This window comes from Exiguobacterium sp. s7 (assembly GCF_018618195.1).
In the GTDB taxonomy this organism is placed as follows: Bacteria; Bacillota; Bacilli; order Exiguobacteriales; family Exiguobacteriaceae; genus Exiguobacterium; species Exiguobacterium mexicanum_A.
Genome location: NZ_JACSLO010000005.1, coordinates 113,590 through 171,260, shown reverse-complemented (window position 1 = coordinate 171,260; position 57,671 = coordinate 113,590). Strand labels below are relative to the sequence as shown.

The window sequence follows — 57,671 nt, the reverse complement described above, 5'->3', positions numbered from 1 at the left end:
ATCCCGTCGTCGAATTATTGAAGGCGACGATTGAGGTCGCGATTCGCGGCTACCGGGAAGAACCGGTGTTTCGGGCGCTCAAAACCGAACTGATTTTGCTCGATGCGGAGCATCGACGCACGTCGGTCGACCGGCTCGAGGCGTTCGTCATCGAGCGCGGGATCAAACATTATCACTGGCACGAGGATTGGTATTTGCGACGCCGAGCCGAAGAAGAGGCACGGCTGACCGGGGAAGAACTGGACTTGGAGACGGCACTCAATCGTTACCGCCAAACCGTCGTTGACACGTTCGACCCGCTGTTGGCCGATTTAAAAGCGGCGAAGACGATGCAAGCTTACACGCACGCCATCTATGCCTTTTTAGAACGGATTGATGTGGCGTCTTGTCTCGCCTATTGGCGCGAGGAGGCGCTCGAGGAATCGAGATTGCTCGAAGCGAGAGAACATACCCAAGTGTGGGATGCCGTGTTGCACTTGCTCGAACAGTTGGAAGCGGCGGCGCCAGATGAGACGCTCTCGACCGAACTGTTCCTGCAGATGATGGATACCGGGCTCGACAGTTTGCGTTACGCGCTCGTCCCGCCATCTCTGGACCAATTGACGGTCACTGATTACGTCCGGGGCCGCTTGATTGATAAAAAGGTCGTCTTCTTACTCGGGGCAAACGAAGATCAAATCCCGCTCGTAGCGACCCAGTCGAAACTGTTGACCGACCAGGACCTTGATTTCATGCATGACAACGGCGTTCGGGCCGGGAAAGCGACCGAGCATTTATTTGATGACGAGACGTACTATTTATACAAGGCGCTCACGGCACCGAGCCATCGTGTGTTCGTCAGCTATGCCCTCGTCGACCGGGCTGGCAAGGCGATTCAACCGGCGAGTTTTATCGCTGACCTGAAAGCCCGCCTCAGTGGCGGGAAAGTCGTGACGACCCATTTCGCGGAAGCCGGGGAACATCGCCCGAGCGACCAGCTGTCTTTTATCACGAACGTGAATCAGACGGCAGCGGTGACAGCGCTCGAACTGCAACGACTCAGCCGGCATTATCCGATTCAAGATACGTGGTTCACGGTGTACAACGAACTGTTGAAACATCCGGAAGGCCGCGAACGGATTCGCTTATTGACGAGTGCACTCTTCTATCAAAACGTGCCACAACCGTTGCCGGAAGATGTCGCCAAGTCACTTTATACAAACTCGATTCGAGCGAGCGTCTCGCGGCTCGAGACGTTCCAGGCTTGTCCGTTCCGTCACTTTGCGAGCTATGGGCTCCGTTTAAAAGAACGTCGCCTGTATCGGTTAGAAGCGCCGGATATCGGAAACTTGTACCATCGCACGATTGAGCATATGTCCCAGACCGTGAAAATGGACGGGAAAGAATGGCGGGATGTGAGCCGCGACGAGTGTTCGTCACTCGCCGAGGCGGCCGTCGAACTCGTCACGCCGGAAATTCAAAATGCGATTTTGATGAGTTCGAACCGGTATGGCTATTTGAAGAAGAAATTGACCGATGTCGTCAGCAAGACGGCGGAAGTATTGATCGAGCAATCGAAACGGGACGGATTCGACCCCGTCGCTTTCGAACTCGCCTTCGGTAGCGGCAATTTCCCGCCCGTGTCGTTCACGCTCAGTAACGGGGCGACGTGTGAACTTGTCGGTCGCATCGACCGCGTCGACACGGCCTCGGTCCATGATCAGCTTTACGTCCGGATTGTCGACTATAAGTCGAGCAAACGAGAAATCGACTTCGCCGAAATCTATTACGGGCTCGCCATGCAGATGCTCATCTACTTGAAAGTGCTGATCGAGCAGGCGAACGCGTGGACGCAAGAGAATGTCGCCCCAGCAGCGGCGCTTTATTTCCACGTCCACCGGCCGCTCGTCGCACCGGGCGAGACGGACACGGACACCGAGCGGAAGGTGCTCGAGTCGTATCAGATGCAAGGGTTGCTCGTCGACGATCCGGCCATTTTAGAGGCGATGGACCGGACGGCGAAACTCGATCAGAAAAAATCAATCGTCATCCCGGTCAAGTACAAGAAAGACGGGACGATCGATGCGAATACGACGAAAAAAGTCGTCTCCCCGCCGCAGCTCGAGCAATTGATGGACCATGCCCTTAATTTGGCGGAGGCGAGCGCCGAGGCGATGTATGACGGTGAAATCGGAGTCGAGCCATATGAATATAAAGAACGACGGCCCTGCCAGACGTGCCCGTTCCAAAGTGTCTGTCACTTTGATGAGGCGCTGTCTAATGAGCCACGGCAATTGAAGAAATTAGAAAAAGATGACGTCTTGTCAAGATTAGGAGGTGACGTCGATGAAGTGGACGAATGACCAACAAGCGGCCATCGATGCCAGAGGATCGCACGTGCTCGTCTCGGCGGCAGCCGGTTCCGGCAAGACGGCCGTCCTCGTGGAACGGCTCGCGAGCCGTCTCTTGGATGAGACGGACGAATTGACGGCGGACCGCATGCTCGTGGTCACATTCACGAATGCGGCGGCGGCCGAGATGAAACGTCGAATCGCCAAAGCACTCGACGGGGCACTCCGTGATGATCCCGAGAACGCATATATTCGAAAACAGCGCCAAATGCTCAACCGGGCACTCATCACGACGATTCACTCGTTCTGTCTCGAAGTGATTCGGGAGAATTATTATTTGCTCGACCTCGACCCGGCGTTCAAAATCGCCGAGGAACGGGACTTGGTGCTTTTGCAGGACGATGTGCTCGAAGATGTGCTCGAGGAGGCGTACGGTCAACAAGACCAAGCTTTCTTCGCTTTGATTGACGCTTATACGTCGGACCGGGGCGACAGTGAGATCGAGGAATTGATTCTCGGCCTCTATCACTATGCACGGACGCTACCAGACCCGGAAGCGTACTTGGACGAACTTGTGTCGTTGTATCAGTTCGATGGGGATCCTGACGAGGAACAACTGTTGATTGAATTCGGGCGCCTGCTTTGGGTAGACATCGAAAAAGCATTGCGTCAGCTCCGTCGCGTCGCCATCGAACTTCGCCTCGCCGGTTATGAGGCGCAATCTGAGAACGTGCAACAGGCGATTTTACCATTTGCGAATCTCGATCCGGACTCGTTCAAGTGGAGCGAGCTCGAGACGGCTTCCCGCGCCGTCAAGTTCGGGACGATGAAATCCGTTCAAAAGAAAGAAGAACATCACGTCTATCACACGGTATTGAAGCCGGCGTACGATCAGGCGAAAAAGAAGTTAAGTGAAGCCATCGCCCAAGCGAGCACGAGTGGGGCCGATTATTTGGACGTGTTGATGACACAACGTCCGCTCGTCGAGACGCTCGTTAAGACCGTTCGGACGTTCGGTGCCGCCTATGAACAGGCGAAGCGGGACCGTGCTTTTGTCGACTTCAGCGACCTCGAGCATTATGCGCTCGCCATTTTACGAGACGAGGGAGGACCATCTTCGGTCGCTTCGCTTTACAAGCAACGTTTCGCCGAAGTATTGATCGATGAGTATCAGGACACGAACGAGATTCAAGAGACGATCATCGGGCTTGTCAGCAATGAAGTCGAGCATGTCGGAAATCTGTTCATGGTCGGCGATATCAAGCAGTCGATTTACCGGTTCCGCCATGCCGAACCACGCTTGTTCATCGAGAAGGCGACGCGCTTCAAACAGCATGGGTCGGGACAACGGATCGACTTGTCCCAAAACTTCAGAAGCCGAGCCGAAGTACTCCACGGCATTAACGACTTGTTCGTCCGGTTGATGGACGAGGAAGTGAGCGAAATCGAATACGATGAGGCGGCACGTCTCGTCCCGGGGCGTGACTATGAGGCGCTCGAGGCGAGTCCTGAACTCATTCTCGTCAACGGGGAGAGCCGCGACTTGTCGAAACAAGAACTCGAAGGCCGGGCCATCGCGACCCGGATTTTAGAGCTCGTCTCGGGCGAGGAACCGTTCAAAGTGACCGATGAAGCGACAGGTTTGCTCCGGTCGTGTGAATATCGTGACATCGTCATCTTGGTCCGTTCAAAGAAAGAGCGGGTCGAACAGTTGATGGATATTTTGACACAATACAACATTCCGGCCTACACCGATTCGGACGGGGGATACTTCCAAGCGACGGAGATTCGGATGATGCTCGCGGTGTTGAAACTGATCGACAACCCGCTCCAAGACATCCCGCTTGCCGGGGCGCTTCGCTCGCCGATGTTCGGGTTCAGCGACCAAGAGTTGGCGAAAATCCGCCTTGAGTCGGAAGAGTCGTTTTTTGAGGCACTCAAAGCGAAAGCAGATGATGAGGACGATCTCGGTCTGAAGTGTGGCGATGTTCTTGACGCGTTATCAGCGTGGCGCACGTTCGCTCGCAACCACAGCTTGTCAGAATTGATTCAACAAGTGTTCAACGACACAGGATTTTATGATTTTGCCGGCGGACTGCCGGGCGGGAAAGGGCGCCAAGAAAACTTGAAGGCGCTCTATGACCGGGCGTTGTCGTATGAGCGGAGTGGTTACCGCGGCTTGTATCGTTTCCTCCGTGTGATGGATCGGCTTCAGGATAACGGTGAGGACTTGTCCGAGGCGCGCTCACTCGGTGAAGAAGAAAACGTCGTCCGGATCATGACTGTCCATAAGTCGAAAGGACTCGAGTTTCCGGTCACAATCGTCGCTCAGCTAGGGAAGCAGTTCAACAAGCGCGATCAAATGCAGCGCGTCATCTTCCATAAACGTTACGGAATCTCCCTCGACGCGATTGACGTCGTCACGCGCACGAAAACGGAGACGTTCGTCAAAGAGATGATTCGCCGCGATCTCGATGCGACGATGAAAGCCGAAGAGATGCGCGTCTTGTATGTCGCGCTCACGCGCGCGAAAGAAAAACTGATTTTGGTCGGGACGGTCAAAGAGCCTGGAAAACAGATCGGGCAATGGTTGCACGTCGAGCAAACCGGGACGACTTTATCGGCCGATGCGCGTCGTGAGGCGAAGACGTATCTCGATTGGGTCGCTCCGGCGCTCTTAAAACTCGAAGGGGCGGCCCCATTTTTAGAAGAGCAAGGGTTGCCGATCGTCGCACCCCAATCGGAAGCGACCCCGTGGACGTACCGTATCATCGGCGAAGAGGACTTGGCGGAAGTCGCCACGCTCCAAGAGATGATGGCGCAGCTCCATCACGTCAAACAGTTCGAAGCGATCGACTTTCCGGTCAAAGACGAGGCGATCGTTACAGATTTTGTCCGCCGGGCGTTCACTTATGAATATCCGGCCCAAGCCGCGACCGAGACGGCTGCCAAGCAAACGGTCACGGAGCTGAAACGCGCGCTCCAACTCGAGCAGGCGGCGTTTGAAGAGACGTACCGGGCGAGTGACACCCCGTACCGAGAGCCGAAGTGGAAACAATCGAAACAGACGGGAGCCGAGCGGGGTACGACGTTACACCTTGTCTTTCAATTGATTGACCCGTCGGAACCACTCGCCTTACAAATCGATCGCTGGGAAGCTGATGGCATGCTCAGCCCGGTCGAGGCCGAGACGGCAAGGCTTGCCATCCCTGAAATCGAGGCGTTCTTTGCTTCAGACACGGGGCGCGCGTTAACGGCAGCGCTTCAAACCGGGACAGGCTGGCGCGAGTTGCCGTTTACGTACACGGTTCCGGCCGAACGGGTCAATCCGAGCGGGACGTTCACTGACGAACATGTGCTGATTCAAGGGATTATCGATTGTCTGTTCCATGACGGCGAGACATACGTGCTTCTCGACTATAAATCGGATTCTGTGCTCTTTTCGAGCGAATCCCGTGACGCGGCGAAACAAATGTTGCGCGACCGCTATCATGTCCAATTATCGCTCTATCGCGAGGCCATCGAGACGATTTGGGGGATCACGGTCGGACAGATGCTCATTTATTCGCTCGAATTACAGGAAATTGTTGTATTATAATGTAGACGTTGTGAAGAAAAAGGGGTACGGTTATACACCGTACACCCTTATTTTTTGTGATTACGAACTGAATCCGGTAAAATAATGGAATGGGATAAAAAATGGAGGAATCGTCATGGTAAAAATTTTACTAGCAGAAGATGAAGAAGTATTACGGATGCTTGTTTTAGATACATTAGAAGATGAAGGATATGACATTGATGAAGCGCCAGACGGCCTTGAAGCCTACCGGCTAATCGAACAGAACGAGTATGACCTCGTGATTGTCGACCATATGATGCCAGGCATGACCGGTCTTGAGGTCATCGAGAAAGTTCGGAAACTACCGGGACGTCAACATACAAAAGTGATGATGCTCACGGCGAAGAGCCAACAATCTGATCGTGATTGCGCGAACGAGATTGGCGTCGACTACTTTATATCTAAGCCGTTCAGTCCACTTGAGTTGGTGAAGATTATAGGAGGAATCGTGAATTGAACAGATGGTTTAAACAAAAACTCGGTCGCGACCTCATGGTCGTTCTCTATTCCTTCCTCGCGCTCGCGCTGGTCGGATCGATGATCATGTACACGTACATGCAAGAGCGAGTTGCTGAAAACGAACAACGGCTTGAAGACGTTGATGAACGGATTGACCGGTTGAACACGCTTTGGGATGAGTGGCAAGGCGTCCAGTATGATTCGCGCGGTTATCTCTTGTTCGGAGACACCGATTCGCTTGAACGGGCTCAGTCGAAAGAGAACGAGTTCCAGCAAGAAATCAACTGGTTCAAGAGCGTCGTCCAAACGAAGCAAGGTGAGATTTTCGCAGACGACTTGCAAGAATTCCACGACTTCTATTTTGGCGTCATCCTTCCGGTGACAACAGAATACGGACAATTGCGCGCCGAAGGTGAGATTACCGAAGATACGATTGACCCGGAGACCGTATTAGGCTTACCGACCGCCCAGCGCTTGATTGAGCAGGGCGTCGTCCCGTACAGTCCAGAACGCGGCATCGACACGCTCGGCCCAATCCAACAGATCGAGACGGCGTTAGACGATTATAAATCATTGATGAATAGCGAGAAGCAGAAAGTATATGACGCTTGGAAGTTAAACAGTGATATTCATCAATTCTTGTGGATCGCGAGCATCTTGTCGTTCGCGGCATTGATCTTGTTGTTCATCCAACCATTCTTGCGCCGTCAAACGCGTTTGATTTCACGTCTCTCGGTCGCATCTGACCGTCTGCTCAAGGGCGAGATCGTCGATTTGAGCGATCAGATGGGACGCGAAGATGAGATTGGGACGATGTCACGGTCGTTCCATAAGATGGCCGAGACGCTTCGTGACAATGAACGTCACTTGATTGAGAAAAACCACGAATTACAGGCGCAACAAGAAGAGTTGATTGCGCAACAAGAAGAACTTCAAGCGCAACAGCAAGAACTTGAAGAAATCTTGGAGCAGACGCAACAGAACGAGCAACACTTGGCTTATCGTAACGAATTGACCGAGACGCTCGCGGCCCGCGATTCGTTGACGGCTTACCCAGAGATTATCGAGAAACTGGTCGCCATCACCGACTCAGAAGTCGGCGCCCTCGTATTTGTCGATGCGACAGGCTCGTTCTCAATCACAAGCCACGGCTTGAATGAGACGCTCACGCGTCAGTTGCTCGACAGCGAGAACTCAGTCTTGACGCGGGCGATGACGCTTCGGACGACAGTCCATTCGTCGAAACAAGTCGCAAGCGACCACCCGCTCCCGTACCCATACTATATGTATGAGACGGCTGTACCGGTCCATGACCCGACAGATGACTCGATCATCGCGTTCATCTATCTCGTCCGCTATAAAGATCGCTTTACGCAGACACAGATGGGTGACATCATGTCGTTCGCTCGTCAGTTGTCGCTCTCGCTTCTCCGGATGCGTCTGTTTGAAGAGATGACCCGTGAGAAAGGGAAGACGGAACGGATCCTCGATTCGATTCGCGAGGCGGTCATCTATGTCGAGCATTCGACCGATGATGTCTTCGTCAACCGACCGCTTTATGAAATGTTCCCTGAACTCGATGAGATCACGTCGAGAGAACTCGCGGAACTGTCGTGGAACGAATGGCGAGAGACGATTTCGACGACAGTCGACCAAGAAGATGATTTCTTGAAGTATACCGATCGCCTCTTCACCGATGACTTCCCGCATGACAGCGTCAGCTTCTCGATCCGTAAAGGCGAGATGAACTTGCAGATGTATGCGGAACGCATCGTCGTCGGCGGGTTGTCGAAAGGGACGTTGCTCGTCTTCCGTGACATCACGAGCGAGACCGAGGCGGAACGCTTGAAGAGCGAATTCATCTCGACGATCTCCCACGAGTTGCGGACACCGCTCTCGTCGATCTACGGGTTCACCGAACTCATGGTCAAGAAGCAGTTGCCGAACGAGAAGCAGGCGAAGTACTTGCAGACGATTCACGCCGAGACGGAGCGCCTGACGCATCTCGTCAACGATTTCCTCGACGTGCAACGGATGGAAGCCGGCAGTCAGATGTACGACCGCGAACAGCTCGATATCGAGCCGGTCATCCGCGACATGATGACGTTCTATGAGGCTTCTTCGCTGAAGCATACGTTTGAACTCATCACGGCCGATGACCGACCGTATGAACTGTTCGCCGACTGTCAAAAGTTCAAGCAGTTGATGAGCAACTTGCTCTCGAACGCCGTGAAGTATTCACCACGCGGCGGAAAGATCACCGTCGAATTGGCCCACCACGATCAATCGGTGTCGATTAAAGTGAAGGACCAAGGTATCGGTATTCCGAGCGACGCGCTCGACCGTCTCTTCGACAAGTTCTATCGGGTCGACAATTCCGATAGCCGAGAAATCGGCGGAACCGGACTCGGTCTTCCGATTTGTCAAGAGATCGTGCGCGGTCACGCCGGACAGATTCATGTCGAGTCGGTCCAACATCAAGGGTCGACGTTCACGGTCGTGATTCCGAGCTTCGAATACGCGGTTCGCGAACAAGAGTCAACGACAGCTTAATAAATGAAATACGACAAGGCGCCTGATCATTCCTCGATCAGGCCTCTTTTTGATAGGCGATCAGATTTTTCAGTGTCCTGCTTGACCGTAAAGCGATCGACTCGTGTACAATAGAGATTGTACATAATGGAAAGGGGGACTTTGAATGCCATTGACTGCATTCCTACACACGCACGTCACGAGCTGGATTTTATTACTCGTCTTGTTCGCTGTCGCCTACGTCGGCTATAAGAACGCGAACAAGAGCGGGAAGATTGCCCACATGGTGTTTCGACTCATGTTGCTCGTCGCGTTCGGCACAGGACTTTATTTGTATTTACAATTGAACGGTGGCGGCATGTTCTATCACGTGAAAATCACGGTCGGACTCTTGACACTCATCTTTGGTGAGATGACGCTCATCCGTGTGAAGAAGAACAAACCTGCGGGCACGATGTTCGGCGGTTTTGCGATTCTCGCGCTTGTGACAATCTTCATCGGCTATGCGTTGCCGTATGGACAGTCGTTCTTCAGCAACTTCATTTAAGTTTGGTTCCCACTTCGCACATCGGAGTGGGATTTTTTGTTTGTCCGTAAATTATTAGGGGAAAATAAAAAAATCAGTGATAACGATGATGAGGTGAAACGATGGAACAACAGATGAATGAATGGTCACGCGTCTTGCACGCACGCAGATGGATGAAACAAACCGAATCGTTCCTGCCGCTCTGGCACGGATATATCGGCTATAAATATGGGTTGTTCGATGCGCTCCAAGGCGGGGCGAGCTTTGCGGAGATGACGCTTCGCTTGAAGCAACCGTTGACGAAACTCGCGCTCGAGCGTTGGCTCGACGTCGGGGTCGCCGTGCGCCATTTGAAGAAGAAAGGTTGGCGCTATTTCCCGACCCGTAGTTTGAAATATCAGTTGTCGCACGAAGATGAGCGCAGCATCGGCTTTATGCTCCAAGAGATGATGGAACTTCATATTCCGGCACTCATCGCATATCCTGACTTTTTAGAGTCGGGCAAACAGAAAACGTTCGATGGGGCGACACATGGCCAGGTCGTCGCACAGACGTCGACGCTCGTCGAGACGGTCGCGTTCCCGGTCGTGCAGCAGCTGTTGCGGCAAGCCGACGTCAAGACGATGCTCGATATCGGGTGCGGCCACGGGGGTTACTTACGCAAACTGCACGGACTCGAACCCGATTGGCAGTTGACCGGCATCGATCTCGAGGAAGACGTGATCGCAGAGGCGCGGGAACAAGATGAGTCCGGTGAGATTCGCTATGAAGTAGCCGATTTTATGGAGTGGGATCACGACGAACGATTTGATGCCGTCATGATGAATAATATGTTGTATTATTTCTCTCCGGAACAACGAATCGAACTGCTCGGACGGATGCTTGAAAACTTAGACGAAGCTGGTGTCGCGGTACTCGTCACTCCGCTCGCCGAGACGCCGCTCGGTGCTCGATTTGCCTCAGCGTTCAATGCGTTCATGACGTTGCATGATAACCTCTATCCGCTCCCAACGATTCGTGAGTTACGTCGTCAAATGCACAAGGTCGGCTTTGACAACGTCCGTTTCATCCCGTTCATCCCAGAAGGGTCATGGTACATTGTCATCGCGAAACGCGACAATTGACACATCGCGGACACACGACGAGCCGATTCAGATTTGAACTTGTCTCCAGTCATTTCTATAATGGGATAGAAGCATAAGAGACTTTTCACATAGGGAGTTGTTCAACGTGTCGGAAAAAAGAGTCGCCGTAATCGGTGCCGGACCAGGAGGACTTGCGGCCGCTATGCTGCTCGCAAGTCGTGGTGTGAAAGTAACAGTGTTTGAGAAGCAGGCGTTCGTCGGTGGACGGACGTCGCGTCTGCAAGTCGGAGAATTCGCGTTCGATCGTGGCCCGACTTTTTTAAATATGCCATACATTTTAGAAGAGATCTTCGAAGAGACAGGTCGAGATTTACACGACTATGTCGAGATGAAACGACTCGAGCCGATGTATGATCTTTATTTTGATAAAGGAAATCGGGTCCTATCGATGACGACCGATCGCGATCAAATGCATCAGGCGATTGAAGAGCAGTTCCCAGGCAACGGGGAAGGGTACGAACGCTTCATGGCCGAACAAGCCATCAAGCTGTCGAAACTGATGCCGGTGCTCCAGACGGCACATGACAAACTGACCGATTACGTGGCGACGCGCGTCTTGAAGGCGCTCCCGTTCTTATCGATCGGCAAGTCGTTATACGACGTCTTATCAGAGTATTTCACGAGCGAAGAGCTGAAGTACGCGTTCACGTTCCAAGCGAAATACCTCGGCATGTCGGCGTGGGATTGCCCGGGTGGCTTCTCAATCTTGTCGTATATGGAACATGCTTACGGCGTCCATCATCCGATTGGCGGCGTGAATCAACTCTGCACAGCGATGGCCCGTGTCATCGAAGAAGAGGGTGGGGAGATTCGTCTCGAAGAAGGTGTCGACCGGCTCTTGCTCGACGGGAAACGCGTCAACGGACTCGTAGCGAACAATGTCCACTATGCCTTTGACGAAGTGATTGTCGGTGCGGACTTCGCCCATGCGATGACGACACTCGTCCCAAGCGACGCACTCACACGTTGGAGTCCAAAACAGCTGAAGAAGAAACGCTACTCGTGTTCGACGTTCATGCTTTATCTTGGACTCGATCGTGTCTATGACGACGTCGCCCATCACTCGATTCATTTCGCCGACGACTACGAGCGTAATGTGAAAGAGATGACGCAAGACTTGAAGCTGAGCGAAGATTTCTCCTTCTACGTGCAGAATGCGTCAAACATTGACCCGACACTCGCACCGTCAGGGAAATCCTCGCTTTATGTGCTCGTCCCGGTGCCGAACAACCTGTCGAATTTACCGTGGGAGACGCTCGAGACGACGATGACCGAGCGCGTCCTCGATGCACTCGAGACTCGTTCGCCGTATCGTGATATCCGGAACCATATCGAGGTGATGCAGCCGCTCACGCCAAACGATTGGGAAGCGTTCGGTGTCTATGAAGGGGCGACGTTCAACTTAGGACATAACTTGTCACAGATGATGTATTTCCGTCCCCATAACCAGTTCGAGGAGCTCGACCACGTCTGGCTCGTCGGCGGTGGGACACATCCAGGCAGCGGACTGCCGACGATTTTTGAATCGGCGCGCATCACCGCCAACCTATTGCGTGACCGGGCAGGTGTCGGCCAATGAACATCAGTTTCGTCGGTGCCGGCATTGGGTCGCTTTACGCGGCCTTGCTCCTGACCCACAAATATCCGTCGCTAGACGTGACCGTCTATGAAAAAGAAGCTCGTGTCGGCGGCCGGCTCAATTATGTCGAGTTCGAGAACGGTGCCCGCGTCGATGAAGGGCCGACCATCGTCTTATTGCCCGGAAAATTGAAAAGTCAGCTCCTCGAGGCCGGTTTCCCGGAGCGAGAGCTCGAGTTGATCGAGGTCGACCCGCTTTATCGCCTCCGTTACGAGGATGGCACGACGTTCTACAAATACCGTGACATCGAACGTCAGGCGGCCGAAATTGACCGTCTGTTCAACGAGGGCGACGGCTTTAGAAAGTATATGACTCAAAAACGAGAAGAGTACCGCCTCGGGTTCGATGCATTCTTAGACCGGGGCTATAAAGGCAAGACCGATTTGTTCGAACCGAAACTATTGATGCTCCTCATGCGCTTGAAGGCGTATGAGACGGCACACGAGAACATGAAACGCTTCTTTAAAGACGAGCGTCTGCGCGTCGCCTACAGCCTCCAAACGCTCTATATTGGTGGGAACCCATATGATACCCCATCCCTCTATGGTTTGATCCCGTACCGCGAACAAGAAGAAGGAATCTGGTACGTCAAGGGAGGATATTTCTCACTTGCGACGAAAGTAGAACAAGAGTTGAGACGACGCGGCGTCAAGTTCGAGTTGAACGCGAACGTCGAACGGGTGCAGGTGGAACAAAGCCGAGCGAACGCGGTCATCGTGGATGGTGTCGTTCATCCGTATGATGCGGTCGTCGTCAACGGTGATTTCCCCCTCATGGAACGGTTGATTGATGGCGTTAAGCCGAAATCATACGAACCGTCGAGCGGGACGCTCCTGCTTTACTTCACCGTGACCGGGGACATCGATTTACCGATCCACCAATTCGACTTGCCGAATGATTTTGCCGGGTCGATGCGGACCATCTTCGAAGATGGTAAACTAAGCAAGTATCCGGCGATGTATACGTTCAATCCGTCTTTGATGGACGACACGCTGGCACCGGACGGGACGAGCGTTCTCTATGTCCTCGTGCCGGTCCCACGTAAATTGGAGCGTGAGGACTTTGAAACGAGCGGTGCGATCGAGCATTTGATTGGTCGGATTGAACAGATGGTCCCCGACTTCAGGGATCGTGTCATTGAGATGAAAGTTCGGACGCCGATGGATGCGGAACGATTTGGGTTATTTGAAGGCGGGAGCTTCGGCATCGCCCCGAAATTGGCCCAATCGGCCGCGTTCAAACCACAGGCTCGCCCGTACGCGCACATCGACCGACTTTACGCCGTCGGAGCATCGGTGCATCCGTGCGGAGGCGTCCCGATCGTCATGATCGGCTCGCAGCTGTTAGTGAAGAGAATGGAAGAAGAAATGGGGGCATTGTACCATGACGACACAAGAAGCGTATCGTCACTGTGAAGACGTAATGAAAAAAGGCTCGCTCACGTTTTATCGGGCCTTTTCTTTGCTCTCCAAACCAGACCGTCAGGCCGTGGCCGCGGTCTATGCGTTTTGTCGGACGCTCGATGACGCGGTCGATGAATCCGACCGTCCTGAAGAGAGCTTGACGGACTTTTTGGCCGAGTTCGATCGTTTCTTGGCCGGTGAACATCTGACCGATGCGCTCTGGGTGGCGTTGCGTGACGTTTGGGGACGGTACGACATGGACGTCGAACCGTTCTTTGAATTGGCTGAAGGCATGAAGTGGGACTTACATAAAACGCGCTACGCGACGCTCGAGGAGACGGAGCAATATAGTTACTATGCGGCCAGCACCGTCGGTTTGATGCTGTTGCCGATCCTCGCGCCGGACGTGGATGCGACGGGACGGCACCAGTTGAAACAAGGTGCGATCGACTTAGGCATCGCGATGCAGTTGACGAATATTTTGCGTGACGTCGGGGAAGACCTCGACCGAGATCGGATTTATGTCCCACAATCGTTGCTCGCCGAGTTCGGTGTCGCGGAAGCCGATTTGTTCGCGCGCCAAGTGACCCCGGCGTTCATCGACGTCTGGGAGACGATGGCGCGCCGGGCCGAACACCTATACGTCCGGGCCCGAGAGACCCATCACTTATATCCTGCGACGAGCCGAAAGCCGGTCAGCGCGGCGGGATTGCTCTATGAAGGCATCTTGGACGCGGCCCGGCAGAATGGGCACGACGTCTTCACGAAACGGGCGTTTGTCTCGACGATTCAAAAAGGGAAACTGTTGGCCAAGTTATAAAATCAGGCAGCCGTCGCAAAACGGCTGCCTTTTTTGTGCACAAAAAAACCACTTTTGGCGGGGGACCAAAAGTGGTGTAAGCGTTGTGTGATTCGTTCATCGGGGAAACGAACGAATCGGACGTGATGTACCCTAAAGATGTGCCTCGTCTCATGGGGAATGAAACGATGGGGCATCTTCGCTGAAGCAGGATGCTTGATGGACTAAGGGGGAACATCATAATGCATGCTGTTCCAGCCGCGGGATACGAGTGGGGAAACTCGCTCATCACTTTTTTCTCGGGTGTGACAAGTTCAAAACGCGATAGGCTCGGGGAAGCCATTCGATCGCTACAGGTGTAACAAACGTTACAAAACTGCTTGAACTCGAATATGATGTTATCACGTCTATCCCGTGTCGACAAGTGTCGAATCTTCTGTTCACAAAATGTTCAAATTGTCAGAGGTATGTCCTCTAACATCGACCGGGCCGCAAATTGTCCTGAAAGCGTCACCATCGGGCTGCCGCCGCCAGGATGGGTCGAGCCGCCCGCGAACCAAATGTTGGACACATCTTCCGAGCGAGCGGAAGGTCGGAAAAACGCTCCTTTTTTCGAGTTGGCCGATGTCCCATAGAGTGCCCCGTAATATGCGTAAAAATCACGCGTCAAGTCGAGCGGGGTGACACGGCGATGGAAGACGACATCGCGATCTTCCCATTCAACGCCGAATTTCCGGAGGCGTCGGCGAATCAAATGTTCATACGTCTCGGCATCGATGTCGGTCATATGGGCCGGCGCATTGACGAGGATGAACAAGTTGTCGCCAGCTTCTCCCATCGAAGGGTCCGTATGGGCCGAGTTCGAGATGTAAATCGTCGGTTCGTCCGCATACCGTTCCTCGTCGAACAGCGCCCGGAATTCCGCTTCGTAGTCGTCTGAGAAGTAGACGTTATGATGCGCCAAGTTCAACCGCTTGTTCAAGCCGACCATGATGACGAAAGCGGACACCGATGGTTCAATCGTGTCACGCGTCGGTACCGGGAACGACGGACGGTCAGAAGCATCGACGAGTCGCGGATACTGCGTGAGCAGTTCTCCGTTCAATAAGACGGCGTCACAAGACATGACTTCTTCATGGTCGATGACGACCGCGTGCGCTTTTCCGTTCGTCACTTCAATTTTTGTGACTTCATGACCGAGCCGGAACTCGACGCCAAGCTCGCTCGCCCGTTTGGCGAAGCCTTTCGCAATCGTCCAGTTCCCACCTTTGGCGAAATAGACGCCATCATTCAGCTCCAGGTGCGAGATGAGCGCGAACGTGCCGGGTGTGACGTACGGACTGCTGCCGATATACGTCGCATAGCGGTCGAGCGCCTGGATGATGCGCGGGTCTTTAAAATACTTCTTATGGAGCGCATGAAGGCTCTTGAGCGGATGTACTTTCATCATGTCAGCCCAAAGGCCGGTATCGATTTTTGAATCCATCCGTGTGAAGAACCGGTTATTGGCGATTTCAAACAACTTCTCCGCCTCGTCTAAGTAGTCGGTCAATTGATTCTTGTCGGCCTTATCGCCGGTCAGACGGCGTACCTCGGCTTCCATTTTCTCGCGGTCTGAATGAAACGTGAACGTCGAACCGTCAGAGAAATGATTGACCGTGTGCGACTCAAGTTTGACGAGCTCAAAATAGTCATCCGGGTTGGCCCCGCTGTTGCGAATGACGGAGCGGAACACGTCCGGCATCGTAATCGTATTCGGCCCGAAGTCGAACCGGTGTCCATCGGTGATGATCGGCATGAGTTTTCCGCCGACATGTTCATTCTTTTCAATGACGGTCACGTCGTAACCGCGGGCGGCCAAGGTGACGGCGGCGCTCAAGCCGCCGAGCCCGGCCCCGATAATAGCGATATGTTTCATGTTGTGCCTCCTAGCGAGATTATTGATACGTCCGGCCTTTCCATGAAATCGGCTTTCGTCGCCATTTGCGCACGACCGCGCTCGCGAGGAGCAACAAGTAGGCGATGAGGCTGAACGGATGGAGCCAAAAGTGGCGTCCTCCCGATTTGACGTCGATCGCCAGTCGAGCGAGCAAGACGAACACGCACGCCAAGAACGAGATCCAGTCCATGCGGACGAGGAGTGCGATGAAAGCAGACAGCTGGGTGCCGTAGTATAAGAAGAAATAAAGGGCGATGCCCACTGCTTCATTCATTCCCTTGAATACGTTCTTTGAAAACCCGTTCCACACTTCTTCGTTCGTCGCATACATGTCACATGTGATGTAAGGCGAGACGTTGACGAGCGACGTGACTTTTTTGCGTCGCTTGAACTCACGGCACAGATCGATATCATCGATCAATGAATTGTGGATCGAGGCGTGTCCACCGACGTCGTCATAACTTTTCCGTTCGACGAGCACGTTCATTCCGTTGGCGGCGGCGAAGGCGGGATGACGCACCTTTCGCCAAAACAACGGCAAATGTTGGGCGATCAAGACGTGTTGCATCGGAATCAACAGTTTCCCGAGCCACGTTGGTGTCGGGAAACGAGGAAAACCTGACAAGAAGACCGCCCCTTCACGGGCGAGTGTGCCGTGCAGTCGCCCGATGAACGTCGGGTCGATCGTCACGTCGGCATCGAGGAACAACACGTACGGTTCGGTCGTCCGGGTCGCCAGCTGGTGACACGCGTGGACTTTGCCGGCCCAACCTTCCGGGAGCGGCACACCACGGAAAATGGTGAAGCGGGCATCGTCCGCGATTTCCCGGACGAGTGCCTCGTATGTAGCATCCTCGGACCGGTCCTCGTATAAATAGACGTGGCTTTCATCCGTCAAGGCGGCCTTCAAACTCGTGATCAGTTTTGGCACGTTCCGTTCCTCGTTCCGCAGTGGGATGCACACCGCGGTCGGAGGAGCTGGGATGGGTGCGGTGAGCGGACGGAGGAATAGCAAGTTGACCAACGTGAACAGTAGCATCAAAAATGTGAGCGACAAAATCACCATCAGCGGCCTCTTCCGATTTGGAGCAAGTGCTCCGTCCAATCTGCCAAACTGCGCTTCGGCGGGAACAAGGCGATATAGCGGTCGGACTGCTTGATTACGTCGTCGCGCGTATCGTCATATAGGCGTTCGAGTGCTTCGGCGAGCTCTTGTTTTTGGTCACGTCGCGTCTTAGAGACGACCGTATGGTTGCGGAAGCGCACATAGACGAGCGGAGCGGCGTGCGACGCGAACGTATAATAGATGGCACATAGCCGGACTTCCGGCTGGTGGAGCAGCATCGTCACACCTGATCCAATCTCGAGCGGACGATGCTCTTGTGGATACTCGCGTCCTTGTGGGAACACCCAGACGGACTTGCCTGCAAGTAAGAGCCGATTGGCGTAGTCGAGCGAGGCGCGCACATCCGACAGTTTGCCTTTTTTGATGGAGAACGCGCCCAAGTGACGGAAGAACGGGAAGCGGCGCAACCCGTCCTCATCCATCAAGACGTGAACGTCATGACGCAAATAGTATTCATTCAACATGAGCAAAATCATCCCGTCCCACCACGAGCTATGTGTGCTCAAAAACAATCCTGGTGTCGGCACGTCATCGGCCCGGACGTGGATCGTATGGAAAAACGGACGGATTTGACGTTCTTTGACGAACGTCGAGAACAGATTATTGAACCATTTCTTTTTGCTCGCTTCGATCATGTCGGCTCCTCCGTTCTATCAAGATGAGGCCTGCGGCTGTGACAACGCTGAGTACGCCGATGCCGTAAAGACCGGCGTTGACGGCCGTGACACCGAACAGGGCGTGCAGCATGACGAACAAATAACGTCCGTGTCCGAGTAACATCGGCTCGGCTTCGACTTCAAACCGGTCGAGCAACCAAGAGAAAATGAGTGACAGTCCGAACCAACCGACGAAATTCTGCGTCGGGATATCATAATACAGACCGTCATTGGCCCATTCCCAGTAGCCTTTCACGTTCGCTGCGACCGGGTCAATCGCCATATCGAGCCAAACGGCGAGGAACGGGACGAGCCAGAGCGTCCGGTTCTTGAACGAGAACAAGCGGGCGACGGCAAAACTCGAGCCGATGACGGCGAGCCAAGCCGCCCCGATCGTGACCGGTACACCGAACACGGTCGGACCAAACGCCTCCGCGTAGATGTACTCACTGAACGGGAACCCGGTTTTGACACCGAGCGTCTCGACAGCGATTGAACCGAAGAAGATGAACGGGACGATCAGGCGGGCGTGGCGGACGCCGTCCGCAATCACCCAACCGCCGATGAGACCGGCGAGCCATAAGAAGACCGGGTTCGCCCATTCGAGCCAACTCGGCAACAAATCAAAGCCGACGAGGACGACCCCGACGACATACCAAACCAAAAACCATTTCCAAATCCATGGATACACTTTCATTTCATCACCTCTATTCTCATTCTAGAGAGGTTTGCGGCTTGCGTCTAATAAATGCATGCAAAAAAAAGAGTCCCTCGAGAGGGACCCGTCAATTCGCCATCCGCTTTCGTTTTTTGACGAACGAGAAAGCGATGAATAAGACATAGAACGTGACGGCGATGAACCAGAACGATGGCCATTCTTTCCACCGGGCAAAAATCATGTACGTCAAGTAGATGAGGCTGACCGTGATGATGAACGAGTGGCGCGGGAGCGGCACGTCTTTAAAGCTCGGGATGCGGACACGGCTGACCATGAGCAGAGCGAGACCCGTGAAGAAAATCGGAGTGAGCAACTCGTTGATCTGGTCCCCGAACGTCGTCACGACGGCGAGCAAGCCACCGGCCGCGGTAATCGGGACGCCCGAGAAGTAACTGGCCGTGACGTTCGTCGCCGACAAGTTGAAGCGGGCCAAGCGGTAAGCACCGAACAACGGGAACAAGGCGGCGAAGAAGAGACCGTAGTTGCCGTAATCGATGAAAAACGTATAGTAGGCGAGAAGCGCCGGGGCGACCCCGAACGTGACGACATCGGCGAGCGAGTCGAGTTCTTTTCCAAAGTCACCGGCCACGCCGAGCATACGGGCCAGCCGTCCATCCAAACTGTCGAGCATCATGGCGATGATGATGAGCAGCGTCGCGTTCGAGAAGTCACCGCGCGCCGCATAAACGATCGCCAAGACGCCGCAGAACAAGTTGCCGAACGTAAACGAGTTAGGAATCCATGAGCGGATTCGTTCTTTCCACATAGGTATTGCCTCCATCTTTCTTTGTCATTGAGTGAACCAGTGACCGTCCGTGAACCGGAGCAGGTCGGTCGGTGTGAGTTCGAGTTGGTAGCCGCGCTTGCCGGCCGAGATGATGATCGTATCTTTTTGTCTGGCACTATCATGCAAGAAGACAGGAAACCGTTTTTTCGCCCCGATTGGCGAGACACCGCCGCGGATGTAGCCGGTCAGCGTTTCGAGCTCCTTCATCGGGACAGGGGAGGCTTTTTTGGCGCCCCAGGCTTTCGCGGCCGCTTTCAAATCGATATCTAAATCTCCTGAGATGAGGAAGAAGGCGTAGCGCCGTTGCTCATTCTCGAGACAAATCGTTTTATAGAGCTGGTCGAGCGGTTTACCGAGTGACGCGGCGACATGTTTGGCGGAGACGTCGGACGCGTCCACTTCGTAGGAGTGGTACGTGAACGGGATGTTCCGTTGTTTCAATTGTCTTGCGGCATTCGTCAGTTGCATCAGCCCCACCCTTTCGTTGAACGACTCTTTTAAGAATAGCAAATAGTGGTAGCGTCGGGCAATCGAACTCGGAAAGTTTCTATGACAAGAAGGAAACAGAATGAACGACATAGAAATGAATAGTGATTCATTTTAGTGAAGGGGGAAATGGGATGGAAACGATTCAACTGGAACAGCGGAACGGGGTCGGCTGGCTGAAATGGGACCGGCCGGAAAAATTGAACGCATTAAATGAGACGTTGCTTCGCGAGGCGAGGGAAGCGATGGAGCAGCTCGTGGCGGATGAGGCCGTCCACGTCATCGTGCTCGTCGGGCAAGGGCGTGCCTTCTCATCGGGACAGGACTTGACGATTGAGAGTGACGCCGACTATGGGGTGTATTTGGAAGAGGTGTACCATCCGCTCGTGCGGGCGCTTGCCGACTGTCCGAAACCAATCATTGCCGGCATTCACGGGGTCGTCGCGGGGGCGGGTCTCAGTCTGGCGCTCGCGGCGGACGTCCGTCTCGTCGCCCGGTCGACGAAGTTCAGTTCCGCCTTCATCAAAATCGGCCTCGTCGCCGATGCCGGGGGACCGTACCATTTACGACGCTTGATGCGGCCCGATCTCGCGCTCGCTTGGATGTGGAGCGGCAGCACGATTGATGCCGAACAGGCCGAAACGTTCGGTCTCGTCACCGAGCTCGTCGAGGATGAGGCGTACTTGGAGCGGTTGACGGCCTATGCCGAGACGCTCGCAGCCAAGTCACCGACGGCGGTGCAAGGCATGAAGGCGTTGTTCCGGGCCGACTCGTTCGAGGACGGTCTCGAGCAAGAGATCATCTGGCAACGGAAATGTGGTCAGACGGACGTTCATCGGCAGGCGATGCAGGCGTTCCTAAATCGATGAAAAAAGAAGCGGTCACAGCGACCGCTTCTTTTTGGTTGATTATGAAGTTGGCTTCGGTTCGAACTGGAAGCCTTTTTGTTGCCACGTGCCGTATTTCCAACGACGGAAGGCGAAGAAACCGCGGAACCACTCGTCGAGCGAGAAGGCGAGCCAAATGCCGAGGACGCCGAGCCCCATTTGGAGTCCGAACAAATAACTGAAGACGACGGCAACGCCCCACATCGAGGCGATCCCGATCATGACCGGGAAGCGAACGTCGCCGACCGACTTGAGCGATCCCATCAACACGATGTTCATGGCGCGACCTGGCTCAAGGATGAGCGTCGCCCATAAAATCGGCACCCCGACGGCGATGATATCCGGGTTCGATGTGAACAAGCCCAGCAGCGACTTGCCGAAGACAGCGAGCCCGAGCGACGCCACGAGTGAAGCGAACATGGCAATCTTCAATGTCTTAACGGCGCGGGTATACGCTTCTTTAAACCGTTTCCCGCCGATGTCACGGGCAATCAATAATTGCGTCCCTTGCGCGACGGCGACCGTGAACAAGAAGGCGAGCATCGACAAGTTCATGACGTATACCCGTGCGGCGAGGGAAGCCTCGCCCATCGTGGCGATGAAACCGGTGATGATGATTTGCGAGAACTGATATGACAAGTTCTCTCCGGCTGATGGTACGCCGATTTGGAGCAAGGCGCGAATGTCGTCGCGTTTCGGACGAATCAATTCCTTGAGCGGGAAGCGGAGCATGAGCCGCTTCTTGACGATCCAGAACAATAGCACCATCGCCGAGAAACGGGCGATGACGATGGCCCATGCGACGCCGGCGACACCCGTGACCGGGAGACCGAACCAGCCCATGACGGCGAGCATCGCCCCGGCAGCTGTGATGATATCGATGAGAAGTGTCGCGAGCATCGCGTGCTTCGTCATCCCGTGGCTCCGGAGGACGGAACTGAGCGCCATGATGAGCGCTTCGGTGAACAGCGACAACCCGACAATCTGCAAGAATAACAGGCCATGGTCGAACAGCTCATCCGATAAGCCGAACAAACGGAGGAACGTCTCACCGAACAAGAAGACGACCGCGACCATGAGCACGCCGAGCCACATGTTCAAGCTGACGGCGGAACGGGCGAAGTCACGGCTCTTCTTCATCCGATTGGCGCCGATCGCTTGACCGATCAAGATGGTCGCACCGACCGAGGTCACGCTGAAGACGATTAAGAAGACGTTCAAGATTTGGTTGGCGACGCCGACCGCGGAAGCGGCAGCATCGGAGTAATGGGCGAGCATGAGCGTGGCGATAATCCCGGTCCCCATATGGAGTGCGAGTTCGATGAAAATCGGCCACGAAATTTTAAATAAACTGAGCTGTTCGGTGTCTTTTGTCGGCATGTTGTATTCTCCCTTGTTTCTACAATTCTCTATATGAAATATTTACGTTGTCAAAATCACAAGGGTCATGTTACTCCTTTTGAAATGAAAAAGAAAGGGATTTGGCAAATTATTTTCAACAAAAAAAACACCCGCCGAAACGGGTGCAAAACGGAATTTATTTCATTTTTAAAATCGTGGCACTGTACGGTGCGAGCTCGACTTCGAGCGAGTCTACATCCCGGTCGCGCAGCAAGTCGTAAGCGCTTCCGGTATGGCCGAGCGGGTTAAGTTTCGATACGGAATCAGAGTTATTGAAGTATATCAAATACGTCTCATCTTTCGTACAACGCTCGATGATGAGGGCGTTATCCTCATCGTCGACGAGATTGAAACGATACGAGCCGCCGTTCGCGAGCACCGGATGCTCTTTGCGGAGTCGAATCAATTTCTGCACATAGCGGAACAATTCGCGATCTTCTTCGGCTTCGTCCCACGGCATACAACGGCGGCAGCCCGGGTCTTGTTCACCTTCGAGGCCGATCTCGTCCCCGTAATAGATACATGGGCTGCCCGTGTACGTGAGCATCGACGTCATGAGCAACTTGAACTTTCCTTTATGCCCTTTCGCTCGTGTAAGGGCACGCGGCGTGTCGTGCGAATCGATCAAGTTGAACGTCACTTCGTTCACGTTCGTCGTGTTCATCATCTCGACGCGTGTCAACTCATTGCGAAACTCGGAAGCAGACGTCCGGTCGAGCGCGAAATAGTTGAGGCTCGCGTTCGTAAACGGATAGTTCATGACCGCATCGAACTGGTCACCTTTAAGCCATGGCTGGGCATCGTGCCAAATCTCACCGAGGATGTACGCATCCGGATTCGCTTGTTTGACCGTTTTACGGAAATCGCGCCAGAACGCGTGATCAACCTCGTTAGCCACGTCTAACCGCCACCCGTCGATGCCGAATTCTTCGACCCAGTAGCGGGCCACTTCTAATAGATAAGCTTTCAACGCCGGGTGCTCCGTATTGATCTTCGGCATGTTCTTCTCGAACGCGAACGTGTCGTAGTTCGGCTTCGGCGTCGTCTCGATCGGGAAGTCACGAAGATAGAACCAGTCACGGTACTCTGACTGTGGTCCTTTTTCGACGACGTCTAAGAACCAAGGGTGGTTGTAGCCGACATGGTTGAAGACGGCGTCGAGCATGACTTTGATACCGTTCTCGTGGAGAAGATCGACGAGTTGTTTGAACTGCTCTTTCGTTCCGAACTGCGGATCGATTTCCATATAATCGAGCGTGTCGTATTTATGGTTCGTCGTCGCTTTGAAGATCGGGCAGAAGTAAATCCCGGTGATCCCTAGATCGACGATATGGTCAATATGGTCGATGATCCCTTGGAAGTCGCCGCCGAAGAAGTTCGTGATCGTCGGTTCGGTACTATTCCATGGGAGCGTGCCTTCGGGATCGTTAGAAGGGTCACCGTTCGCGAACCGGTCCGGGAAGATTTGATACCAGACTGTGTCCTTCACCCACGATGGGGCGTGGAAGATGTCGACCGGGTTGATGAACGGGATGCAGAAATAGTAGCCCGTGTCGTCGAGCGGTTTATCTTCGAACCAACCTTTTTCCGTATAGACGGCCGTCTCATTGCCGTCATGGAGCCGGAAGCCGTAACGGAGGCGGCGGAATGGCGGTTTGATGGCGATGAACCAATAGTCGTATTGATCATCATGGCCGATTTTTTCCATCGGCGTCTCGAACGTACGCCAAAAGCTCGGCTTGTCCGGGTCGAAATTCCACATGGCCGGATCTTCCGAGTGCCAGTCGTACGGGTCGTTCCAAATTAAGTCAACAGATTGGATATCATTTCTTTTCGTATGGAAGCGAATATGTATCGTTTCTCGGTCATACTTGTACACGAAAGGGGACATGGCGCGGTGGTAGATGGCTTCTTTGATCATGGGTTTGAGTTCCTTTCTCTATTAAGGGTTATAACCATTTTACACTGTCTGTTCAGAAAAGAAACAACAGTTGTGAAAACGTTTGCTCAAGCAAAGGGTAATAAAGCGTTTACATTTTGTCAATCGCCCGATTCGTCATTTTTTGCGAAATAGGGTCATAAATAATTCAAAAAGAGATAAATGGGACAACCACAATAAAAAAAGCGAAAAAAAAGACTTGTAAAACGCTTACACAACTGTATAATAAAAATTGAGGTGAGGATGCAAACGTTTTCACTAACCTACTGATTCTGTAGCGGAGTTGATTAAAATCAGTAGGCCAGTGCGATTGCGCAAATCTGACCATACTATTTCCTTGGGGAGGTTTTTCATCATGAAGATGAAAAAAATGGTAGCAGGACTTTCAACGGCAGTATTCGCTTTCGGTGCACTTGCTGCATGTGGTGGCGGTACGGACAATGGTTCTACTAACGAAGGCGGTTCTTCTAGCGAGAACAAGCCAGAAAAAATCGTAATTTGGGAAGATATTGAAAAGTCGGAAACGACGAAAGAAGTTGCGAAGGCGTTTGAAGAAGAACACGGCGTCGCAGTTGAAGTCGTTGAAGTCCAGATGACGGATCAAAAGGACAAGTTGGCGCTTGACGGCCCGGCTGGTAAAGGTCCTGATATCGTTCTCGTACCGCACGACCAAATCGGAACGATCGCTGACCAAGGTCACTTGGCTCCACTTACTGACGAAGGCGCACTTGACGCGTTCACAGACGCTTCGAAATCGGCTGTCATGTTCGATGGACAAGCTTACGGCTACCCGAAATCAGTTGAAACGCCAGTCCTCATGTACAACAAGGATTTGGTATCAGAAGCTCCTGCTTCAATGGACGACTTGTACAAGTTGTCTACAGATCTTAAAGATAAAGGCGAGTACGGATTCCTCGGTCTTTGGGATAACTTCTACTTCGCTCACGGTGTCGTGGCTGGCTTCGGCGGTTACGTCTTCAAAGAAGACGGCGGCGCGCTCGATCCAACTGACATCGGCTTGAACAACGAAGGCGCAGTCGAAGGCTTCGAGTACATCGGCAAATGGTACCAAGAAGGCCTCTTCCCTAAAGGGTTGATCGGCGAGTCTGGCGGCCAAGCGATGGACCAACTCTTCACTGAGAAGAAAGCACACACAGTCATGAACGGACCATGGGCCGTAGCTGGTTACACAGATGCCGGCATCAACCTTGGAGCGTCTGCCTTGCCGACACTTCCAAACGGTGAGCCAATCAAGACGTTCATGGGCGTGAAGACATATGCACTTTCGGCTTACACAGAAAACCAAGAGTGGGCTGAAATGTTCCTCGCAGAACTCACGAACGAAGAGAACGCATTGAAGATGTTTGAAGCTTACAACGAGATCCCACCAGTAGCAGCACTCGAGTCGAACGAGACAATCACGTCGAACGAAGTTGCGAAAGCGGTATTCGATCAAGCAACGAACGCGATCCCAATGCCTAACATTCCTGAAATGGGACAAGTTTGGGAGCCAATGGCACAAGCGCTTCAGCTCGTAGCAACTGGCAAGCAAGATGCAAAAAAATCAGCTGACGATGCTGTTAAAGTCATCGAGCAACAAATCCAAGCAAACAACCAATAAGGATATGAAATGATGGGGTACGTCGACTGGCGTTCCCCCTCATTTTCTAGAATTGAGCAAACGCTTGCTCGATTGATTTGCTCAAATTGAAAGGAGAAATTGAGGATGGCTTCAATCGCGAACCCTAAAACGCCGGAACAACGTCCGGAAAAACCGACCAATCATGCTCGGAACGCCGCATTACTTTCGATCATTCCGGGAGCCGGTCAATTCTATAACAATCAAAAAGCGAAAGCGATCGCTTTCTTTATCGTTATCATGTCTTATTTTGCAGTAAACTACGATCTCTTTTTCAAAGGAGCGGGCGCAGGACCTGGCGACCGTGGTGGCCTTTGGGGATTGATCACGCTTGGCGAAGTGGCAGGACCTCGTAACGACCACTCCATCTTCTTGATGGTAGAAGGGATTGTCGCATTAATCTTACTTTTCTTCGGAATCGCGTTCTACATCTGGAACATTCGTGACGCCTACCGAGTCGGTCGCATTCGTGATCAGCACCTAAACGTCCCAACGTTCCAAGTGCAACTCCGCAACTTGCGCGACCATGGATTCCCATACTTGATGTTGATCCCGTCGCTCATCTTGCTCGTCTTCACAGTCGTATTACCACTCATTTTCACATTCTTGATCGCGTTCACGAACTATCGTTACAACAACGCACCACCGGCAAAACTTGTCGAGTGGATTGGGTTTGAGAACTTCACACGAATTTTTGAAATCGACATTTGGCGCGACACATTCGTCGGCGTTCTCGGCTGGACACTCGTCTGGACGGTCGCTTCGACGGTCGGTGTCATCGCGATCGGGATTTTCCTCGCGGTCCTCTTGAACCAAGAAGGCCTTCGCTTCCGCCGCTTGTTCCGCTCGATTTTGATTTTGTCATGGGCCGTTCCAGCGTTCATCACAATCTTGATTTTCCGTTCGATGTTTAACGAATCGTTCGGTGTGTTCAACACGACGATCCTTCCAGCGTTCGGACTTGATCCGATCAACTGGATGACCGATCCGACGGCGACGCGCAGCGCGCTCATCTTGATTCAATGGTGGCTCGGCTTCCCGTTCATCATGACGCTCATGACTGGGGTATTGCAATCGATCCCTGGCGACTTATATGAAGCGGCGACGATTGACGGTGCGACCATCTTTGACAAGTTCCGCTTGATTACGTTACCGATGCTCTTGTTCGCAACAGCACCGATTCTCATCACGCAGTTCACGTTCAACTTCAACAACTTCAACATCATCTATCTCTTTAACGGCGGTGGACCGGCTGTACCGGGACAAACTGCCGGTGGTACCGATATCTTGATTTCATGGATTTACAAATTGTCTCTCGGAGCCAACCCGCAATACGGACTTGCGGCTGCGATCACGCTCATTTTGTCATTCTTCATCATGACACTTGCCGTCATCCAGTTCCGTCGGACAAAATCTTTCAAAGACGAGGATATGATCTGATATGAAAAAACAAAAACGAATCAATTTGGCGTTCTCTTATGTCATCTTGACGCTTGCGTCGATCATCATTCTCTATCCAATGCTTTGGGTGGTAGGGACGTCATTCAACCCGGGTCGTACCATCACGTCAAAAATCATTCCAGAAAATCCGACGTTCATTCACTATAAAAACTTGTTTGATCTAACGATTTCGGATTATAGTTTATGGTATGTGAACACGTTGAAAATCGCTTTCATTACGATGGCGCTCGCTGTCATCTTGGTGACGATCACTGGTTATGTGTTCTCGCGCTATCGTTTCGTGGGACGGAAGAACTCGCTCGTCTTGTTCCTCGTCTTGCAAATGGTGCCGCAATTCGTCGCCATCATCGCCATCTACGTATTGCTCAACATGCTCGGTCTTCTCGACACGCACACAGCGCTCATTCTGCTGTATGCCGGTGGCGCGATTCCGATGAATACGTACTTGGCAAAAGGTTATTTCGATACGATTCCGAAAGAGCTCGATGAAGCCGCTCGGATGGATGGTGCCGGTCACCTTCGTATCTTCTGGCAAATCATTTTGCCGCTCGCGAAGCCAATCGTCGCAACGATCGCCCTCTTCAACTTCATGGGCCCGTTCAACGACTTCATCTTGGCATCGCTCGTCCTTCGGACACCAGAGAAACAGACGCTCGCGGTTGGTCTTTACAACATGATTTCTCGACAGTTCGACAACAACTTCACGTTGTTCGCGGCAGGCGCCGTCCTTTCGGCCCTCCCAATCGTTCTCTTGTTCTTCATGTTCCAACGCTACTTCGTCTCGGGTCTTACTGCCGGTGGTACGAAAGGATAATACTCACTTAAGGGGGAAGCGATATGAGGCGAGGCGTCGTGCTCGTTCTTCTGTCGCTTCTTTTGTTTCCAACAGTCGTCGGAGCGAAAGAAGCAGCATCGTGGGAACAGGAACGCATGTACTTTATCATGGTCGATCGGTTCGTTGACGGGAATCCCGATAACAATGACCAGGTCGATCAGAATGACCCGAAAGCCTTTCATGGGGGCGATATCCGAGGCGTGATTGAAAAACTTGATTACATCGAGTCGCTCGGATTCACGTCCATCTGGTTGACGCCGGTGTTTGAAAACATGCCGGGCGGTTACCATGGCTATTGGATTAAAGATTTTTATGACATCGATCCCCAATTCGGGACGAAAGAAGATTTGCAGGAACTCGTCGATGAGGCGCATAAGCGGGATATGAAAGTCATCCTCGACTTTGTCGTCAACCACGTCGGGCCGAACCATCCGTGGGTCGAAGAAAAACCAGACTGGTTCCATGACGAGCTACCGATTGTGTTGTGGAACGATCAAGAACAAGTCGAGACGCACTGGCTGTTCGATTTGCCCGACTTTAAAACCGAAGACCCGGAAGTGAAAGACTACTTGCTCGAGGCGGCCACGTATTGGATCGAAGAGACCGGGATCGACGGCTATCGTCTCGATACGGTGCGCCACGTCGATAAACCGTTTTGGGAAGATTTCGTCAAAGCGGTCCGTGAAGTCGATCCAGATTTTTATCTCTTGGCCGAAGTGTTCGATCCGGACCCGCAGTATGTCGCCGAGTATGATGACTTAGGCTTCAACAGCATCACCAATTTCACGTTTTATGACCGCGTCTCGAAGACGATGACGCAAAAGACGGCGAACGTCGACGAAATCGACGTGGCCGCAAGTTACGCCGAGACGTTCTTTAATGATCCGAACCAAATGGCGACCTTCCTCGATAACCATGACGTCGAACGTTTCATGCACGTCGCGGAACTAGGTGGTGCCGAGTCGGCCGAACGCAGGCTCCGCCTCGGATTGTTCGCCCTTTACGCGTCACCGGGGATGCCAATCGTCTTCCAAGGCACGGAGAATGCACAAAAGGGCGGGGCTGACCCCGCGAACCGGGTCATGACCGATTTCCCTGGAAATGAAGAGCTCCATGAATACGTTGCGACGATGAACCGGATGCGGGCCGATTACCCGGTGTTTGCGACCGGCGAACAACGGATGATCGCTTCGAAAGACGGCATGGCCGTGTTCGAACGTCGTGACGGCGACGATGTCGCACTGTACGCCATCAATATGAACGCCGAGGACAGAGAGATTGAATTCGAGGTAAGCGAGGTCGGAGAAGATACACGGCTTCGTGGTCTCTTGTTCTCACAACTTGTCACGGACAGCCGTGGCACGTTCACCATCAAACTCGCAGGAGAAAGTGCAAACGCCTACATCGTCGAAGAATCGGAAGTGAACATGTGGACGATTGGTCTACTCGTCGTCGCCATCCCGATTTTCTTGACTGGATTGGTCATGTGGAAGCGTCGCAAGAGTGCGAGCTGACGATACCCTGTGATAGGGAACTTTGAACTAACGGAAGCAAGGGGGAGCATCATGCAAATCACGATTAAAGATGTCGCCAAACACGCCAATGTCGCACCGTCGACCGTGTCACGCGTCATCGCCAACAGTCCGCGTATCAGTCAAAAAACAAAAGAGCGTGTACGCAGTTCGATGGAAGAACTCGGGTACCATCCGAACATTCACGCGCGAAGCCTCGCCAACCGCTCGACGCAGTCGATTGGTCTCGTCATGCCGAGCGCAGCGACGAAGACGCTACAAAACCCATTTTTCCCGGAAGTGTTGCGTGGGATCAGTACGAAAGCCCATCAAAACGGCTACTCGCTCTATATGACGACTGGTGTCACCGAAGAAGAAGTATTGTCCGGTGTCATCGAGATGGTGCAAGGACGTCGCGTCGACGGGGTCATCGTCTTGTATTCACGAGAAGACGACAAAGTCGTTCAATACTTACGTCAGACGAAATTCCCGTTCGTCGTCGTCGGGAAGCCGTTCGGGGATGCTTCATCAATCACATACGTCGACACGGACAACTATTTGGCCGGACGAGAAGTGACGAAACATCTATACAATCTCGGCCATCGCTGTATCGCCTTCATCGGAGGCTCGGATAAACTGGCGGTCACGCAAGACCGGCGCAACGGGTATGCGACGGCGCTCATGGAAGCAGGGATCCCGGTTCGCGAAGACTATATCGCCCGGGCCGAGTTCATGACGAAAGGCGGCGCCAAAGCCGTGCGCGAGTTGCTCCAACTAGAGGAACCACCGACAGCCGTCGTCGTCAGTGACGATATGATGGCGCTCGGTGTCATCAGCACGCTCAGTGAGATGGGACTCGGAATCCCTGAGGATGTCGCCGTCGTCAGTTTTAACAACGTCTACATCGCAGAACACTCGAACCCGCCACTCACATCGGTCGAAATCAACATTTTCGGCCTTGGTTTCGAGGCGACGAACTGTTTGATTGAACAGATCGGCGATAGCGCACCACCTTACGGGAAACGCGTCATCGTGCCGCACTATTTGGTCGTACGCCAGTCGTGCGGTCAGAAAAAGAAGACTGAAATCGTTGAATGAGTGCAAACCTTCCGTATCATGCGGAAGGTTTTTTTGCGGAAAATCTCAATGCATATAATAGAAGCGAAAGCAATCGGTCGAAAGTCATGATGTTACAAACAGATTACAATCATGAAAGAAACGATTGAAACGGAGTTGCAAGGGAACATCTACATTACCGGCCGAATGGCAGATCATTACGAATCCGCCCAGCCAATAACCAAAAAATACAGAATGTGAAAGGGAGATACAATCATGGATAACAAACGTTATGTAGGCACTTACTATCAGGAGTCAGAGCTCGTGTCAAAAATTGATCAACTTCGTGCCGAGGGGCATCGCGAAGACGATTTGTACGTCGTTGTGAAAGATAAATCGAACCTTTCGATGGTTCGCGGCGAAACGGATGCAGAAGTAAAAGAAACGAAAGCGTCATGGCTTGATCGCTTCTTTGGAGTCGCGGACGGAGAAGACGAAGTTCGTCATACGTTCGATAAACTCGGTTTCTCAGAAGAAGAGACAGCACGTCACCGTCAAGACATCGAGAACGGTGGATTCGTCCTCTTGTTGGACTCGAACGACGGCATCTTAGATGACGGTCGTAACTCGACGTTCGAAGGTGGCCGCACATCAGCTGGCTACGGTTCAGAAGGTAACGAAGCAGGCAACATGACCGCACGTGACGTCGGGATGACAGGAGCTTCAAACACTGGAATTCCATCGGAACGATTCAACGATATGGATGAAGATATTCGTAACCGCACGGATTTGACGGATGAGCAAAAGCTCGAATTGCATGAAGAGCGTCTCCAAGTGAACAAAGAGCGTGTTCAAACAGGAGAGGTTCGCGTCGAGAAAGATGTCGTCGAACACGAAGAACGTGTCGATGTCGAAGTCGAGCGCGACGAAGTCTACGTCGAACGCCGTCGCGTTGATGGGGACCGTGAAGCGACAGGACATTCATTCGATGCGACAACGGACCGCGATGAGATTCGCGTGCCGGTCACGGAAGAGCGCGTCGATGTGACGAAGAAAGATGTCGTCGCCGAAGAAATCGTCGTCGGCAAAGAGAAAGTGAAAGATACAGAAACGGTACGTGAGACGTTACGTAAAGAAGAGGCGCACGTCGAAGGGGAAGACGACCTTCGCCATCGTGATCATGACCGCGACCATACACGTCGTGATGAGCGCGACCGCTTCTAATCTGATTGACTAAGTACCTCGACAAGGATGGCTCTCTCTGAGGGACCATCCTTTTTTTCGCCAATTGACTAGAGGAGGAACGAACGCCATGAAACATGCAATCATCTCAGAAGTATTTGATCATCCCGAAGCGTTGCTCAATCGAACGGTCGATTTAAAACGAGAAGGGTATGAAGAAGAAGACATGTACGTCCTTGTCAAGCGGGCCGATGTGGCGGACGCTGTCCGCCGTCACTCGAACCTCTATGTTCTCGTCACCGATGAACCGGGAACGGTCGCCTCGCTCGTCACGTCAAGTGAGCGGCCAATCGAACGCTGGCTCAAAAGCATGCGCTTGACGTCAGAGCAACAAGACCGCTTCGCGAAAGAAGTCGAACAAGGTAGACTCTTCCTCTATGTCGACGCGGACCGGAGTGAACAACAGGTTAATGCTACGAGTTCGAAGACCGAACCTGCACCGAAGACGGAAGAACAGACGCTCGCCTTACACGAGGAACGGCTGACGATCGAGAAGCAAGCGGTCCAAGCAGGAGAAGTCGTCATTAATCGTCACGTAGCGGAGACCGAACAAGAGATTGAAGTGCCCGTTCGGAGGGAACAGGTCCATGTGGAGCGGACGACCGGATCAGAAGATGTGGTCGAAGATTATGACTTCGATCAACCCGGCATTCGCACGATTGACGAAGGGGACCACTTACGAATCCAAGTCATCGAGGAACGGGCTTTCATCGTGAAGCGTCCTGTCGTCGTCGAAGAAATCATCGTTCGAAAACAAGTGACCGAAGACGTCAAGACGATGACGGAAACGCTCCGCAAAGAAGAAATCGAAGTGACCGAAGTCGGACAAGCCGATGTCACGGTCGAAGACCATACAACGCGAAAGGATGAGACACAATGAGTAAACGTCGTTTTGTAGATACGTATCCAGAGGAGGCGGCACTCGTCGCCAAAATCGATCAACTGACCGAAGAGGGTTACGACGAAAGTGATGTGTTCGTCGTCGCGAAAGATCAAGACGATGTCTCGCTCGTCAAACGGAATACCGATGCGAAAGTGGAAGAAGCGAGCGCGAACTGGATGCAGAAATTCACTGGCGTCGCGGAAGGCGAGGAGGAAGTGAAGCGGGCCTTGCTTGACCTTGGTCTCACTGACGATGACGTCAACCGGGCGTACGGAGACATTTTAAACGGAGGGTATGCCCTCATCCTCGACGAACCGGATACGGGATTCAATGACGGGAACAACCCGGCATTCGAGGGTCACGAAGCGAACGCCGCGTTTGGACGCGACCAAGACAAGTGACTAGAGCACCTACTGCCTTCTTGAAAAGGTGGTAGGTTTTTTGTTTGCTCCAAAAAGTAAGAAAAAAATTTATGCAAACGATTGCATTCTTGTGTGAGTCGTGTAAAATGAGAGGTGAGATTGAAATACAGCGCTTTCATAGACAAACGGTTGCATGATTCGATTGTCTGATGACGAGTAGCCTTGTAGAGAAAAAGGAGTGGCAGACAGATGAAACGATTGTTTGCAGTCGATGAATGGAAAGTAACGGAAGAGAACTTGCATCCGAAAGAAAACCGCCTCGCAGAATCGATTACCTCGCTTGGTAACGGTCATATGGGGATGCGCGGTAACTTTGAAGAAGATTATTCAAACGATACACACCAAGGCTTCTATGTGGCCGGCGTCTATTATCCAGATAAGACACGTGTCGGTTGGTGGAAAAATGGATATCCGGAGTACTTCGCAAAAGTATTGAACGCGACGAACGTCGTCGGTCTTCGTGTTGCCATCAACGGGACACCGGTCGATTTGGCGAAGTGGGAAGTGAAAGACTTCACGCGTGAGCTCGATATGCAACGCGGCGTTCTCACACGGACGTTCACGCTCGTGAACGGAACGGAAGAGACGAACGTCGAAGTCGTCCGTTTCTTCTCAATCGTCGATAAAGAGATTTTGGCAATCCGTTACAACGTCACTCCGGTGAACTACGAAGCGAAAGTTGAATTCACACCTTACTTGGACGGCGATGTCGTCAATGAGGATTCGAACTATGATGAGAAGTTCTGGTTACCGGTCGAGCATGGTGTTGAAGAACGTTTCGGATTCGTGACAACGAAAACGAAGAAGCTCGATTGGCACATCACGGCCTCGATGATCGCAGACGTCGAAGGAGCCCGTTGTGAAGTGCTCGAAGCGACTGATCTTTACGTCGCCAACAAATTCACGGTCACGGCGGCAGCTGGCGAGACGGCGACAGCGTACAAATACGTCTCGGTCGTCACGAACCGTGACTACGAAGTCGAGGAATTGCAGTCGACGGGAATGCAACGCGTTGAGATGGCGTTTGAGAAAGGCTTTGAAACGCTTCTCGCCGAGCAGACAGAAGCATGGCTCGCTCGCTGGGAAGATGCCGACGTCCGCATCGATGGGGACGCTGAAGCGCAACAAGGCATCCGCTTCAACATCTTCAATATGTATCAGACGTACACGGGCGAAGACTCGCGCCTCAACATCGGACCGAAAGGGTTCACTGGTGAGAAATACGGCGGTGCCACATACTGGGATACGGAAGCATATTGCCTCCACTTCTACTTGGCAACGACGAAACCGGAAGTCTCATGGAACTTGCTCAAATATCGTCACAATCAATTGCCGCAAGCAAAAGAGAACTCGGTCAAGAACGTCGGCATGGAAGGTGCCCTCTATCCGATGGTGACGATGAACGGGGAAGAGTGCCACAACGAGTGGGAAATCACGCATGAAGAGATTCACCGGAACGGTGCGATCGCCCACGCCATCTTCAACTATACGAACTTCACGGGCGACAAGTCATACCTAGGTCAATACGGACTTGAAGTATTGGTCGAGATCTCGCGTTACTGGGCGAGCCGCGTCAACTTTGTCCCGCACAAAGACGTGTATATGATCCTAGGCGTCACAGGTCCGAACGAATACGACAACAACGTCAACAACAACTGGTATACGAACTTGATTGCCGCTTGGACGCTCGAGTACACGCAAGAAGTGTACAACTATTTGAAAGAAGCAGAGCCGGCGCGCCTTGAAGAACTTATCGCGACGCTTGGTCTCTCAGATGAAGAACTCGCGAAGTGGAACGATATCCAAACGAAGATGTACTATCCGAAAGATGACCTCGTCCCAGACGTGTTCATGCAACAGGACGGCTTCATGGATAAAGAACAGATCTTGGTGAAAGACCTTGATCCGAAACACTTGCCGCTCAACCAAAACTGGTCGTGGGACCGCATCCTCCGCTCGAACTTCATCAAACAAGCGGACGTGCTCCAAGGGCTGTATACGTTCAGCGACCGCTTCACGGTCGAACAGAAGCGGGCCAACTTCGACTTTTATGAGCCGCGTACGGTCCATGAGTCGAGCTTGTCACCTTGTGTTTACTCAATCATTGCGGCCGAAGTCGGTTACGAAGATAAAGCGGTCGAGTTGTATCAGCGTTCGGCGCGCCTCGACCTCGACAACTATAACAACGACACAGAAGACGGGCTTCACATCACATCGATGGTCGGCTCATGGATGTCGATCGTTCACGGTTTCGCAGGCATGCGCGCCCTCGAGACGGAACTCACGTTCAGCCCGATGATTCCTAAGGGCTGGAACGGGTACTCGTTCAACATGCTCTGGCGCGGTCATCACTTGACGGTCACGTCGACGCGTGAACAAGTGACGATCAAACAGACGGGCGGTACGGACGTGTCGATCCGCGTCTACGGAAACGTCGTCACGGTCCCGGCAAACGATGCGGTGACCATCGAGACAGTGAAAGCGTGACCAAACGCATCAGCTCAACAAGTCGGCTCCGGCCGGCTTGTTTTTTTATGAGAAGCACGGACACATCCCATTATTTTTATGGTAGGCAGCACTAGAAAACTATGTTATCTTGATTCTTAGCCATTTTTGAAAGGGGAGACAGAACTTGACGGAAGCCGTTAAAGAACACGCACGCATCGGGATCGTTTCGATTATCGGGGGAGTGTTCGTTGCATTATCCATGACATTATTCTTAATCCCGGCGGGGGTATACTCGACCGGATTTACAGGGCTCGCCCAAATCTTTACGAAACTGTTTGCGGGGACACCGTTTGAGCTCGGAGAAGGGATTTGGTTCTTCGTCTTGAACGTGCCGCTCTTGATCGTCAGCTACTTCATGCTCGGCAAGAACATGATGATTCATACGTTGATCAGTGTTGCGGCAGTTACCGTGTTTATTCGCGTGCTTCCACAGTCGTCAATCATTTCGGACGACCCGCTTTTGAACGCTGTGTTCGGCGGGGTTTTGCTCGCCATCGGTTCGGGAATCACGATTCGCTTCGGTGCCTCGACCGGTGGATTTGATATCGTCGCCCTCATCTTGGCGAAGTTCACGAACAATTCGGTCGGCGTCTATCTGTTCCTCATGAACATGATGATCGCGCTTTGGGCCGGTGCTTTGTTCGGGTGGCCGACCGCGCTTTATACGATCGTCTTCTTATACGTCACGTCGAAAGTCATCGACGAGATCTATACGAACACGCAGCGGCAGACGCTCTTCATCGTCACGAGTCATCCGGACGAAGTGACGAAAGAACTGCATCAGCACGTCTTCCGCGGCATTACGCTCATGCCGGCAATCGGTACGTATTCGAAAGTCGAGAAAGCAACGCTCATGATGGTCGCCCAGCGCCACGAAGTGCGTGAGATCACGCGAATCTGTAAAGACGCCGATCCAAGCGTCTTCATCAACATGGTTCCGACTGAAAATGTCGAAGGTGCGTTCCGACGCTGAAATGAACCCCCGCTGAACGCTCAGCGGGGGTTATTCTATAGATAGGAATAAAAAGAGATGGGGTGGACGTGTGATGATTGGAGTCAGTATTGCGACGAAGTGGGAATACGAAGCGACATTGGAGCATTATGACGTCAAAGCGGATGAGCGGTTCAGCTACCCGTATGGCGAGTACTTCATGAGGACGGTTGATCGAGCGGTCGTGATGTGGAACGATTATTTAGAACTCAAAGAGCATGGCGTCACCATCGCGGACACGGAAGCAGGTGCCATCGCCTATATCTGTAAGAAAAATGACGTCGAGTGCATCATTATCAAAGGCATCTCTGACTTCCCGACGGATGAACGCGACGCGAATCCAGTCGAATCGAACGCGGAACAAATCAATGTGTACATCGCGAACACCCCGAAAGTCATGACCAAGATTTTTGACGACTACTTGATGCGCTTTCTGTAGGCAAATCGCAAAACACACCGACTGCAGGAACAGCCGGTGTGTGGATTATGCTTTGATGCCAAGTTTTTCTTCGAGGTAGATGGCGATGCCGTCTTCCATGTTCGACGCGGTCACTTCATCCGCGACGGCTTTCAACTGGCTGATGGCGTTGCCCATCGCGACGCCGGTGCCGACGTAGTCGAGCATCTCGAGGTCGTTTTCCTCGTCGCCGAACGCGATGATGTTTTTGCGGTTGATGCCGAGATGTTTCGACACTTCGCGCAACCCGAGCGCTTTCGACGTGTTCTGGCTCATGACCTCAATCATGTGCTCCGGCATGCGCCATTGGCGGTTCAAGACGGCCTCGGCGTGGACTTTATTCAAACGAGCGCGGACGTTGTCGACGTGCTCTTTCGTCGCGTGGATGAGGAGCGATGTCGGCTCATCCTGCAAATGCTTGAGCAAGTTGCCTGACGTGACGCTGAGCGCGCGCTCGGCATACGGGCTATAAAACTCTTGCGGGTCTTTATGGAAGTAGACGTGGTCGGTCACTTCGACGACGATGTTGTGCGCTTTCGTGTCCGAGACTTCTTCGATGATCTCGTGCGCCGTCTTGAGCGGGATCGGCCGGTGCGTCACTTCGTATGACGGATCTTTCGGGTGATGGACGAGCGCTCCGTTAAAGTTGATGAGCGGTGTCGTCAAGCCGAGCTCTTCGTAATACATGATCGAATGGCGTTGTGGGCGTCCGGTCGCGATCATGACTTCATGACCGGCCTCACGGGCCGCTTGAAGCGCGCGCACGTTGCGCTCACTGATCGTCTTGTCGTCGCGCAACAACGTTCCATCTAAATCGACTGCGATTAAATAACGTGACATAAAGGGTTCCTCTTTTCTACGAGATGCTTATTTCTCAAACCGTACCATATTTCCCGTTTCGACGGAAAGAATATACAATCGAGGTCGCACATTTTACGGTAACAATGCTATACTAAGGTCGTATGAATTTTTCATGAATCATCTGTGAGATGGAGGGGACTATCGATGCGTTACTTAGTCACATTGTTCTGGGCGATCTTGCTTTCGAATACAGCAATCTTTATTATTTCTGCTGTCGATGGCGTGTCGTTCAACGCGATGCTCGCGACATTCTTTGGCGTCGTCATCACGATCTTTATTGTACTCTTGGACACGCTTAACCAAGATATGGGGATTAGCGACGTCGCACAAGAGAAGTAAGACGTCTACAACCAAGCTGGCTCATATCCGAGTCAGTTCTTTTTATATTATTTAGGAGGAATCGAACATGAAAAACAGTGCCAAACGGGCGAACTTCATCACGTTCGCCATCATCGGTGTCATCATCATCGTTGGGATCGCTCTCTTGTTCTTCTTGAACAATGCGAACGAGGAGACAGGCGTCAACGCTGTCACACCGGACGAGCTTGAAACGAAGATTTCAGAAGAAGAGGAAGTCGTCGTCTACTTCTGGCAGACTGGTTGCGAATACTGTGAGCAAGTCAAACCGTACGTCGAGCCACTCATCGAAGAATATGACGCCGTGTCGATCAACTTGGCCGACCACAACGTCTGGACGACTTACGGCATCAACGGAACACCGACAATGATTCGTTTCCAAGATGGAAAAGAAGTCGGTCGTGTGGAAGGTGCCGTCTCTGAACAACAATACGAGACGTTCTTTAAAAACGAGGAGGGCGCACAGTGATCAAAAGCCGCTTGTATCAGACTTTGTTTGAGTTGAACGCGACCCCGGTCATTGCCAAACGACTCCGTGCCTTCGCTGAATCGTCAGCGAGCCGGTCCTTGATCCCTTCGTTTGCGAAAACGTATCAAATCAATCTTGATGAAGCGGCGGAGCCGATCGAGGCTTATCCGAGTTTGCACGCCTTTTTCACACGGCACTTGAAAGAAGGGGTCCGGCCGATCGATGCAAGTCCGGACTCGGTCGTCTCGCCATGTGACGGGAAACTATCCATCGTGGCCGATATCACGGACGATAGCCGCTTCGAAGTGAAGGGACAATCGTACACGCTCGCCGAACTGCTCGGGTCGCAACAAGAAGCGAGACGTTACGCCGGCGGCACGGTCTGTGTTCTCTACTTGAGTCCACGCGACTATCATCGCGTTCACGTCCCGCTCGCCGGGCGGGTGCTCAGCCACTACGAGCTCGGTGACCGTTCGGCCCCGGTCAATGACATCGGCTTGACGGAGACGGTTCGTCCACTCTCACGAAACTATCGCCGCGTCACACGCTTTGAAACGGCGGCCGGGTTGTACGAACATATCATGGTCGGCGCCTTAAACGTCAACACGATCGAATGGACGCTTGACGGCGGCCGCGCTGCCAAAGGAGAAGAGGTCGGATACTTCTCGTTCGGTTCGACCGTCATCCTGTGTTTTGAGAAAGACCGCGTCACGATCGACCCAGCCAAAATCGGTCCGGTGCGACTCGGAGAAGTCATCGGTACGATGCAAAACGATTGATTTTAAAAACTTTTTCAGGCCGACCGAACGATACACTAGTCGTTTGGTCGGTTTTCGTTTACCATAGAAGGGATATCACTACATGTATAGTAGTTGAATCGCTTTAGCTAATTGGAGGAATTTAAACGTGTTTAATCGACTTTATCCGAAACAGTTCGTCGCGTCAGTTTTTGACATCGACCTTGAAGAATTGAAAGACCGTGGGGTTCGCGTCATTTTGACGGACCTTGATAATACACTCGTGGCCTGGGACGTCCCGCACGCACCGGAGCTTCTTTTGCTATGGCTTGAAAAAGTGAAATCACACGGACTCGATGTCATCGTCGTCTCGAATAACAACGAGAACCGCGTACGTACGTTCACGGAACCGCTCGGCCTTCACTATGTGGCGCGTGCGAAAAAGCCGTTGCCGTCTGGATTCAAACAGGCGCTCGCAAAATATGGATACTCGACGAAAGAAGCCATCTTCTTAGGCGATCAATTGTTCACGGACGTGCTCGGCGCCAATATTGCCGGGATTCACGTCATCCACGTGCAACCGGTCGTCAAGACGGACGGACTCGTCACCAAGTTCAATCGAATGCTTGAAAAAGTTGTGTTCGCCCATATGAAACGTCGCGGGAAGTACGTGTTGATCACGAAAAAAGTTGAGGAAATCGCTGTCGATGCGAAGCGCGCCAAAGTGGCGGTCGCTGAGAAAATCGGTGAAGCGATGCACTCTCGTTCCGAAGATTCACATAAAAAAGATGAATAAGGACCTCGAACGCACAGGAAGAAGGAGGCTGTCCATGTACGGCGCGTAAGGCGTCGGAATTAACGCTTCAGGAGTAGCGGCGAGGCGCTACGGTGAATGAAGAAGAGGCAACTCAAATGACAGCAGACAACACTATGGAAGAAACAAAACGTTATTGCGCCGGTTGCGGCGTCGCCATTCAAACGGAAGACCCGACCGGTGTCGGTTATGCACCAAAATCGGCACTCGATCGCGAGATCGTCATTTGCCAACGCTGCTTCAAATTAAAGCACTATAATCAAATTCAAGACGTCGAACTGACAGATGACGACTTCTTGCGTATCTTAAACGGCATCAGCGCGAAAGAAGCGCTCGTTATCAAAATCGTCGACATCTTCGACTTCAACGGTAGCTGGTTGCCGGGGCTCCAACGCTCGGTCGGCACGAACCCCGTCCTCTTGGTCGGGAACAAGGTCGACTTGTTGCCGAAATCGGTTAACCCGAACCGGATGTCCAACTGGATGAAGGCCGAAGCGAAAGAGCTCGGTTTGGAACCGATTGACGTCCATTTGATCAGTGCGAAAAAAGGTCACGGGATCGACGAGCTCGCCGAAAAAATCGAATATTATCGGAAAGGCAAGGACGTCTATGTCGTCGGTTGTACGAACGTCGGGAAGTCGACGCTCATCAACCAAGTCATCAAACGTTTTGGGGCAGAGGACGAGGCCATCATCACGGTCAGTCATTTCCCGGGAACGACGCTCGACTTGATCGATATCCCGCTCGATGATGATGCGAACCTTTATGACACGCCAGGGATTATCAACCGTCACCAAATGGCGCATTACGTCGATGCGAAAGATTTGAAAACGATCACCCCGAAAAAAGAGATCAAGCCCCACGTGTTCCAGTTGAACCCGCAGCAGACGCTCTTCTTCGGTGGACTCGCCCGTCTCGACTACATGGAAGGCAACAAGCGCTCATTCGTTGTCTACATGTCAAACGAGTTGAAGACACACCGGACGAAGCTCGACAAAGCAGATGAACTATACGAAAACCATATCGGTAAGATGCTCAACCCGCCGAACGAGAAGACATTACAAATGTTGCCTCCGCTCGTGCGTCACGAGTTCAGTCTCCGTGACGGCGTCAAGACCGACATAGTCTTCAGCGGACTCGGTTGGGTTGCGATTCACGGAAAAGGTGGACGCATCGCCGCATGGGCACCAAAAGGAGTGGCCGTCACATTGCGTGAGGCGCTCGTATGAGACTGGCCGTTCTCGGTCACCCGATTGCTCATTCGCTCTCTCCCGTCCTGCACGAGCAGTGGCTGAGCGCGTCTGGGCTTTTCGGGCGCTATGAAGCACTCGATGTCGCCCCGGACGAGCTCGGGGACTTGTTTCAAGCGATGCGGGACGGCGTCTGGGACGGCTTTAACGTCACGATTCCGTACAAAGAGGCGGTCATCCCGTATCTCGACGAACTTGATCAGGCGGCTGAAGCCGCCGGTGCCGTCAACACCGTCTATAAACGGGACGGAAAGCTGATTGGGACGAATACGGACGGTGTGGGTCTAGTCAGCGCACTCGACCGTCATACCGATTGGACGGGACGTGTGCTCGTTATCGGGGCAGGTGGGGCAGCGCGCGGGATTATCAGCGCCTTGCCGACCCGAGCCGTCACGGTCACGAACCGAACGATTGAACGAGCGGAGCGCCTCGCGGAGACGTTCGGCATTGAAGCGCAGGCGCTCACCGACGTTGATCCCTCATGCTATGACGTGATCATCCAGACGACTTCGGTGGGGATGGATGGTATCCATTCGCCTCGATCATTAAAAGGTTTACGACAAAACACCGTCGTTTGTGATATCATATATCGTCCACTCGTCACACCGTTTTTAAAGGAAGCCGCCAAAAATGACGCGAAAATCGTCAACGGAACTGCCATGTTCGTCGGACAAGGTGCTTTGGCGTTTGAATATTGGACAGGTGTGAGACCGGATCAACATGTCGGAATGAAGTTAATTGAAAGCTTATTGGAGGAATAAATAGTATGTTATCAGGTAAACAAAAACGCTTTTTACGTGCTGAAGCACACCACCTTTCACCGATTTACCAGGTCGGGAAAAATGGAGTCAGCGAAGCGATGTGCAAAGACATCAGCGACGCGCTCGAAAAACGTGAGCTCTTGAAAGTTCAAGTGCTCCAAAACTGTGCCGATACGCCGAAAGATGTAGCCGGTGAATTGGCTGAGGGCACGAAAGCCGAAGTCGTTCAAGTGATCGGAAAAGTCATCGTCTTGTACAAACAGGCGACTGAGAAAGAAAATCGCCAAATCAAACTCCCATGAGCCGCATCGGCCTGATGGGAGGCACGTTCGACCCGCCGCATCTCGGTCATTTGTTGATTGCCGAGCAGGCACGTGAACAGCTCGCCCTCGACGAGGTCTGGTTTCTACCGGCGGCAACCCCGCCTCACAAGGCGGGGTTCAGTCCGGCCGAGGATCGGATCGAGATGACACGACGGGCGATCGCGGACCAAGCCGATTTCAAGCTGAGCTTGATCGAGTTTGAACGCGACGAACCGTCTTACACGGTCGAGACGATGAGACGGTTGCGGGACATGTACCCAGAGGACACGTTTTTCTTCTTGATCGGGGCGGACTCGCTCGAGTCACTCGAGAAGTGGTACGATTACGACACGCTCGTGACCCTCGTCACGTTCGGGGCCGTTGCGCGTCCGGGTAGCCGGTACCGCATCCCGAGACAGGCAGATGTGCGCACAATCGATATGCCGCAACTCGAGATCTCATCGACCGATATCCGGGAACGGGCGAAACGGGACAAATCAATCAAATATCTCGTCCCACGCGATGTCGAAACTTATATCAAGGAGCGCAACTTGTATGACGTATGAGGAAGCACAATCATTGATTGAGGTGACATTACCGGAGAAACGCTATATCCACACGCTCGGTGTCGTTGAGACGGCAGATCGGTTGGCCCGTTTATACGGTGCCGATGTGGAGCAAGCACGTCTCGCGGCGATGTTGCATGACTATGCGAAATATTTGGATAGCGATATGATGCGCCAAGTCGTGGTCGAGGAAAACCTTGACCCGAGCTTGCTTGCGTTCGATGACGAACTGCTGCATGCACCGGTCGGCGCGATTCTGTTAGACCGGGCGTATGACCTTGACCCGGCCGTTGTATCGGCCATTAAGAACCATACGACCGGAGAGCCTGGCATGTCACGCCTCGACCAGATTTTATTCGTCGCGGACGCGATTGAACCGAACCGGTCGTATCCGGGCGTCGACACGTTGCGTGACCTCGCGGACCGTTCGCTCGAAGCGGCCGTCGTCGCGACGTTGCGTCAGACAATCGATTATTTATTGAAGAAGTCGGTGCGAATCTTTCCACTGACGATTGAGACGTATAACCATTTTGTGAAAACACCCTAGGAGGTACAGTATGACTGTAAAAGAAGAATTGGAATTGATCGTGAAGGCCGCTGACGATAAGCGTGCCGAAGATATCGTCGTCCTCGACATGGAAGGCATCTCACCGGTCGCAGATTATTTCGTCATCTGCCACGGTAACTCAGAGAAGCAAGTCCAAGCGATTGCACGCGAAATCAAAGACGTGGCCGGCGAGCATGAGCTTCCGCTCCACAAATTCGAAGGCATGGACTCGGCACGTTGGGTGCTCGCTGACCTCGAAAACGTCGTCGTCCACATCTTCCATCGCGATGACCGCGACTACTACAACCTTGAAAAATTGTGGGCAGATGCGCCACACGTTGAAGTGGAAGTCGGCTAATGGCGTACGAAGGGTTCGCCTACGTCTACGATGAGTTAATGAAAGATGCCCCGTACGATGACTGGGTCGCCTTCGTGCGTCGCCACGTCCAAGACGGTGCATCGCTTGCTGACGTCGGATGCGGGACGGGCTCGGCCACGATTCGCTTGGCGGAACATTACGAGACGATCGGACTCGATTTATCCGAGTCGATGCTCGAAGTCGCCCAAGAGAAGGCGCTCGAGGCAGGCATCACACTCCCGCTCTGGCAACAGGACATGCGGGAGCTTGAATTGCCACACCCGGTCGACGCCGTGACGATCCTTTGTGACTCGCTCTGCTACCTCGAGGATGAGGCCGACGTCATCGACACGTTCGAGGCGGTGTACGAACAATTGAAACCGGGTGGCATGTTCATCTTCGATGTACATTCGCCGAACAAGATGCAGACGCTCTTCAATCAGAAGACGTATGCCTCGAACGGAGAAGATTGCTCGTACATCTGGTTCGCCGACCCGGGCGAAGCACCGCTCTCGGTCGTTCACGATTTGACGTTCTTCGTCGCCCTCGAAGATGGCACGTATGAGCGTGTTGAAGAGACACACGAGCAACGGACGTACGAGCCGGGGCAATATATGCAGTGGCTCATCGGGGCCGGCTTCCATGTGAAATCGGTCACCGCTGACTTCACGGACCAAGCCCCGGGCCCGAACGCAGAACGAATCTTTTTTGTCGCCCAGAAATAAACGAGACCCCATCGCGGATTAAACTGCGATGGGGTCTCGAGCTTTTAACGAATCAAATCGCAACATGCGGTCTGATTCTTTTTTTATTGATGGTTCTGCCCAAAGTGAAGCATTGCTGCAGTCATGTTTGCCCAATTCGTGTTTCCGTGCCTCCAAGTCAGGTGTTTAATACTTGATTTATAAAGGCAGCTTTAGCTTGAGTATACTTTTCTCGGTCATTACGAAATTCTTTTGCTAAATGCCTTTTAAGAAGCCCATACTCTTTTACAAGCGAAGGGTTGTCTCGTAATTTATCTCGAAACTCAATCTGTTTTTCCCAACGATCTTCTGTCACTTTCATGATGTTTAAATGAGCAACTCGCTTATCATTTTTTACTTTCACAAAAAATCTCCGCCAGGATTGTCCATCTAGTTCAGGTGGTACATAGTGCCAATCATGCAACGTTAACGTATCAACAATATCGTGGATTTTTTCAAACGATTCGATACTAATCATCACATCTATAATAGGTTTTGCGGGTAGACCAGGAACGGCCGTACTACCTATGTGTTCTGCTTCCTTGATGTCAAACTTTGAAAGTAAGTCGAACAACTCTCTTGTTTCTTGTAGACCTAACCGTGCCCACTGCACATTAGAATCTTCTATTTCAATAGTCTCATAAGCCCAAATCGGAATATTTGAGTGTTCGTGTTTGTCTTCTTTCATGAGTTTATCCCATCTCCCTGAAAGTTTTTTTCACTTTATACTCAGAACCTCATTTTAAAACGCGATATAGAGAACCAGATAATTTTTATCTCATTTTGCTTACAGCCTTGTTTCTCCGTTCACAAGTAATTCAGTGTTGATTCATGGCCCCGTCATAATGCTAATCATAAAAAGAGTCGAAAGGCCCCATCGTAAGTAGCATGGGGTCTTTGTCATAGTCACGCCTCGTGACTGAACTGCCATTGGACACTGAAACGGTCTTCGACCATGCCGTACGCCTTGCTCCAAAACGTCTCTTGGAGCGGCATGAGGACATGGCCCTCGTCTGACAAGGCCTCGAATTCGCGACGAATCGCCTCGAGGTCGTCGGTCACGACGGCGAGAGTAATGTTTTGCCCGAACGTCACCGGACCGTCCGGCATCGCGTCTGAAAACATGAGCGATGTACCATGGACGTTCAGACGAGCGTGGAGGACGAGGTCGGCCATCTCGTCTGGGACAGGTTCGCCGTCCGGTCCAGGCTGGGCTGCGAACGTCATAATCTCTGGTGCGGGCTCGCCGAACACGTCCGCATAAAATAGCACGGCGTCGCGGCAGTCACCGTTGAAGTTGAGATAAGGATTGATCGGCATGAGAGTTCCTCCTTGAATCGTTTTTTTTCAGTATGGAACATATGGACGCGTGAAGAATCCGACAAAAGCACGAATTTTCGAACTGGGTTGTTGAAATGTTCGCTGAAACGGGAATGAACAAGATGAGACATTCTAACGAAAGAAGGCGCGTTACATTGAAACTGACACGAGGACGTCTATTGGAATTCGGGTTCGTGTTGTTCATGGCAATCATTCTCATCACGTCGATCATTGAAGGGGAGTGGTTTGACGCGAGCGTCGCTGGGGCGGGGATCGTGTCGGGATTGATTCCGTTCATTCTCGAGAAAACGTTCAAGACCGAGTTCGACGCCAAGATGAAAGTCGCCTATATCTTGTTCTTGTTCGCATCACAATATTTGGGCTCGATCGTCGGTTTATATTCGAACGGATGGTGGGACACGTTTCTGCACGTGTTGAGCGGCGTGTTCTTGGCGTTTCTCGGCTTCGATTTCTTAAGTCGACTTGATGAGGACATCCGGCTCGAGATGCCGAAGCGGTTCGTCTTCGTCTATATCGTCGTTTTCGCGATGGCCGGGGCAGCGCTTTGGGAAATGTATGAATTCACATCGGACTTGGTGTTGAACACGACGATGCAAGGGAACGGGAATGATGACACGATGGTCGACATCGTCGCGGGATCACTCGGAGGTATCATTGCGGCTCTCCTTGTGACCGAAATCCATCGGAAAGAACAGCGTAACAAACGTAAAAATTGAAAGCGATTTCAAAAACACTCGAGTCCATCGAGCGTTTTATTTGTAATAATTATTATCTTTTAATATTATTAATCTTGTAATAATGATTATTAAGAGGAGGCAATATTAATGGATCAACACCGTCATCTAACTACTAACCAAGGCGTCCCAATCGGGGATAACGCCAACTCCATCACAGCGGGTCGTCGCGGCCCGACACTTCTCGAAGATTATCAGCTAATTGAGAAACTCGCCCACTTTGACCGTGAGCGCGTACCGGAACGGGTCGTTCATGCCCGTGGCGCCGGAGCCCACGGTGTCTTCAAAGTTAAAAATAGCATGAAACGATATACAAAAGCCAAATTTTTGCAGGAAGAGGGACAAGAGACACCAATCTTTGCTCGCTTCTCGACGGTCATTCACGGTCTCGGCTCACCAGAGACGCTTCGTGACCCACGTGGATTCTCGGTCAAGTTTTACACGGAAGAAGGGAACTACGACTTCGTCGGAAACAACTTGCCGGTCTTCTTTATCCGTGACGCCATCAAATTCCCGGATGTAATCCACTCACTCAAACCGGACCCGCGGACGAACCTGCAAGACCCAGACCGTTTCTTCGACTTCATGTCGCTCACGCCGGAATCGACGAGCATGCTCATCCATTTGTTCAGTGACGAGGGGATCCCAGCGTCCTACCGTCACATGCGCGGCTCATCGGTCCACTCCTTCAAATGGGTCAACGAATATGGAAACACGGTGTACATAAAACTCCGCTGGGTCCCGAAACAAGGTATTAAAAACTTGTCGATGGAAGAAGCGGCGAAAGTGCAGGCCGAAGACTTCAACCATGCGACACGCGACTTGTTCAACGCCATCGAGGAAGGCGACTTCCCAGAATGGGATCTCTACGTCCAAATCCTCGACCCGGCCGATATGGACAACTTTGACTTCGATCCGCTCGACGCGACGAAAGATTGGTTCGAAGACGTCATCCCGTATCAGCTCGTCGGTACGATGACACTCAACAAGAACGTCGACAACTTCTTCGCCGAGACAGAGTCGGTCGGTTTCAACCCGGGTGTGCTCGTTCCTGGGATTCAACCGTCTGAAGACAAGATGCTCCAAGGCCGCTTGTTCTCGTATTCGGACACGCAGCGTTACCGCATCGGGGCGAACTACTTGCAACTCCCAATCAACTGCCCGTTCGCACAAGTGTCGAACAATCAGCGTGATGGGGCGATGCCGTTCAAACAACAGACGAGCCCGGTCAACTATGAACCAAACCGCTATGAGGACGCACCGAAACCGGACGCGGCTTATATCGAGACGGAACAACCGCTCACAGGCGTAGCCGGACGTCAAAAAATCGAGAAGACGAACGACTTCGGTCAAGCGGGTGAAGTGTACCGTCGCTACTCGGAAGAAGAGAAGACGGCGCTCGTGAACAACTTGGTGGCACACATTAAAGAAGTTCGCCACGAGAACACGGTGCTGCTCTTGATTTGCAACTTCTACCGGGCCGACCGCGACCTCGGCGCGCGTCTCTCGGAAGCACTCAACGTCGATATCACACCGTTCTTGAGTCAAGTGACAGAATAAGCACGGAAGCAGAGTGGAAAAACGCCATTCTGCTTTTTTTGCGTATACTAGAGATTAGAGGTGATGAGATGAAGGTGCGAAGTGGGGGATACTTACTGATTGAACGTACAAAACGAGCCGACTATATGGACGCGGAACTCATTCCGGAGTTCGTCCAATCAGCGAGTGCATGCATTTGTGGGCAACATCCGACGCTCGATGTACTTTGGGGGACGTCAAAACATGGAAAAGATCAGTACCGGGAACGACTGCGACTCCCTGAAGAAGAGTTCTCCACGCTTACAGAATGGGTAGAAATCTATCAGGAGAGCGGAGAACTCGGATTTCCTCAAGCGTTTCAGACGATTGAACTCGCTAAGGCATTTCGGGACCGTTTCTTCTCTCACATTGAACTCGACATCATTGAAATCGGGCTGCCGGAATCTTATGTTGCTGAATTTTTAGTACAAGGTGACCAAGGAGAGAGTCCCGAGCGTTACGGTGTCGAACGTTTCATGTTACGACACGGATACGACGCGCCATTTGGACAATTGCTCGGGTACGAAGTGCTCGGTTATGAGAACGGTATGTTTCACTCGTATTTATGCAATAGTCTAGAGCAAGACTTCGCCAAGCAGTTCACGTTTCGACTCAATAAAAATGGTTTCATTCCTACGCTTGAAGAAGCGGAACGCTATTGTGCATATAGCAATCAAGAAGACGTTGAGACCGAGCCTGTCATATGGTTACCTTGGGCCATTTATGGAGTGGAGTGAGGTCTCTAAAATTGTCGGGGACGTTCCCTCTATGTAAATATAAGAAAAAGGGGGATGTTTTATGAACCAAATAATCGACACACTATTGAACCATCGCTCCGTCCGTTCATTTACGGACGAGACGTTGACCGACGAACAAATCCGACTCATCGTCGAGAGTGCCCAGCGCGCCTCGACGTCGAGCTTCATCCAAGCCTATTCCATCATCGGGGTGACCGACCGGGAGAAGAAAGAAAGGCTGGCCGAGATCGCCGGTAACCAGCAGTACGTCATCGACAACGGTCACTTCTTCGTCTTCTGTGCTGACCTGTATCGACATGAGTTGATCGGTGAACTACGGGAGGCTGAAGTGAATGCGACGCTCGAGACGGACGAGAAGCTGCTCGTCGCGGTCATCGATGCCGCGCTAGCGTCGCAAAATGCCGTCGTGGCCGCCGAATCGATGGGATTAGGTATTTGCTATATCGGTGGGATTCGTAACGACATGTTCGCCGTGAAGGAACTGCTCGGTTTGCCGGAGCGGGTATTGCCTCTCTTCGGACTTGCCGTCGGTGTACCGGAGCACGTCGAAGGCCAGAAACCGCGTCTCCCGTTCGAACATGTTTATCACGAGAACACGTACGTCGCAGAAGCAGAGCAACTCAAACAAGAACTCGATGCGTATGATGCGACGATTCACGACTACTATGCGGTCCGCGGGTCGAACCAACGAAGTGACACATGGACCGGACAGATGGGTCGGATGTTGTCGAAACCGACCCGGCTCGACGTGAAAGATTTCCTAAAGACGCAAGGCTATTTGAAGCAATGAAAAAACCGCCGGGAGGCGGTTTTTAGTTTGTCTGGGCATCGAGCCAGGCGTGGTCGATCGCGCCGAATTGCTTGGCAATGATGACCCCATTTTCATCAAGGACGTATGTTGTCGGCATCGCTTGAATCCGGTAGGCGTTACCGACGATTCCTTCCTCGTCATAGACGACCTGGAACGCATCTTCATACGGGGCGACGAACGTCCGCGCATCCTCGACGTCTCGTTCACTCGTCGTCGTATTGACGGCGACGATGGTCACATCGTCTTGTTCTCGGGCAAACTTGGCCATGTCCGGCATCTCGGCCCGGCACGGAGGGCACCACGATGCCCAGAAGTTGACGACGACCCGTTCACCGCGTAAATCTTCCAAGTTGAACGGCGTCCCATCGGTTCGCTTCAACTCAAAATTCGGTGGGACTTGGCCGATGTTCAATCCGGTCTGGGACGAGTCGGCCTCGAGCCGTGGCGTCTCGTCCGGTAAGCTCGCATTGATGACGGCGAGCACGACGATGAGACCGAGTCCATATTGGACTGCCTTTTGAGATGGCCGTGCTACATATGCGGCGACGGCGATGAGAAGAAAGAGCGGAATGAGCCACCACAACTCGAATGTATCGGTCACAAGCGACCCGACCGACCAAATCGCGAACGCACCGACCACGGTCCAGAGGAACAATCCGAGCGTAGGATTCTGCATCCAGCGCCATGTCGTGACGAGCAGCAAGGCGATCAGGACGGCCATATAGATGTGGAGCGGTTGCGGAGATGAGAGCAGCGGGAGCGCCCCATATTTCGGGACGACGAGCGTCACCGCAAACCAAAAGACCAAGGCCGAGAACAACCAATAGCCTCGAAGGCTAGGTGTGAGCCGGAATACGAAAATAGCAATCACGGCAGCGGCAATGAGAAGTGACCACGTGCCGCCGGTCGCATAAAGGGATAAGGCCAAACTTCCTGTCGACGCGAGACCGAGGACGATCGCGCTTCCTTTCCAAGCGAGAAAGCCGGCGAACCATGTGCCGAGGACGGCGTCGCGCTCTTTTTCCGACAAGCCGATTTTTTTAAAGGCGATGTAGAGAATAAGTAGGCTGGCCATCATAGCCAGCAAATCGAGTCGAACGTTCAATGGACCGATGGCAATCACAGAATCCCTCCTAGAGAAAAAGCGCCCAAACGAGTGGGCGCTTTCTTTGTTTGTAGTATAGCATTAGCCGATTTGTTCTGCATTGAGGACAGTCTTCATCGCGCCATAGCCACCGAGGATGTTTTGGATATCCTTGTAGCCGAGTGATTGAAGCACACTCGCGGCCATCCGTGAACGGACGCCAGATGCACAGTGAACGGCGATCGTTTGATCTGTCGGGAGACCTTCGTGGTCGCGTGCCAGTTTACCGAGTAGGATGCGCTCGGCTTTCTCGTAGTGGCTCGCGTTCCATTCCGTCGCATTCCGGACATCGAGGACGAAGACGTCACCTTTTTCTGCCGACTCGATCGCTTGTTCCGCTGTCACGTCTGTGTACGTTTCCGTCAACAGTTCTTGACCGAGTTCTTCGACTGGGACGACGAAGCGGAGACGGTCGAGACCGATCGATTGGAGGTCCGTCTGTACTTGATCGACATCTTCCGCGCTCGCGATGAGCGTGATGTCTTTGTCGAAGTTGACGAGCCAGCCGGCCCATGAGACGAACTTCGTGTTGTAAGGGATGTTGATTGTGCCCGGGACGTGCCCTTTGGCGAACTCTTCCCCTTTACGCGTATCGACGACTTGTGTTTCCTCGACGAGCGTATCGAGGCGGTCCGAACCGACGACTTCTGGACGAGCGATCTCGTTCGTGACTTGGATGCCTTCTTTGTTCACTTTTTTCATCATCGCGAAGTAGTTCGGCGGTTCTGGTTGGTCCGTCGTCAACTCTTTGATGAACGCGTCTTTGTCTGTCATTTGAAGCGCCCAGTTCGTCGCTTTCTCGTAACCGACCGTCGATGTCGGGATGGCGCCGAGCGCTTTCCCGCAGGCACTTCCGGCACCGTGGCCCGGCCAAACTTGAACGAAGTCAGGAAGATCTTTGAACTTTTTGAGCGAGTCGAACATTTGCTCGGCACCGATCGCTGTCGTTCCTTTTACACCGGCTGCTTCTTCGAGCAAGTCAGGACGACCGATATCGCCGACGAAGACGAAGTCGCCTGTGAAGATACCCATTGGTTGTGTTTGGTTTCGGTCGTAGAGCAAGAACGAGATATGTTCTGGCGTGTGACCTGGTGTATGCATGACTTCGAGTGTGACGTTACCGACTTTAAACGTGTCGCCATCTTTGACGAGTTTTGAGTCGATGTCTTTCGCGAATGCATATTTCCATGACGCGTCGCCTTCGTCTGATAGATAAGCCGTTGAACCGGTACGTTTCGCAAGCTCGAGTGAACCTGAGACGAAGTCGGCGTGGATGTGAGTCTCAGCCGTCGCGACGATCTTCATGCCTTCTTTTTCAGCTTCTTGAAGATACGGTGTGATGTTACGGGCCGGGTCGATGACGACGGCCTCGCCGGTCATTTGGCAACCGACCATATAAGATGCTTGTGCTAATTTTTGATCATAGAAATAACGTAATAACATGTGAAATACCCCCTAAGAATAGTTGACTGTAAACGATTGTCGTTTTTGAAATATATATATAGAAGATTGTTAGACTGTTTCGCCCGTCCAGCTCATCATGCCGCCATCGACGTTGATGACATCGAAGCCGAGTGAATCGAGGTAAGCCGAAGCGTTCATGCTTCGTCCGCCTGCTGCACAGATGACGTGAATCGGTTTCGAACGATCGAGCTCATCGACTTTCGCTCCGAATTCAGAGAGTGGCACGTTTTTCGCTTGCTTGATGTGGCCACCTGCAAATTCGTCTGTCTCCCGAACATCAATCAAGTTGAGTGTTTCATCAGATTGAAGCAATGTTTCTAGTTCAGTTGTCGAAATGGTTTTCATGAGTCATTGATCTCCTTTGTGATTGTAGAATTTTTGAAGTGAGTTTCTTTCGTTGTTTTTAATATACCCCCTGAGGTATACTGAATGCAAGAAAAAGAATCGGAGGTCGAAAATTGAAGAAATTAATGCTGATTTTATCGATTTTGGTGCTGGTGACGATCGGAATCGTTCTTTTCACGTCCGAAGAGACGAGAATTACAAAAATCGACGTCGAAACACTACAAAACAGATTGGAAAACGAAGAAATAACCTTGTTAGACGTCCGAGAAGTGGACGAATACGAGGGGGGGCATATCGAAGGAGCGGTGAACGCACCACTTTCTTCATTAAATGAAACCGAATTGCCTTATCCGAAAGATGAACCGATCTATGTCATCTGCCGGAGCGGAAATCGAAGTGCCCAAGCGGCACAACTGTTGAAAGAACGTGGCTACACTGAAATTTATGATGTCTCGGGCGGCATGATCGCCTGGGAACAAAAATAAAAACTTACTTATTATATAGGGTAGGGAATTGGAGGAATTGATATGGAATTTGGATTTATCATCACCATCTTTTTGATCGGCTTTATCGGGTCGTTCATTTCAGGGATGGTCGGAATTGGCGGATCGATTATTAAATATCCGATGTTGTTGTATATTCCACCGCTCCTCGGCTTCGCGGCGTTCAGCGCCCACGAAGTATCGGGGATCAGCGCGATTCAAGTCTTCTTCGCGACGATCGGCGGAATTTACGCATACCGGAAAGGCGGTTATTTGAACAAACAGCTCATCTTGTATATGGGTGTCGCCGTCTTGATCGGGAGTTTCATCGGCGGCTACGGCTCGACGCTCTTGTCTGAGAACTTGATTAACGTCGTTTATGCCGTGCTCGCAACCATTGCGACAATCATGATGTTCTTACCGAAAAAGAATGTCGAGGATGTTTCGCTCGACCAAGTCACATTCAATAAAGTGATCGCATCGAGCTCGGCGTTCATCGTCGGTGTGGCAGCAGGGATCGTCGGGGCAGCAGGAGCGTTCATCTTGATGCCGATCATGCTCGTCGTGCTCCGGATTCCAACGAAGATGGCGATCGCGAGTTCGCTTGCCATCACGTTCATCTCGTCAATCGGTTCGACAGCGGGGAAAATCATCACCGACCAAATCGTGTGGGAACCAGCCGTCATCATGATCATCGCGAGTTTAATCGCGGCACCGCTCGGCGCGAACGTCGGCAAGAACATGAAGACGAAGTCACTTCAAATGATTTTGGCGCTCCTGATTTTAGCGAGTACAGTAAAAATTTGGATGGACATCATCGGTTAATCGAATCAATGTTAAATGGCTACCGAGGCGACTTGGTAGCCTTTTTTGTGTAAAGACTGCAATGGAATTGTTAAGTTTATGTATAGTTGTAAACGTCAATTAGTTGAATCGGGTTCACAAGAACGTTAAAATAGAGGTTATACGTCTAAAAAGAAAATGAACCTTTCACTTGAATTGCATATAAGGAGTGTTTACATGAATCACACGAATCAACCGAAAGGAAGAATGGACCGATTCCGCCAAGCGGCGCTCGACTCGTTCAAAACACATCGTCTGTTCTGGATGTTCACCATCTTGTTATGGACGAAGTCGCTGATCGCGTATCAGTTCTTCTTCAACATGCCGGCCGAGAATGCGGTCCAGGCATTCATTCTCATCATCAACCCGCTTAGCTTCACGTTGTTCTTGTTCGCCTTCAGCTTCTTCTTCGGGGGAAATAAGAGGAAGTGGGCGCTTTATAGTCTATATCTCGTCTCCTCGCTCATCTTATTCGCGGATACGACCTATTACCGTGAGTTCACGGATTTCTTGACCGTACCAGTCCTATTCCAATCGTCGAACATGGAGACGCTCTCGTCGTCATTCCTCTCGCTTCTCGAATGGAAAGACTTGCTCTTGTTAGGGGATCTCGTCGTGCTCCCGTTCCTACTATGGAAAATGAAAGAGACGAGCCAAGCGTCACAGCGGCGCGTCTTGATCACATTTACGGCAGCCGCCGCCATGTTCGGGTTCAACCTCGTCCTTGCGGAAACGGAGCGTCCAGAGTTACTCACGCGCTCGTTCGACCGGGAACTGTTGGTCAAAAACTTAGGAACGTTCAACTTCCACGTCTACGATGCCATGCTTCAAACGAAGACATCGGCCCAAAAAGCGCTTGCAGACGGATCTGAATTGGATGAAGTCGAGAACTTCACACGTCAGAACTATGCGGCGCCGGACCCGGAGATGTTCGGGAAGTATAAAGGCAAGAACGTTGTCGTCGTCTCGTTCGAGTCGGCTCAAAACTTCACGCACAACATGAAAGCGTCGAACGGCGAGTACATCACGCCGAACTTGAACAAACTGATCGAAGAATCCCACTACTGGCCGAACTATTACCATACGACCGGCCAAGGGAAGACGTCAGATGCCGAGTTCGCACTCGATAACTCGCTCTATGGCCTCTCACGTGGAGGAGTCTACTTCACGAACGCCGATAACGAATACAACGCGTTACCAGAAGTCATCAAAGATGACAATTACTACTCGGCCGTGTTCCACGCCAACAACAAGTCGTTCTGGAACCGCGACCAGATGTATCAAAATATCGGCGTCGACAAGTTCTTTGACGAAGCCAGCTACGACCTCGGGAACCCTGAGGATATGACGGAGTGGGGTCTGCTCGATGATGAGTTCTTCCGCCAATCGGTACCGATGCTCGAAGAGCTGCCGGAACCGTTCTATGCGAAGTTCATCACGCTGACGAACCATTTCCCGTACACGATGCCGAGTGAGAAGCACGAGCTCGTCCCGAAATTTGAGACGAACTCGACGACGCTCAACAACTTCCCGCAGGCGCTTGCCTATCAGGATTACGCGCTCGGCTTGTTCATCGACGAGTTGAAGGCGAACGGCATGTGGGATGACACGATCTTCGTCGTCTACGGTGACCATTACGGCATCTCGACGAACCATAACGCCGCCATGGCGGATCTGCTCGGGAAAGACGAGTTGACGCCATACGACGTCGCCAAGCTCCAAGCGGTCCCATTCGCGATTCATTTGCCGGGACAAGACAAAGGTGAAGTGCACGAGACAATCGGAAGTCATGTCGACATGAACCCGACGATTCAGCACTTGCTTGGAATCGATACGTCACAACAGGTCGGATTCGGGAACGACTTGTTCTCGAAAGAGCATTATGACCGCGCCATCTTCCGTGATGGAACGGTCGTGACGCAAGACCATCTGTTCACGCAGTCGATGTGCTATGACGCCAAGACTGGCGAAGTCGCAGAAGACGGTGAGGCGTGTACACCACTTGAATCAGAAGCGAACAAAATCCTCGAGATGAACGACCAGCTCATCTATTCAGATTTACTCCGCTTCAAACAAGCTCAATAATGAAGAGAGAAAAGATTGGAAACAGTCTTTTCTCTTTTTTTGTGGTCGTCGCGCCTTAGGAAGACTAAGATGAAAGAAGTGCACATCAGAAAAGGAGAACGAGATGACATTAGATTATACGGGAGAACGGGTCATCCCAGATCGCATGGACCCGCTGAACGGCTTGTTGCTTGAACATATCGCCCGTTACCATTTCGCCCTCTTATACATGAACGGACGCGTCCTCGATTTTGCGAGCGGGAGCGGATACGGCAGTCAATTGATCGCCAAGAACTTGAAAGGGACCGTGACAGAGGTCGTCGCGCTCGACTTGTCAGAAGAGGCGACGCGCTATGCGAAAGGTCGCTATCACCATCCGAACGTGGCCTATGTAGTAGGCAACGTGTTAGACCGGACGTTGCCGGAGAAACTTGGGACGTTCGACTGCATCGTCAGCTTCGAGACGATTGAACACGTGACCGACTATGAGGCGTTCATGGCCAACGTGTGGGAACTCCTGAAACCAGGGGGCATCTTGGTGTTATCGACGCCATTCGGACAAGGTGTCGGGCAACCGACGAACGAGCCGTTCCATGCCCACCAGTTCACCGAGGTCGAATTTGAGGAGTTATTTGCGCCGTTCACGTCGACCGAATTTTATTATCAACGAGGCGTGCTCGTCGAACCGAAACGGGCGACCCGCCATTATCCGATTGGAATCGTGGTCGCGGTGAAATAGTAAAACGGAGAGGAGGAGTAAGATGGGGAAACTCAAAAAACCATCCTATTATGGATGGTACATGGTCATGATCGCAGGGCTCGGCGTCTTTTTCTCGGGTCCCGGTCAGACATATTTCATCTCAGTGTTTATCGATCAATACATAACCGACTTCGGTTGGTCGCGTTCGGAAGTGTCGAGCATCTATTCGGCGGCGACGCTCGCTTC

General features: G+C 52.3%; 55 protein-coding genes (2 of these 55 only partly in view). 41 read left to right on the top strand and 14 right to left on the bottom strand.

What is annotated here, in order from left to right:
• The 9 genes from addB to KNP79_RS08540 form a co-directional block, all read left to right on the top strand.
• A protein-coding gene (gene addB / locus KNP79_RS08580) for a helicase-exonuclease AddAB subunit AddB (protein ID WP_214797181.1) crosses the window boundary here: on the top strand, positions 1-2,342 show its 3' portion. Its footprint begins 1,099 nt before the window's first position; 2,342 of the gene's 3,441 nt are visible here — the last part of the coding sequence; its start codon lies off the left edge, out of view; it ends in the stop codon at positions 2,340-2,342.
• Complete coding sequence (gene addA, locus KNP79_RS08575; protein ID WP_215192006.1) at positions 2,326-5,928, top strand: helicase-exonuclease AddAB subunit AddA; 3,603 nt, start codon at positions 2,326-2,328, stop codon at positions 5,926-5,928. The genes addB and addA overlap by 17 nt, the downstream gene beginning before the upstream one ends.
• A 115-nt stretch (positions 5,929-6,043) precedes the next feature.
• Positions 6,044-6,406: a response regulator gene (locus KNP79_RS08570; RefSeq protein WP_021066686.1), complete on the top strand. Its 363-nt coding sequence runs from the start codon at positions 6,044-6,046 to the stop codon at positions 6,404-6,406.
• Positions 6,403-8,961 carry an ATP-binding protein gene (locus tag KNP79_RS08565; RefSeq protein ID WP_215192004.1) on the top strand — a complete coding sequence of 853 codons (2,559 nt, stop codon included), beginning with the start codon at positions 6,403-6,405 and terminating at the stop codon, positions 8,959-8,961. The genes KNP79_RS08570 and KNP79_RS08565 overlap by 4 nt, the downstream gene beginning before the upstream one ends.
• 145 nt (positions 8,962-9,106) lie before the next feature.
• A complete protein-coding gene (locus KNP79_RS08560; protein ID WP_214791786.1) occupies positions 9,107-9,487 on the top strand; it encodes a YisL family protein in 381 nt (126 codons plus the stop codon).
• Positions 9,488-9,588: 101 nt separating this feature from the next.
• The gene (locus tag KNP79_RS08555; RefSeq protein ID WP_034776575.1) at positions 9,589-10,590 is read left to right on the top strand and encodes a class I SAM-dependent methyltransferase; all 1,002 of its coding nucleotides are present in this window, start codon (positions 9,589-9,591) and stop codon (positions 10,588-10,590) included.
• A gap of 73 nt (positions 10,591-10,663) precedes the next feature.
• The gene (locus tag KNP79_RS08550) at positions 10,664-12,190 is read left to right on the top strand and encodes a phytoene desaturase family protein (protein WP_215192032.1); all 1,527 of its coding nucleotides are present in this window, start codon (positions 10,664-10,666) and stop codon (positions 12,188-12,190) included.
• A complete protein-coding gene (locus KNP79_RS08545) occupies positions 12,187-13,665 on the top strand; it encodes a phytoene desaturase family protein (RefSeq protein ID WP_214752397.1) in 1,479 nt (492 codons plus the stop codon). Before KNP79_RS08550 ends, KNP79_RS08545 begins: the two co-directional genes overlap by 4 nt.
• Positions 13,634-14,473, top strand: coding sequence for a phytoene/squalene synthase family protein (locus KNP79_RS08540; protein ID WP_034776584.1), 840 nt, complete (start codon positions 13,634-13,636; stop codon positions 14,471-14,473). The genes KNP79_RS08545 and KNP79_RS08540 overlap by 32 nt, the downstream gene beginning before the upstream one ends.
• A 430-nt stretch (positions 14,474-14,903) precedes the next feature.
• On the opposite strand, the gene KNP79_RS08535 is transcribed toward KNP79_RS08540, so the two are convergent.
• From KNP79_RS08535 to ybaK, 6 genes are all read right to left on the bottom strand, one after another.
• On the bottom strand, positions 14,904-16,370 hold the full coding sequence (locus tag KNP79_RS08535; RefSeq protein ID WP_034776586.1) for a phytoene desaturase family protein: 1,467 nt from the start codon (positions 16,368-16,370) through the stop codon (positions 14,904-14,906).
• Positions 16,371-16,389: 19 nt separating this feature from the next.
• Entirely contained in the window at positions 16,390-17,430 is a 1,041-nt protein-coding gene (locus KNP79_RS08530; protein ID WP_251132923.1) for a glycosyltransferase family 2 protein, read from the bottom strand.
• Between the two features lie 26 nt (positions 17,431-17,456).
• Positions 17,457-18,152, bottom strand: coding sequence for a lysophospholipid acyltransferase family protein (locus KNP79_RS08525; protein ID WP_214752399.1), 696 nt, complete (start codon positions 18,150-18,152; stop codon positions 17,457-17,459).
• Positions 18,118-18,870, bottom strand: a complete 753-nt coding sequence (locus KNP79_RS08520; protein ID WP_034776593.1) for a carotenoid biosynthesis protein — start codon at positions 18,868-18,870, stop codon at positions 18,118-18,120. Before KNP79_RS08520 ends, KNP79_RS08525 begins: the two co-directional genes overlap by 35 nt.
• Positions 18,871-18,958: 88 nt before the next feature.
• On the bottom strand, positions 18,959-19,657 hold the full coding sequence (gene pssA, locus KNP79_RS08515) for a CDP-diacylglycerol--serine O-phosphatidyltransferase (protein WP_021066674.1): 699 nt from the start codon (positions 19,655-19,657) through the stop codon (positions 18,959-18,961).
• 24 nt (positions 19,658-19,681) lie between these two features.
• On the bottom strand, positions 19,682-20,146 hold the full coding sequence (gene ybaK / locus KNP79_RS08510; protein ID WP_034776595.1) for a Cys-tRNA(Pro) deacylase: 465 nt from the start codon (positions 20,144-20,146) through the stop codon (positions 19,682-19,684).
• Between the two features lie 152 nt (positions 20,147-20,298).
• Between ybaK and KNP79_RS08505 the strand changes: the two genes are divergently transcribed.
• Complete coding sequence (locus KNP79_RS08505; protein ID WP_138859858.1) at positions 20,299-21,033, top strand: enoyl-CoA hydratase/isomerase family protein; 735 nt, start codon at positions 20,299-20,301, stop codon at positions 21,031-21,033.
• Positions 21,034-21,072: 39 nt separating this feature from the next.
• Here the strand turns inward: KNP79_RS08505 and KNP79_RS08500 are convergent, their stop codons facing one another.
• Positions 21,073-22,431 (bottom strand): MATE family efflux transporter, encoded by a 1,359-nt coding sequence (locus KNP79_RS08500; protein WP_034776600.1) that lies wholly within the window; start codon positions 22,429-22,431, stop codon positions 21,073-21,075.
• 157 nt (positions 22,432-22,588) lie between these two features.
• Complete coding sequence (locus KNP79_RS08495) at positions 22,589-24,373, bottom strand: glycoside hydrolase family 13 protein (RefSeq protein ID WP_034776602.1); 1,785 nt, start codon at positions 24,371-24,373, stop codon at positions 22,589-22,591.
• Between the two features lie 373 nt (positions 24,374-24,746).
• On the opposite strand from KNP79_RS08495, the gene KNP79_RS08490 reads away from it, so the two are divergent.
• The 11 genes from KNP79_RS08490 (at position 24,747) to KNP79_RS08440 (ending at position 37,378) form a co-directional block, all read left to right on the top strand.
• Positions 24,747-26,012 (top strand): extracellular solute-binding protein, encoded by a 1,266-nt coding sequence (locus tag KNP79_RS08490; RefSeq protein ID WP_034776603.1) that lies wholly within the window; start codon positions 24,747-24,749, stop codon positions 26,010-26,012.
• 105 nt (positions 26,013-26,117) lie between these two features.
• Entirely contained in the window at positions 26,118-27,470 is a 1,353-nt protein-coding gene (locus KNP79_RS08485) for a carbohydrate ABC transporter permease (RefSeq protein WP_052090084.1), read from the top strand.
• 1 nt (position 27,471) lies between these two features.
• Positions 27,472-28,305 carry a sugar ABC transporter permease gene (locus KNP79_RS08480; protein ID WP_034776607.1) on the top strand — a complete coding sequence of 278 codons (834 nt, stop codon included), beginning with the start codon at positions 27,472-27,474 and terminating at the stop codon, positions 28,303-28,305.
• A 23-nt stretch (positions 28,306-28,328) separates the two neighbouring features.
• Entirely contained in the window at positions 28,329-29,840 is a 1,512-nt protein-coding gene (locus tag KNP79_RS08475; RefSeq protein WP_034776609.1) for an alpha-amylase family glycosyl hydrolase, read from the top strand.
• A 51-nt stretch (positions 29,841-29,891) separates the two neighbouring features.
• Positions 29,892-30,935: a LacI family DNA-binding transcriptional regulator gene (locus tag KNP79_RS08470; RefSeq protein ID WP_034776611.1), complete on the top strand. Its 1,044-nt coding sequence runs from the start codon at positions 29,892-29,894 to the stop codon at positions 30,933-30,935.
• A gap of 234 nt (positions 30,936-31,169) precedes the next feature.
• A complete protein-coding gene (locus KNP79_RS08465) occupies positions 31,170-32,117 on the top strand; it encodes a YsnF/AvaK domain-containing protein (RefSeq protein ID WP_214752405.1) in 948 nt (315 codons plus the stop codon).
• Positions 32,118-32,205: 88 nt separating this feature from the next.
• Complete coding sequence (locus KNP79_RS08460) at positions 32,206-33,015, top strand: YsnF/AvaK domain-containing protein (RefSeq protein ID WP_214824265.1); 810 nt, start codon at positions 32,206-32,208, stop codon at positions 33,013-33,015.
• On the top strand, positions 33,012-33,419 hold the full coding sequence (locus KNP79_RS08455; protein WP_034776616.1) for a general stress protein: 408 nt from the start codon (positions 33,012-33,014) through the stop codon (positions 33,417-33,419). Before KNP79_RS08460 ends, KNP79_RS08455 begins: the two co-directional genes overlap by 4 nt.
• A 210-nt stretch (positions 33,420-33,629) precedes the next feature.
• Positions 33,630-35,927: a glycoside hydrolase family 65 protein gene (locus KNP79_RS08450; RefSeq protein WP_214752411.1), complete on the top strand. Its 2,298-nt coding sequence runs from the start codon at positions 33,630-33,632 to the stop codon at positions 35,925-35,927.
• 145 nt (positions 35,928-36,072) lie between these two features.
• Entirely contained in the window at positions 36,073-36,921 is an 849-nt protein-coding gene (locus KNP79_RS08445; protein WP_034776620.1) for a YitT family protein, read from the top strand.
• A 73-nt stretch (positions 36,922-36,994) separates the two neighbouring features.
• Positions 36,995-37,378, top strand: coding sequence for a nucleoside phosphorylase-I family protein (locus KNP79_RS08440; RefSeq protein ID WP_034776622.1), 384 nt, complete (start codon positions 36,995-36,997; stop codon positions 37,376-37,378).
• A gap of 45 nt (positions 37,379-37,423) precedes the next feature.
• Here the strand turns inward: KNP79_RS08440 and KNP79_RS08435 are convergent, their stop codons facing one another.
• On the bottom strand, positions 37,424-38,236 hold the full coding sequence (locus tag KNP79_RS08435) for a Cof-type HAD-IIB family hydrolase (protein WP_214824269.1): 813 nt from the start codon (positions 38,234-38,236) through the stop codon (positions 37,424-37,426).
• Between the two features lie 165 nt (positions 38,237-38,401).
• On the opposite strand from KNP79_RS08435, the gene KNP79_RS08430 reads away from it, so the two are divergent.
• From KNP79_RS08430 to KNP79_RS08380, 11 genes are all read left to right on the top strand, one after another.
• Positions 38,402-38,596, top strand: coding sequence for a YjzD family protein (locus KNP79_RS08430; protein WP_034776626.1), 195 nt, complete (start codon positions 38,402-38,404; stop codon positions 38,594-38,596).
• A gap of 67 nt (positions 38,597-38,663) precedes the next feature.
• Entirely contained in the window at positions 38,664-39,083 is a 420-nt protein-coding gene (locus KNP79_RS08425; RefSeq protein ID WP_034776627.1) for a thioredoxin family protein, read from the top strand.
• Complete coding sequence (locus tag KNP79_RS08420; protein WP_214824279.1) at positions 39,080-39,862, top strand: phosphatidylserine decarboxylase; 783 nt, start codon at positions 39,080-39,082, stop codon at positions 39,860-39,862. The genes KNP79_RS08425 and KNP79_RS08420 overlap by 4 nt, the downstream gene beginning before the upstream one ends.
• 127 nt (positions 39,863-39,989) lie before the next feature.
• On the top strand, positions 39,990-40,616 hold the full coding sequence (locus KNP79_RS08415; RefSeq protein WP_214824282.1) for a YqeG family HAD IIIA-type phosphatase: 627 nt from the start codon (positions 39,990-39,992) through the stop codon (positions 40,614-40,616).
• Positions 40,617-40,750: 134 nt separating this feature from the next.
• Entirely contained in the window at positions 40,751-41,863 is a 1,113-nt protein-coding gene (gene yqeH / locus KNP79_RS08410) for a ribosome biogenesis GTPase YqeH (protein WP_034779781.1), read from the top strand.
• On the top strand, positions 41,860-42,645 hold the full coding sequence (gene aroE / locus KNP79_RS08405) for a shikimate dehydrogenase (RefSeq protein ID WP_214824284.1): 786 nt from the start codon (positions 41,860-41,862) through the stop codon (positions 42,643-42,645). The genes yqeH and aroE overlap by 4 nt, the downstream gene beginning before the upstream one ends.
• Positions 42,646-42,650: 5 nt before the next feature.
• Complete coding sequence (gene yhbY, locus KNP79_RS08400; protein WP_034776635.1) at positions 42,651-42,947, top strand: ribosome assembly RNA-binding protein YhbY; 297 nt, start codon at positions 42,651-42,653, stop codon at positions 42,945-42,947.
• The gene (locus tag KNP79_RS08395; protein ID WP_214824287.1) at positions 42,944-43,513 is read left to right on the top strand and encodes a nicotinate-nucleotide adenylyltransferase; all 570 of its coding nucleotides are present in this window, start codon (positions 42,944-42,946) and stop codon (positions 43,511-43,513) included. Before yhbY ends, KNP79_RS08395 begins: the two co-directional genes overlap by 4 nt.
• Positions 43,503-44,060, top strand: coding sequence for a bis(5'-nucleosyl)-tetraphosphatase (symmetrical) YqeK (gene yqeK / locus KNP79_RS08390; RefSeq protein ID WP_214824290.1), 558 nt, complete (start codon positions 43,503-43,505; stop codon positions 44,058-44,060). Before KNP79_RS08395 ends, yqeK begins: the two co-directional genes overlap by 11 nt.
• 10 nt (positions 44,061-44,070) lie before the next feature.
• Entirely contained in the window at positions 44,071-44,418 is a 348-nt protein-coding gene (gene rsfS, locus KNP79_RS08385) for a ribosome silencing factor (RefSeq protein WP_034776639.1), read from the top strand.
• Positions 44,418-45,143 carry a class I SAM-dependent DNA methyltransferase gene (locus KNP79_RS08380; protein WP_214824293.1) on the top strand — a complete coding sequence of 242 codons (726 nt, stop codon included), beginning with the start codon at positions 44,418-44,420 and terminating at the stop codon, positions 45,141-45,143. The genes rsfS and KNP79_RS08380 overlap by 1 nt, the downstream gene beginning before the upstream one ends.
• Positions 45,144-45,300: 157 nt before the next feature.
• Here the strand turns inward: KNP79_RS08380 and KNP79_RS08375 are convergent, their stop codons facing one another.
• A complete protein-coding gene (locus KNP79_RS08375; RefSeq protein WP_034776643.1) occupies positions 45,301-45,849 on the bottom strand; it encodes a GrpB family protein in 549 nt (182 codons plus the stop codon).
• A gap of 218 nt (positions 45,850-46,067) precedes the next feature.
• On the bottom strand, positions 46,068-46,481 hold the full coding sequence (locus tag KNP79_RS08370; RefSeq protein WP_215192001.1) for a VOC family protein: 414 nt from the start codon (positions 46,479-46,481) through the stop codon (positions 46,068-46,070).
• A 155-nt stretch (positions 46,482-46,636) separates the two neighbouring features.
• Here KNP79_RS08370 and KNP79_RS08365 point away from each other — a divergent pair, with 155 nt between their 5' ends.
• The 4 genes from KNP79_RS08365 to nfsA all read left to right on the top strand — a co-directional run bounded on the left by KNP79_RS08365 (position 46,637) and on the right by nfsA (position 50,362).
• Positions 46,637-47,218: a DUF2238 domain-containing protein gene (locus KNP79_RS08365; RefSeq protein WP_251132922.1), complete on the top strand. Its 582-nt coding sequence runs from the start codon at positions 46,637-46,639 to the stop codon at positions 47,216-47,218.
• Positions 47,219-47,326: 108 nt separating this feature from the next.
• Positions 47,327-48,796, top strand: coding sequence for a catalase (locus KNP79_RS08360; RefSeq protein WP_214825148.1), 1,470 nt, complete (start codon positions 47,327-47,329; stop codon positions 48,794-48,796).
• A gap of 68 nt (positions 48,797-48,864) precedes the next feature.
• On the top strand, positions 48,865-49,551 hold the full coding sequence (locus KNP79_RS08355; protein ID WP_215191998.1) for a hypothetical protein: 687 nt from the start codon (positions 48,865-48,867) through the stop codon (positions 49,549-49,551).
• A gap of 61 nt (positions 49,552-49,612) precedes the next feature.
• A complete protein-coding gene (gene nfsA / locus KNP79_RS08350; protein ID WP_215191996.1) occupies positions 49,613-50,362 on the top strand; it encodes an oxygen-insensitive NADPH nitroreductase in 750 nt (249 codons plus the stop codon).
• A 22-nt stretch (positions 50,363-50,384) separates the two neighbouring features.
• Here the strand turns inward: nfsA and KNP79_RS08345 are convergent, their stop codons facing one another.
• The 3 genes from KNP79_RS08345 to KNP79_RS08335 all read right to left on the bottom strand — a co-directional run bounded on the left by KNP79_RS08345 (position 50,385) and on the right by KNP79_RS08335 (position 53,336).
• Positions 50,385-51,506: a TlpA family protein disulfide reductase gene (locus KNP79_RS08345; RefSeq protein WP_215191994.1), complete on the bottom strand. Its 1,122-nt coding sequence runs from the start codon at positions 51,504-51,506 to the stop codon at positions 50,385-50,387.
• Between the two features lie 63 nt (positions 51,507-51,569).
• Positions 51,570-52,970 (bottom strand): MBL fold metallo-hydrolase, encoded by a 1,401-nt coding sequence (locus tag KNP79_RS08340; RefSeq protein WP_034776653.1) that lies wholly within the window; start codon positions 52,968-52,970, stop codon positions 51,570-51,572.
• 69 nt (positions 52,971-53,039) lie between these two features.
• Entirely contained in the window at positions 53,040-53,336 is a 297-nt protein-coding gene (locus KNP79_RS08335; RefSeq protein WP_029595926.1) for a rhodanese-like domain-containing protein, read from the bottom strand.
• 113 nt (positions 53,337-53,449) lie between these two features.
• Between KNP79_RS08335 and KNP79_RS08330 the strand changes: the two genes are divergently transcribed.
• The 5 genes from KNP79_RS08330 to KNP79_RS08310 all read left to right on the top strand — a co-directional run.
• Entirely contained in the window at positions 53,450-53,821 is a 372-nt protein-coding gene (locus KNP79_RS08330; protein ID WP_251132921.1) for a rhodanese-like domain-containing protein, read from the top strand.
• 42 nt (positions 53,822-53,863) lie between these two features.
• Complete coding sequence (locus KNP79_RS08325) at positions 53,864-54,643, top strand: sulfite exporter TauE/SafE family protein (RefSeq protein ID WP_215191993.1); 780 nt, start codon at positions 53,864-53,866, stop codon at positions 54,641-54,643.
• A 195-nt stretch (positions 54,644-54,838) separates the two neighbouring features.
• Positions 54,839-56,746: an LTA synthase family protein gene (locus tag KNP79_RS08320; protein ID WP_215191991.1), complete on the top strand. Its 1,908-nt coding sequence runs from the start codon at positions 54,839-54,841 to the stop codon at positions 56,744-56,746.
• Positions 56,747-56,849: 103 nt separating this feature from the next.
• Entirely contained in the window at positions 56,850-57,464 is a 615-nt protein-coding gene (locus KNP79_RS08315) for a class I SAM-dependent methyltransferase (RefSeq protein ID WP_214752429.1), read from the top strand.
• Positions 57,465-57,486: 22 nt separating this feature from the next.
• A protein-coding gene (locus KNP79_RS08310; RefSeq protein ID WP_215191989.1) for an MFS transporter crosses the window boundary here: on the top strand, positions 57,487-57,671 show its start. It continues 1,066 nt past the right edge of the window; the window shows 185 of its 1,251 coding nt (coding positions 1-185); its start codon is at positions 57,487-57,489; its stop codon lies beyond the right edge, outside the window.

Bases quoted from the DNA above. Each gene is read 5' to 3' on its own strand.
- KNP79_RS08560 (WP_214791786.1), top strand. From the start codon at position 9,107: ATGCCATTGACTGCATTCCTACACACGCACGTCACGAGCTGGATTTTA.
- KNP79_RS08360 (WP_214825148.1), top strand. From the start codon at position 47,327: ATGGATCAACACCGTCATCTAACTACTAACCAAGGCGTCCCAATCGGG.
- yqeK (WP_214824290.1), top strand. From the start codon at position 43,503: ATGACGTATGAGGAAGCACAATCATTGATTGAGGTGACATTACCGGAG.
- KNP79_RS08525 (WP_214752399.1), bottom strand. From the start codon at position 18,152: ATGATCGAAGCGAGCAAAAAGAAATGGTTCAATAATCTGTTCTCGACG.
- KNP79_RS08570 (WP_021066686.1), top strand. From the start codon at position 6,044: ATGGTAAAAATTTTACTAGCAGAAGATGAAGAAGTATTACGGATGCTT.
- KNP79_RS08425 (WP_034776627.1), top strand. From the start codon at position 38,664: ATGAAAAACAGTGCCAAACGGGCGAACTTCATCACGTTCGCCATCATC.
- KNP79_RS08555 (WP_034776575.1), top strand. From the start codon at position 9,589: ATGGAACAACAGATGAATGAATGGTCACGCGTCTTGCACGCACGCAGA.
- yqeH (WP_034779781.1), top strand. From the start codon at position 40,751: ATGGAAGAAACAAAACGTTATTGCGCCGGTTGCGGCGTCGCCATTCAA.
- KNP79_RS08355 (WP_215191998.1), top strand. From the start codon at position 48,865: ATGAAGGTGCGAAGTGGGGGATACTTACTGATTGAACGTACAAAACGA.
- KNP79_RS08370 (WP_215192001.1), bottom strand. From the start codon at position 46,481: ATGCCGATCAATCCTTATCTCAACTTCAACGGTGACTGCCGCGACGCC.
- KNP79_RS08435 (WP_214824269.1), bottom strand. From the start codon at position 38,236: ATGTCACGTTATTTAATCGCAGTCGATTTAGATGGAACGTTGTTGCGC.
- KNP79_RS08465 (WP_214752405.1), top strand. From the start codon at position 31,170: ATGGATAACAAACGTTATGTAGGCACTTACTATCAGGAGTCAGAGCTC.
- KNP79_RS08430 (WP_034776626.1), top strand. From the start codon at position 38,402: ATGCGTTACTTAGTCACATTGTTCTGGGCGATCTTGCTTTCGAATACA.
- KNP79_RS08505 (WP_138859858.1), top strand. From the start codon at position 20,299: ATGGAAACGATTCAACTGGAACAGCGGAACGGGGTCGGCTGGCTGAAA.
- KNP79_RS08440 (WP_034776622.1), top strand. From the start codon at position 36,995: ATGATTGGAGTCAGTATTGCGACGAAGTGGGAATACGAAGCGACATTG.
- KNP79_RS08380 (WP_214824293.1), top strand. From the start codon at position 44,418: ATGGCGTACGAAGGGTTCGCCTACGTCTACGATGAGTTAATGAAAGAT.
- KNP79_RS08395 (WP_214824287.1), top strand. From the start codon at position 42,944: ATGAGCCGCATCGGCCTGATGGGAGGCACGTTCGACCCGCCGCATCTC.
- KNP79_RS08455 (WP_034776616.1), top strand. From the start codon at position 33,012: ATGAGTAAACGTCGTTTTGTAGATACGTATCCAGAGGAGGCGGCACTC.
- KNP79_RS08470 (WP_034776611.1), top strand. From the start codon at position 29,892: ATGCAAATCACGATTAAAGATGTCGCCAAACACGCCAATGTCGCACCG.
- KNP79_RS08495 (WP_034776602.1), bottom strand. From the start codon at position 24,373: ATGATCAAAGAAGCCATCTACCACCGCGCCATGTCCCCTTTCGTGTAC.
- KNP79_RS08500 (WP_034776600.1), bottom strand. From the start codon at position 22,431: ATGCCGACAAAAGACACCGAACAGCTCAGTTTATTTAAAATTTCGTGG.
- ybaK (WP_034776595.1), bottom strand. From the start codon at position 20,146: ATGCAACTGACGAATGCCGCAAGACAATTGAAACAACGGAACATCCCG.
- KNP79_RS08460 (WP_214824265.1), top strand. From the start codon at position 32,206: ATGAAACATGCAATCATCTCAGAAGTATTTGATCATCCCGAAGCGTTG.
- KNP79_RS08540 (WP_034776584.1), top strand. From the start codon at position 13,634: ATGACGACACAAGAAGCGTATCGTCACTGTGAAGACGTAATGAAAAAA.
- rsfS (WP_034776639.1), top strand. From the start codon at position 44,071: ATGACTGTAAAAGAAGAATTGGAATTGATCGTGAAGGCCGCTGACGAT.
- yhbY (WP_034776635.1), top strand. From the start codon at position 42,651: ATGTTATCAGGTAAACAAAAACGCTTTTTACGTGCTGAAGCACACCAC.
- KNP79_RS08530 (WP_251132923.1), bottom strand. From the start codon at position 17,430: ATGCTACTGTTCACGTTGGTCAACTTGCTATTCCTCCGTCCGCTCACC.
- KNP79_RS08535 (WP_034776586.1), bottom strand. From the start codon at position 16,370: ATGAAACATATCGCTATTATCGGGGCCGGGCTCGGCGGCTTGAGCGCC.
- KNP79_RS08375 (WP_034776643.1), bottom strand. From the start codon at position 45,849: ATGAAAGAAGACAAACACGAACACTCAAATATTCCGATTTGGGCTTAT.
- KNP79_RS08320 (WP_215191991.1), top strand. From the start codon at position 54,839: ATGAATCACACGAATCAACCGAAAGGAAGAATGGACCGATTCCGCCAA.
- KNP79_RS08545 (WP_214752397.1), top strand. From the start codon at position 12,187: ATGAACATCAGTTTCGTCGGTGCCGGCATTGGGTCGCTTTACGCGGCC.
- pssA (WP_021066674.1), bottom strand. From the start codon at position 19,657: ATGTGGAAAGAACGAATCCGCTCATGGATTCCTAACTCGTTTACGTTC.
- KNP79_RS08490 (WP_034776603.1), top strand. From the start codon at position 24,747: ATGAAGATGAAAAAAATGGTAGCAGGACTTTCAACGGCAGTATTCGCT.
- KNP79_RS08520 (WP_034776593.1), bottom strand. From the start codon at position 18,870: ATGAAAGTGTATCCATGGATTTGGAAATGGTTTTTGGTTTGGTATGTC.
- KNP79_RS08340 (WP_034776653.1), bottom strand. From the start codon at position 52,970: ATGTTATTACGTTATTTCTATGATCAAAAATTAGCACAAGCATCTTAT.
- KNP79_RS08485 (WP_052090084.1), top strand. From the start codon at position 26,118: ATGGCTTCAATCGCGAACCCTAAAACGCCGGAACAACGTCCGGAAAAA.
- KNP79_RS08480 (WP_034776607.1), top strand. From the start codon at position 27,472: ATGAAAAAACAAAAACGAATCAATTTGGCGTTCTCTTATGTCATCTTG.
- KNP79_RS08325 (WP_215191993.1), top strand. From the start codon at position 53,864: ATGGAATTTGGATTTATCATCACCATCTTTTTGATCGGCTTTATCGGG.
- KNP79_RS08450 (WP_214752411.1), top strand. From the start codon at position 33,630: ATGAAACGATTGTTTGCAGTCGATGAATGGAAAGTAACGGAAGAGAAC.
- addA (WP_215192006.1), top strand. From the start codon at position 2,326: ATGAAGTGGACGAATGACCAACAAGCGGCCATCGATGCCAGAGGATCG.
- KNP79_RS08315 (WP_214752429.1), top strand. From the start codon at position 56,850: ATGACATTAGATTATACGGGAGAACGGGTCATCCCAGATCGCATGGAC.
- KNP79_RS08335 (WP_029595926.1), bottom strand. From the start codon at position 53,336: ATGAAAACCATTTCGACAACTGAACTAGAAACATTGCTTCAATCTGAT.
- nfsA (WP_215191996.1), top strand. From the start codon at position 49,613: ATGAACCAAATAATCGACACACTATTGAACCATCGCTCCGTCCGTTCA.
- KNP79_RS08475 (WP_034776609.1), top strand. From the start codon at position 28,329: ATGAGGCGAGGCGTCGTGCTCGTTCTTCTGTCGCTTCTTTTGTTTCCA.
- aroE (WP_214824284.1), top strand. From the start codon at position 41,860: ATGAGACTGGCCGTTCTCGGTCACCCGATTGCTCATTCGCTCTCTCCC.